42 protein-coding genes and 1 pseudogene (2 of these 43 cut by a window edge) are annotated in these 57,671 nt (G+C 40.3%); 8 read left to right on the top strand and 35 right to left on the bottom strand.

Annotated features, from left to right (window positions below):
* The 7 genes from ACE1EF_RS07100 to ACE1EF_RS07070 form a co-directional block, all read right to left on the bottom strand.
* Positions 1-247 carry the start of an adenylate/guanylate cyclase domain-containing protein gene (locus ACE1EF_RS07100; protein WP_375719938.1) on the bottom strand. Its footprint begins 794 nt before the window's first position, so 247 of the gene's 1,041 nt are visible here — the first part of the coding sequence; its start codon is at positions 245-247; its stop codon lies off the left edge, out of view.
* 1 nt (position 248) lies between these two features.
* Entirely contained in the window at positions 249-623 is a 375-nt protein-coding gene (locus tag ACE1EF_RS07095; protein WP_375719937.1) for a response regulator, read from the bottom strand.
* The gene (locus ACE1EF_RS07090) at positions 620-4,309 is read right to left on the bottom strand and encodes a sensor histidine kinase (protein WP_375719936.1); all 3,690 of its coding nucleotides are present in this window, start codon (positions 4,307-4,309) and stop codon (positions 620-622) included. The genes ACE1EF_RS07095 and ACE1EF_RS07090 overlap by 4 nt, the downstream gene beginning before the upstream one ends.
* A gap of 4 nt (positions 4,310-4,313) precedes the next feature.
* Entirely contained in the window at positions 4,314-5,780 is a 1,467-nt protein-coding gene (locus ACE1EF_RS07085; protein ID WP_375719935.1) for a sensor histidine kinase, read from the bottom strand.
* A gap of 15 nt (positions 5,781-5,795) precedes the next feature.
* The gene (locus ACE1EF_RS07080) at positions 5,796-6,479 is read right to left on the bottom strand and encodes a transmembrane-type terpene cyclase (protein WP_375719934.1); all 684 of its coding nucleotides are present in this window, start codon (positions 6,477-6,479) and stop codon (positions 5,796-5,798) included.
* A gap of 25 nt (positions 6,480-6,504) precedes the next feature.
* On the bottom strand, positions 6,505-8,259 hold the full coding sequence (locus ACE1EF_RS07075; RefSeq protein ID WP_375719933.1) for a hydroxysqualene dehydroxylase: 1,755 nt from the start codon (positions 8,257-8,259) through the stop codon (positions 6,505-6,507).
* Positions 8,260-8,706: 447 nt separating this feature from the next.
* Complete coding sequence (locus tag ACE1EF_RS07070; protein WP_375719932.1) at positions 8,707-10,056, bottom strand: MFS transporter; 1,350 nt, start codon at positions 10,054-10,056, stop codon at positions 8,707-8,709.
* A 243-nt stretch (positions 10,057-10,299) separates the two neighbouring features.
* Between ACE1EF_RS07070 and ACE1EF_RS07065 the strand changes: the two genes are divergently transcribed.
* Together ACE1EF_RS07065 and ACE1EF_RS07060 are read left to right on the top strand one after the other, a co-directional pair.
* On the top strand, positions 10,300-10,776 hold the full coding sequence (locus ACE1EF_RS07065) for a MarR family winged helix-turn-helix transcriptional regulator (protein WP_375719931.1): 477 nt from the start codon (positions 10,300-10,302) through the stop codon (positions 10,774-10,776).
* Positions 10,760-12,118 (top strand): MATE family efflux transporter, encoded by a 1,359-nt coding sequence (locus ACE1EF_RS07060; RefSeq protein WP_375719930.1) that lies wholly within the window; start codon positions 10,760-10,762, stop codon positions 12,116-12,118. The genes ACE1EF_RS07065 and ACE1EF_RS07060 overlap by 17 nt, the downstream gene beginning before the upstream one ends.
* Positions 12,119-12,121: 3 nt before the next feature.
* On the opposite strand, the gene ACE1EF_RS07055 is transcribed toward ACE1EF_RS07060, so the two are convergent.
* The 3 genes from ACE1EF_RS07055 to ACE1EF_RS07045 all read right to left on the bottom strand — a co-directional run bounded on the left by ACE1EF_RS07055 (position 12,122) and on the right by ACE1EF_RS07045 (position 14,769).
* Positions 12,122-12,736: a hypothetical protein gene (locus tag ACE1EF_RS07055; protein WP_375719929.1), complete on the bottom strand. Its 615-nt coding sequence runs from the start codon at positions 12,734-12,736 to the stop codon at positions 12,122-12,124.
* Positions 12,737-12,746: 10 nt separating this feature from the next.
* On the bottom strand, positions 12,747-13,235 hold the full coding sequence (locus ACE1EF_RS07050; RefSeq protein WP_375719928.1) for an RNA polymerase sigma factor: 489 nt from the start codon (positions 13,233-13,235) through the stop codon (positions 12,747-12,749).
* Positions 13,236-13,407: 172 nt separating this feature from the next.
* A complete protein-coding gene (locus ACE1EF_RS07045; protein ID WP_375719927.1) occupies positions 13,408-14,769 on the bottom strand; it encodes an NAD(P)/FAD-dependent oxidoreductase in 1,362 nt (453 codons plus the stop codon).
* A 466-nt stretch (positions 14,770-15,235) separates the two neighbouring features.
* Here ACE1EF_RS07045 and ACE1EF_RS07040 point away from each other — a divergent pair, with 466 nt between their 5' ends.
* From ACE1EF_RS07040 to ACE1EF_RS07030, 3 genes are all read left to right on the top strand, one after another.
* Positions 15,236-15,526 (top strand): encapsulin-associated ferritin-like protein, encoded by a 291-nt coding sequence (locus ACE1EF_RS07040; protein ID WP_375719926.1) that lies wholly within the window; start codon positions 15,236-15,238, stop codon positions 15,524-15,526.
* A gap of 11 nt (positions 15,527-15,537) precedes the next feature.
* Positions 15,538-16,347: a family 1 encapsulin nanocompartment shell protein gene (locus tag ACE1EF_RS07035; protein ID WP_375719925.1), complete on the top strand. Its 810-nt coding sequence runs from the start codon at positions 15,538-15,540 to the stop codon at positions 16,345-16,347.
* 167 nt (positions 16,348-16,514) lie between these two features.
* Entirely contained in the window at positions 16,515-17,111 is a 597-nt protein-coding gene (locus ACE1EF_RS07030; protein ID WP_375719924.1) for a superoxide dismutase family protein, read from the top strand.
* A gap of 40 nt (positions 17,112-17,151) precedes the next feature.
* Here the strand turns inward: ACE1EF_RS07030 and ACE1EF_RS07025 are convergent, their stop codons facing one another.
* The 22 genes and pseudogenes from ACE1EF_RS07025 to ACE1EF_RS06920 form a co-directional block, all read right to left on the bottom strand.
* Positions 17,152-19,005, bottom strand: a complete 1,854-nt coding sequence (locus ACE1EF_RS07025) for an alpha-2-macroglobulin family protein (RefSeq protein WP_375720133.1) — start codon at positions 19,003-19,005, stop codon at positions 17,152-17,154.
* A 150-nt stretch (positions 19,006-19,155) separates the two neighbouring features.
* Positions 19,156-20,061: pseudogene (locus tag ACE1EF_RS07020) on the bottom strand (carboxypeptidase-like regulatory domain-containing protein); the annotation flags it as partial.
* A 3,148-nt stretch (positions 20,062-23,209) separates the two neighbouring features.
* Positions 23,210-23,890 carry a hypothetical protein gene (locus ACE1EF_RS07015; RefSeq protein ID WP_375719923.1) on the bottom strand — a complete coding sequence of 227 codons (681 nt, stop codon included), beginning with the start codon at positions 23,888-23,890 and terminating at the stop codon, positions 23,210-23,212.
* Positions 23,891-23,960: 70 nt separating this feature from the next.
* Positions 23,961-24,545, bottom strand: coding sequence for a hypothetical protein (locus tag ACE1EF_RS07010; protein WP_375719922.1), 585 nt, complete (start codon positions 24,543-24,545; stop codon positions 23,961-23,963).
* A 47-nt stretch (positions 24,546-24,592) separates the two neighbouring features.
* Positions 24,593-25,462, bottom strand: a complete 870-nt coding sequence (locus tag ACE1EF_RS07005; protein ID WP_375719921.1) for a hypothetical protein — start codon at positions 25,460-25,462, stop codon at positions 24,593-24,595.
* Entirely contained in the window at positions 25,459-26,178 is a 720-nt protein-coding gene (locus tag ACE1EF_RS07000; RefSeq protein WP_375719920.1) for a hypothetical protein, read from the bottom strand. Before ACE1EF_RS07000 ends, ACE1EF_RS07005 begins: the two co-directional genes overlap by 4 nt.
* Positions 26,179-26,207: 29 nt before the next feature.
* A complete protein-coding gene (locus ACE1EF_RS06995; RefSeq protein WP_375719919.1) occupies positions 26,208-26,654 on the bottom strand; it encodes a hypothetical protein in 447 nt (148 codons plus the stop codon).
* 165 nt (positions 26,655-26,819) lie between these two features.
* Positions 26,820-28,079: a T9SS type A sorting domain-containing protein gene (locus ACE1EF_RS06990; protein ID WP_375719918.1), complete on the bottom strand. Its 1,260-nt coding sequence runs from the start codon at positions 28,077-28,079 to the stop codon at positions 26,820-26,822.
* A 319-nt stretch (positions 28,080-28,398) separates the two neighbouring features.
* Positions 28,399-32,481 carry a hybrid sensor histidine kinase/response regulator transcription factor gene (locus tag ACE1EF_RS06985; RefSeq protein WP_375719917.1) on the bottom strand — a complete coding sequence of 1,361 codons (4,083 nt, stop codon included), beginning with the start codon at positions 32,479-32,481 and terminating at the stop codon, positions 28,399-28,401.
* A 236-nt stretch (positions 32,482-32,717) separates the two neighbouring features.
* Positions 32,718-34,223: a family 43 glycosylhydrolase gene (locus ACE1EF_RS06980; protein ID WP_375719916.1), complete on the bottom strand. Its 1,506-nt coding sequence runs from the start codon at positions 34,221-34,223 to the stop codon at positions 32,718-32,720.
* Positions 34,223-35,797 carry a GH39 family glycosyl hydrolase gene (locus ACE1EF_RS06975; protein ID WP_375719915.1) on the bottom strand — a complete coding sequence of 525 codons (1,575 nt, stop codon included), beginning with the start codon at positions 35,795-35,797 and terminating at the stop codon, positions 34,223-34,225. Before ACE1EF_RS06975 ends, ACE1EF_RS06980 begins: the two co-directional genes overlap by 1 nt.
* A 23-nt stretch (positions 35,798-35,820) precedes the next feature.
* Positions 35,821-37,998, bottom strand: coding sequence for a beta-glucosidase (locus ACE1EF_RS06970; protein WP_375719914.1), 2,178 nt, complete (start codon positions 37,996-37,998; stop codon positions 35,821-35,823).
* A 161-nt stretch (positions 37,999-38,159) separates the two neighbouring features.
* Positions 38,160-40,997, bottom strand: a complete 2,838-nt coding sequence (locus ACE1EF_RS06965; protein WP_375719913.1) for a glycoside hydrolase family 31 protein — start codon at positions 40,995-40,997, stop codon at positions 38,160-38,162.
* Positions 40,998-41,041: 44 nt separating this feature from the next.
* Complete coding sequence (locus ACE1EF_RS06960) at positions 41,042-42,556, bottom strand: cellulase family glycosylhydrolase (protein ID WP_375719912.1); 1,515 nt, start codon at positions 42,554-42,556, stop codon at positions 41,042-41,044.
* A 97-nt stretch (positions 42,557-42,653) separates the two neighbouring features.
* Positions 42,654-44,543, bottom strand: a complete 1,890-nt coding sequence (locus ACE1EF_RS06955) for a hypothetical protein (RefSeq protein ID WP_375719911.1) — start codon at positions 44,541-44,543, stop codon at positions 42,654-42,656.
* A 19-nt stretch (positions 44,544-44,562) separates the two neighbouring features.
* A complete protein-coding gene (locus ACE1EF_RS06950; RefSeq protein ID WP_375719910.1) occupies positions 44,563-46,179 on the bottom strand; it encodes a RagB/SusD family nutrient uptake outer membrane protein in 1,617 nt (538 codons plus the stop codon).
* A gap of 12 nt (positions 46,180-46,191) precedes the next feature.
* Positions 46,192-49,365, bottom strand: coding sequence for a SusC/RagA family TonB-linked outer membrane protein (locus ACE1EF_RS06945; protein ID WP_375719909.1), 3,174 nt, complete (start codon positions 49,363-49,365; stop codon positions 46,192-46,194).
* A 280-nt stretch (positions 49,366-49,645) separates the two neighbouring features.
* Positions 49,646-50,239 carry a DUF2179 domain-containing protein gene (locus ACE1EF_RS06940; protein ID WP_375719908.1) on the bottom strand — a complete coding sequence of 198 codons (594 nt, stop codon included), beginning with the start codon at positions 50,237-50,239 and terminating at the stop codon, positions 49,646-49,648.
* Positions 50,240-50,285: 46 nt separating this feature from the next.
* Positions 50,286-51,587, bottom strand: coding sequence for a ribosome biogenesis GTPase Der (gene der / locus ACE1EF_RS06935; protein WP_375719907.1), 1,302 nt, complete (start codon positions 51,585-51,587; stop codon positions 50,286-50,288).
* Positions 51,588-51,700: 113 nt separating this feature from the next.
* Entirely contained in the window at positions 51,701-52,345 is a 645-nt protein-coding gene (locus ACE1EF_RS06930) for a hypothetical protein (protein ID WP_375719906.1), read from the bottom strand.
* A 106-nt stretch (positions 52,346-52,451) separates the two neighbouring features.
* On the bottom strand, positions 52,452-53,372 hold the full coding sequence (locus tag ACE1EF_RS06925) for a DMT family transporter (protein ID WP_375719905.1): 921 nt from the start codon (positions 53,370-53,372) through the stop codon (positions 52,452-52,454).
* Positions 53,373-53,457: 85 nt separating this feature from the next.
* Positions 53,458-53,769, bottom strand: a complete 312-nt coding sequence (locus ACE1EF_RS06920; RefSeq protein ID WP_375719904.1) for an isoamylase early set domain-containing protein — start codon at positions 53,767-53,769, stop codon at positions 53,458-53,460.
* Between the two features lie 283 nt (positions 53,770-54,052).
* Here ACE1EF_RS06920 and ACE1EF_RS06915 point away from each other — a divergent pair, with 283 nt between their 5' ends.
* From ACE1EF_RS06915 to ACE1EF_RS06905, 3 genes are all read left to right on the top strand, one after another.
* Positions 54,053-54,724: a zinc metallopeptidase gene (locus tag ACE1EF_RS06915; protein ID WP_375719903.1), complete on the top strand. Its 672-nt coding sequence runs from the start codon at positions 54,053-54,055 to the stop codon at positions 54,722-54,724.
* A gap of 236 nt (positions 54,725-54,960) precedes the next feature.
* Positions 54,961-55,494 carry a hypothetical protein gene (locus ACE1EF_RS06910; RefSeq protein WP_375719902.1) on the top strand — a complete coding sequence of 178 codons (534 nt, stop codon included), beginning with the start codon at positions 54,961-54,963 and terminating at the stop codon, positions 55,492-55,494.
* A 246-nt stretch (positions 55,495-55,740) separates the two neighbouring features.
* The gene (locus ACE1EF_RS06905) at positions 55,741-55,842 is read left to right on the top strand and encodes a carboxypeptidase-like regulatory domain-containing protein (protein ID WP_375719901.1); all 102 of its coding nucleotides are present in this window, start codon (positions 55,741-55,743) and stop codon (positions 55,840-55,842) included.
* Positions 55,843-56,057: 215 nt separating this feature from the next.
* Here the strand turns inward: ACE1EF_RS06905 and ACE1EF_RS06900 are convergent, their stop codons facing one another.
* The 3 genes in view from ACE1EF_RS06900 to ACE1EF_RS06890 are tightly spaced (at most 26 nt apart) and all read right to left on the bottom strand, a layout consistent with a single transcriptional unit that may run on beyond the window.
* Entirely contained in the window at positions 56,058-56,717 is a 660-nt protein-coding gene (locus ACE1EF_RS06900; RefSeq protein ID WP_375719900.1) for a type 1 glutamine amidotransferase, read from the bottom strand.
* A gap of 26 nt (positions 56,718-56,743) precedes the next feature.
* The gene (locus ACE1EF_RS06895; RefSeq protein ID WP_375719899.1) at positions 56,744-57,502 is read right to left on the bottom strand and encodes an MBL fold metallo-hydrolase; all 759 of its coding nucleotides are present in this window, start codon (positions 57,500-57,502) and stop codon (positions 56,744-56,746) included.
* A gap of 6 nt (positions 57,503-57,508) precedes the next feature.
* A protein-coding gene (locus ACE1EF_RS06890) for a C-GCAxxG-C-C family protein (RefSeq protein WP_375719898.1) crosses the window boundary here: on the bottom strand, positions 57,509-57,671 show its final stretch. The gene runs 242 nt beyond the window's last position; the window shows 163 of its 405 coding nt (coding positions 243-405); its start codon lies off the right edge, out of view; its stop codon occupies positions 57,509-57,511.

Raw genomic sequence — 57,671 nt, 5'->3', positions numbered from 1 at the left:
TGACGGACTTTAATACAGAGTGTTGTTCTGCCAGTTTGCTCAACAGGGTTAACCCATCCATCTCAGGCATATTAATGTCGCTCAGCACAATGTCAACATCGGGATTATTTTTCAACTGCTCCAGTGCCTTCACCCCATTTATGGCGAACACGAAATCATATACCTTGTCTCTGATCTGTTTCCTGAATTTCTGCTTGACCAGAATTTCCAAATCAGCTTCGTCGTCTACAACTAAAATCTTTGTCATACTACAATGTTTTAATTTTTTCCTTCAATGAACCAAAATCAACCGGCTTGGTCAGGAAGTCATCTGCACCAAGCTCCATAGCTTTCCTGTAGTTTTCATCATCACCGTACGCCGTAATCATCATGACTGTTGGTGGTGGTTCATGCATTTTTTGCTTAATTTTTGCCAGCAACTCCAGACCGCTCATACCAGGCATATTGATATCCGAAAGAATTAATATGGCTTCGTGCCTGTAATGTTCTATTTGCTGAAGTGCTTCTTCACCCGAATAGGCAAAGACAAATTCAATCTCACCTGATCTGATCTCCTTTCTGAACCTTTGCTGAAACAAGGGTTGAATATCCTTTTCATCGTCTACTACTAATATCTTTCTCATTTTAATACAGGTATTATGATTATAAACTCTGTTCCTTCACCTTCTTTTGAATTTACTTTGATCTCTCCTTTATGCCCTTTTGTTATGATATCATAACTCATGCTTAGCCCAAGACCGGTACCCTGGCCGGCAGGTTTGGTGGTAAAAAAGGGCTGGAAAATTTTTTCAATGACTCTTTCAGGAATACCATTTCCATTATCCTTCACCATGATTTCAGCCCTGTTACCGGTATATTTCGTGCTAACTATGACCATTGGCTTATAAGCTTCCGGACGCATTTTCTTTTTATCGGTAACCGCAAAAAATGCATTGTTAATCAGATTTATCAGGACCCTGCCAATATCCTGCGGAACGATTTTTATTTCAGGCATATCAGGATCAGAATCCAACCTGAAATCAGCATTAAAGGATTTGTCTTTGGCCCGTAATCCATGATAGGAGAGACGGAGGTACTCGTCGGCCAGAGCATTGATGTCTGTGAGTTCTTTCTGTCCGCTGTTACCACGGCTGTGCAGCAGCATATTTTTAACGATGGCATCAGCCCGTTTACCATGTGAAATAATTTTTCCTTCGTTGTCTTCAATGTCTTTAGCCAGTAATTTAACTTCATCAAAATTTTTATTGTCAATCTCTTCCTTCATTTCAGCAATGAGTTCTTTGTTTACCTCTGAAAAATTATTGACAAAGTTCAGGGGATTCTGAATCTCATGTGCGATACCGGCAGTGAGTTCTCCAAGCGAAGCCATTTTTTCAGACTGTACCAGCTGGTCCTGCGTTGCCTTGAGCTCATTATAGGCTTTTTCAATTTCTTTTGCCTGAGCCAGCTCTTTTTCGCGCGACCTTTCTCTTTCTTTCTTAAGTAAGCGGCGTCTCTGAACTCTGTCGATTATGATGATAAGACCAATGAACAAGAGGAGATAAAGACCATATGCCGGCCATGTAAACCACCATGGCGGAAGGATGGTGAATCTGTATACGGCAGGCTCACTCCATACACCATTAAATCCCCGTGTTGCTACTTTAAAGACATAATCGCCGAATCTGAGATTGTAATAATTACGTGAAACAGGCTCATTGGTTGTTCTGGACCAGTCTTTGTCTGCTCCTTCAAGAATATACCGGTAGATTATCTTATCCCTGCCTCTTATCTCCGGATTGGTGAAAGAAAAACTTAATGAATTCTGATTATACGGAAGTTTCAATCCAACCGGAAGATGAAAGTCCGGTGATATGCTATCCCATTTTATGTTATTTTCTGCATAATAACCCGAATCCGAAAACTCGCTGTTTTTTAAATAATAAGCAGTCGAATGGATATTCCATAAAGTATCAATATGACGGAATACTTTATCCTTATTTACAAGGTCATAGAAATCAGGCTTCTGATCCATAATACTGATTCCGGATATATGTACAGAAGGTTTGTTTCTGTCGATGGTGGGTTCCTGGGTTATAACAGTCATTTGCGGAGAAACACCCCACCATATCTGTCCTGATTTTGTGGTTGTGGCAACCATTTGATTGTAGTCGTTGAAAGGGAATCCATCACGTTTACCATAATTGTAGAAATGCCATATTCCGGTGCTGTCAAATGTTTCCGGTGGTCCCACAACGACCATTCCATCCTGTGATCCGATATAAATTTTCCGGTTTGATTCCGCCAGATCATACATGGTTTCAGGATAGAGCCCCTGGTGACCCGTAAAACTTGTAACTGTTTTTTTATCGGTATCGATAAGTTTAAGTCCCAAACCGCCAATCCACAGCTTATCTGAAGCAGTCCTCAACATGGCTGTATTATACTCAAGCATTGCTCCATCATCTTTTTCAAATTTCGCGATGCGGTCTTCAGCCGGATCAATTACATAAATACCGGATATTGTGCCAACCCAGAGCTTCCCGTTTTTGTGTTCCAGAAAGCCCCATACGCGGTCCATAGGTTTATCCTTGTAACGGGTCATTTTTTTAATCGATTTTTTTTGTGGATTGAACACATAGATTCCCAGATTTGACCCTAACCATAATGAACCGTCCTGTTGCTGGAAGACTGCAGAGATGAATAGTGGCATGCTGTACTCTGTCATGCGCTTGTTTTTCTTATCAAATATTGCAAACCCATTGCCTCCAGCTGCCAGTATTCTTCCGTCTTTCAACAGACATAACTGGTATCTCCTGTTGTGTGCCATGCCATTGTTTGTGGTGATCAGTTTAATTGTATTCCTTTCGGGATCATAAATATTTATCCCGTTATAGGTTCCAAGCCACATCAGGCCGTCATTATCCTCCAAGATACCCCAGACATCATTACTGGCAAGTCCGTTGTTCATATTCAGATGTTCCGGCAAGCCACCTTCAGGATCAATAATCAGCATCTTGTTTTGAGGTGTTCCAATCCACAAATTTCCATCCATGTCTGTCAGAGCACTACACGGAATTCTGCTCGTAAACATTAAAACGCCAGTAGGGATCTTTTTTAGTTGTTTTTTTTCAGGATTATGAACATAGACGGTATCATTAGCGATCACCCATATTTTCCCGGTTTGGTCCTCCACAACATCCAGGGCACTGGCATCATAAAAGCCCTGCTGATCGCTCAGGATCCGGATATTCTTTCTGTCTGCCGTTACTGAATAAGCACCTTTGGCAAATGAATTAATCCATATATCGCCTGATTTTGTTTCATAAAAATCAAATACCGGAGCGCTTTCCAATCCGTTTTCATGGTTTAAAATACGATAAGCAGTAAGATTTTTATTGATTATGTAAATCTCTTCACTGGTTCCAATCCAGATATTGTTATTCCGGTCTTTTAAGATCCCGATGTAAAAATTATTTTCTTTACCTGATTCAGGAAACGTAAAGCGTTGAATGGTTTTTTGTTTCATATCAAGTATACCAGCCTGTCCATCAAAAGCTGTAAACCATAGCTTTCCGTTGGATTCAAAATCAAGTCTTGCAAAGGGGACATCCAGTTCAATAAGCTGAACCACGCCTAAAGATGGAATTAGTTTATACATGCTACCGGCTGATGTTATTAACCAGAGATTATTTTCAGGGTCTGCTTTCATGTCAATGATGAAATCAGGATTGCCGTTGGACAGTGTAGGCAGGAAGTGATAGGTTTCAAAAAAATTCCCTTTATAACAGGCCAGTCCTCTTTCAGTGGAAATCCATATGTTGCCGGAACTGTCCATTGCTGTTTCACTGATGTAGTTTCCCGGCAAGCCTTCTTCAAGTCCCATCTGAATTATCCCCGATGTTGAACGGGGATATTGCGTTGGCAGGCTTGATTTAGTAATTACCGGTTTTGGCAGAAGGAAAGTTTTGGTTTTAAACGTATCTTTTTTTATGGTATCCATATTAAACGGATAAAGGGCTAGTTTATCCCATGTGAGAGGTATGGTTTTAAGCGGTTCTTTTTCGTCTTTAAAGGTGTTTACCGTAAATGGTTTTGATGGCAGTTTTTGTAAATCGAAGGGGTAAATTTTTTCCACCGGTGTTGTATCTCTGTCAACATCCTGCCATTCAATAGGTGTTCGTTCCGGGTAGGCAAAAGGGGTGGTAACCGGAGCAGAAAAACCTGAAGCATTTTCAGGAAAGGGAACGGTTTTGTTTTTTAAACAAGCGGTTGGGATCAATATCAACACCAGGCTTCCGATATAAAAATAAGTACTGCTCTTTTTCATTTGTTTAATTTTTTGTGTTATCCAATGGCAGAGAAACAATAAATTCTGTTCCTTCATCCTGTTTACTGTTACATGTAATCGAACCATTGTGTCCTTTTGTTATAATGTCATAGCTCAGGCTCAAGCCTAATCCGGTTCCATGACCGGTAGGCTTTGTCGTAAAAAATGGCTGGAAGATTTTTTCCTTTACGGACTCTGGAATTCCATTCCCATTGTCGGTTACACATATTTCGATTTTGTCTTTATTTTTCTTTGTGCTCACGATTACAGAAGGTTTGTAACTATCGTCCACCTTCGCTGAAGCTACGTCGGACACGGCACTTCTACTTCGCTCAGCACAGGCATAGAAAGCGTTATTTATTATGTTCAGTAAAACTCTTCCAATATCCTGCGGAACAACATTTAGTTCCGGAATTGTACGATCTGCTTCTAATTTATAATCCGCATTAAACGATTTGTCTTTTGCCCTTAAACCGTGATAGGACAAACGCAGGCATTCATCTGCCAGGGCATTCAGGTCAGTCCGTTTTTTCTGTCCTGTGCTGCCACGACTATGCTGCAGCATACTTTTTACAATGCCTTCTGCCCGCTTTCCATGATGCGATATTTTTTCAAGGTTCCCGGTGATATCTTCCAGTATTTCATTTATGGCTTTCTGGTTTCCCTTTTCCATTTCTTGTTTCAGTTCATCAATTAATTCATGGCTTACTTCCGAAAAATTATTGACGAAGTTGAGTGGATTCTGAATCTCATGTGCAATGCCTGCGGTGAGCTCACCCAACGAGGCCATTTTTTCGTTATGAATTAATTGTTTTTGGGTCAGCTGCAGATCATTAAGCGCTTTTTCAACTTTAATTTTTTCATTCGTTAATTCACTGTTTTTAATTTTCAGCATAGATTTAAACCGTTCATTATCTGTTACGAATTTCAGCAGAAGGAAAAAGCTGATGGAGGTGATAATGGCGATATTGAAAAAATAGAATACCATACGAATCTGATTGGGTATTTCTATTCTTTGTAAGGGATAGAAAATATCAACCAGAGTGGAAATAAGAACAACTGCAAGAAAGAAGAAAAAGAATAACCTGGCTGTTTTGGGGGTATGAAACATCAAAGCGCCAAGCGGGCTTAGCATCGCTGCCAGTACTACTACACTGCTTTGGTCAAAACCACCATTTAATATATGGGTCAGGGTTGGAAACAACAGGATGCCGATCAGTTGTGCACTTCTGAAAAAGTTATATTTTTTCGTCACATAATATACAAGCAGATTTACAATGGAAAAGCCAATGTAAAACATAATAGCTGTCATGGCTTTGCTAACGCCCAGAAATACATAAATAAATGAATACACCAGGCCAAAAAAAGAGGTTAATCCGACAAGTAAAATCAATATGCTTCGTCGTTGTATCTCTTCCTCCTCCAGGTGGGAATAGGCGAATATGTTTGCAAGTCTGGTTTTGTAGTTCATAATAACCATTGTTTATCAGATCACTGCTTCGTTTTCGTTTGCTGTATTCAGGTTTACACGTTTCATAATCAGATATATGTATGTTGCATCCAGAACTGTTGTAACGGCACACATGCTTAATAAAAATCCATCGCTGTACCTTAAAAAGCAGAAGGCCGAAATAAGCAGGGTCCCAACCCCTTTAAACCACGCTGCCCAGACGTTAAACGGTTGGGTGCGAGACAGGCGAAGCAGCAATGGAATATACATGGCACTCATCATTACATTAAGTATATAGCCTGAATAAGCTCCATTGTGACTGATAGGGTGATCGTAGTTTTTAATGTAGAAAAACAGGATCAGAAACCAGGATGCAATTCCTGATGCAATGATCAGGACTGCTCTTTTGCGTAAGGCTGGGAGCTCAATTTGTTTGAATCCATACCTGAACAGGTTAAATACAATAAAACAATCCAGAAAGAACCAGATGCGGTAGCCCCAGACATACAACAGGCCCATATTCGTCATGAAAACAAAGCTCCAGAGAAACTCCCATGCAAAATTTGCCGTAACAGCGATCAGAGGAATCTCAATGAATCCACTTTTTTTGATGACTTTCAGTACAACGATATATGTAAAAACCCATAGCAAACATCCCAGTGCGAAAAGGATGTGTTGCAAAACGGTGTAATCTTCAAGATTTATAATCGGCTGTGCCATGATTTCTAATTTTAATTTTCACCAGCTATTTTTTGCTGAACAGATTTTTGAAAAACATAATGATCTTTTCCATGAGCTTTGCCCAGAACGGTAAATGAAACTGGTAGGGCAGTCCCTGGTTATATCTTTTTTGATCCCTGTTCCTGAGGTGAGATAAAATATCCGGTTCATGCAGGTTCCAGACCTTACACAGTTCAGCTGTTGAATCTGTGGCTTCCAAAATGGCATTTACGGCCCGGCGTGCAGCTTCATTGGCTCCTTCCATCGTTGCCAGGTCTGTGAATGTTCGTACATAATCTGATGCCAGGAAGAAGTTCGGAATGCGGGTGTAGGCCTCGGGTCGTAAATCCCACGAATTGATGGTATTCACCAACAATGGTTCTTTGTTGGTGTCATCCTTGTGATGTTCAACTGTGATATCGTGATCAATGTACCAATGCAGAATCTGATCGTCCTTCAGCACCTCTTTCCCATCTACGTTCAGACTTTGCTTCAGTTGAGCCCACACATCTTTCATAATTTCTGTATAGGTACAATCTCTGGCCGGTTTTTTCCCTTTTTTTGTCTTTCCGGTTTTCGGATCTGTGATATCGAACTCTAAAATTCCGTCTGTTTCCCAATCCGAGATGTCAATGGACAAAATCGTTTTCACCTTTCCGTCATACCGGTCTGTCATGTCAAAATCATTCCAGAACTGTAGCTGCGATATGGATGTGATTGCCCATGGCGAATCGGAGTAAATACAGTGACCATGTACAATGTCAATCTCTTCCGATAGATAAAACTGCATCCCGTTCATCCAGGCGACACTCGGTGCCAGCTTCTGAACGCCCTCAAGTGTTGGATCAGCCTTAAGCATCTCAGGCGATAAAAGCCCCGATGCAACTTCAACAGGTGTGGCTAAAATATAGTAGTCGCCCGTCACCAGTTTTTTCTGCGGCACCCCTTTTTTATAGGTTTCCACCCAGGCACCACTGATCTTACCATCTTTCATATCCAGTGCAACAGCTGACCAGTTGAAATTATAGGTCACACCTTTCGATTTAAGGTAATCCAGCCATGGGTTGATCCATACATCGTTCGTTGGACCGTTTAAAACGCGGTCGGTATTTACTCCCGGATTGGACATGTTAAACAAGAGCTGCAGAAAAATATCGCCGCCCGTTTTGGTACTGGCTTTTTTGGCATTGGCAGCAACCAGTGTACGCGTTAAACCCTGAACCAGTAAGGCCTGATAGGTTTTCGAAAACCTGTCGGCTTCCAGAAAATCCCACCATCCCAGTTTTTCGTATTCATTCAGCCTGCGATCGTAACACGAGGTCATAAGCTGCCAGACTTTATGTGCAAAAAACGTTTTCTCTTCCGATGTTAGTCCGGTATTGGCATGCATGCTGTGAATCAGCGCTTTCAGGTCGGATAAAGATCTCGGGAAGTTTACCGTTGCCATTATGGGAGCCTTGCCCGATCTTAACAGGCCAACGCGGGTTACATCAGAAAGATTATCATATACACCGGCACTGTTGTTTTTAAACGGAATCCGTTTCATGGTATCGGTGACGTGCTTATAAAACCCAGGAAAGAACCTGAATCCATGTTCTCCCGGCAGATAAAGCTCAGGATTGGGTTTGTTGGTTCCCGGAACATTTATACTTCTGGCTTTTCCTCCCGGATATATGCGATGTTTTTCATACACTTCAACTTCGAACCCCCTTTCGATCAGTTCGTGTGCGGCGCTCATACCAGCTACACCACCACCTAAAACAATGACTTTTTCGGACATAGAATATGAATTAGTTAACCGTAAATGGAATGGGTTTAAATCATCCTTATGTAAGTATCCAAATCGTATAAAATGCAGCTTTACTAAACTGCAAATTCAGAAGCAGCTGAATTGCAATGCAACCCGGATAAGCTTAACTTTTCCGGTTCCTGATTAATCAGAAAAATAAAGGGATTAATTAATATAAGTGCACTGAACCCAAGGGACATAATCATCAAATAACATTGAATGATACGATGCATTATGCGAATAGAGTGGTCGTATTTGAGCCGGAGAATTTTAATGTATGAGGTAAAACCTGTGATTCAACAATTAGTATGAGAGTACATTGAAACACTTATATCTAATAACACTATGATGCATAGAGTTGTTTAACAAGTATGTAAATATGTAAATTTTAAATAAAAAGTATTAACGTTACCATTATCAGCCTTTATTGTTTCGGATTCAGTTTCCATTATTTATTTCTGCATTTTCAAGCTTCTGAACCTGAAGTTTGTGTTTTTCAAAGTTGATAAATTTCATCATAAAGAGCATAAAAATGATGAAAACAAGGTAAGCCAGGATAACATATTGCCATTCAAACTGATTTCGTAGTTGACCCATCAGCCAGGCGCCGCAGGTAAGGCCAAGATTTGAGACGGCCATATAAAGAGTGAACTGTGTTGCTGATATGCGCTTCCAGCAAAGATGCATGGCAATGGCAAAAACTGTAATGGTCAAAAAGGCATCGAGTGTATAAAAGGCAATAAAAAATCCGGTCACAAAACTTCTTTCTTTCCACCATGAATGTCCAAATGACATAAGTAAGATTATGGCTGTTATACTAAGAATATAAATGACAGACATCCGTATTTTGCCAAAGAAATCAATGAGTGCACCCCCTACAAACATTCCCAGAATGCCTGATATAAGTGTTGCGAAAGCGAAAGTCTGGGAATACATGGTGTCAGTCCAGCCAAGTTCCTGCACGGTAAAAACAGGTAGTATGGCATCAATCAATCCCCTTCCTGTGGAAAAGCAGAATGCAGCCATACCCATGAAAAGGCTCACGGGTAAAAAGAATACCCCGAAGAGGCTTTTAAAAATCTTTTTCCAGCTGTGCAACTGAATATTTAAAGATTCCGGTGCACTTTCACCTTTACTCCATGGTAACAGCTTCTCTCCCGGCCGTTCTTTTAAGCACAATGGAATCAGCATAATTAGAATAACTACAGCAGCAAATAAAACCATCGTACCTGTGTAGCCGAAATGGTTGAAAAGCAGACTGGTTGTAGCAACCGTTGCAGAAGATCCAAGAATTTTGGAACCCCACATTAAGCCATTTGCTCTTGCCTGTTGCTTCGCCGGCAAAATGTCTATTGCCAGTCCGTCCACGGCGATGTCCTGAAAGATGCTGAACAAACTGCTTAAAAAACCCATGATCATTAAAGGATTCAGATTTGTTAATGGATCGCTGACCAAAGACATTCCCAGAAAACTTAGGGCCAATCCAAACTGGCCAAAAAGCAGCCATGGTTTTCTGCGGCCCATTGGTAAAAATGTAAAACGATCCATAAGCGGTGCTGCAATTATTTTAAAACTCCAGGGCAGTCCTATAACGGCTATAAAACTTCCGATTTCGAGCGCACTTTTACCATTCATAGCCAGCCAGGCCGGCAAGGCAAACCAAAGAAGGCCATTAGGAATTCCCTGGGCAAAATATAATGATGCAAATGATAAATACCGGAGAACAGCACTCTCTGATAATGCCGGAATTCGAATACTTTTCTGTTTTGAAACGGGAAATGTCAGCATATGATCAAATTTATTATGGTGATAATAGTAAACCTTGATCAGTTCGGAGAGAATGCAAAATTCCGGAGAGAAAGAGAATAAAATGCAGGTTAACAGATTAGTTATGTAACAATATGTAGACAGTTAAGTTTAAGTATATGCATTTCAATTTACTGCAGGATTTGTTTTCAGCACATAAACAAATGCTGTTGTTTTTATGTTTTTAAATTAGTTTGAATTCAAACTAAAATGTAATTTTGCAGCATGATTGGATCAAAACAAGAGCAGAACAGAAAATCAATAGGTAAAAACATCGGGTTTTTATCCCGATCGGCTCACCGTTACCTGAAGCATCGATTCCGGGATTATTCCATCGGGCATGCCCAGGTGTTAACACTTCATTTTATCAGCAGGAACGACGGGTTAAGCCAATATGAACTTGGACATTATTTTAACCTTGATAAATCATCTGTTACCTCACAACTGAATATCCTGGAAAAAAACGGATACATTATCCGTAAACCGGATGAGAATGATTCACGGGGACGAAATATTTTTATCACAGAAAAAACCAAAGCCTTGCTTCCTGAACTGTATGAGCGGTTTTCGGAATGGAGTAAACTATTACTTGAAGGGTTCACCGAAGAGGAGACAGAGATGGTTTTTACCCTGATTGGGAAGTTGATTCTTAATGCAGAAAAGGCGATGGAGGAGTTAAGCAGAAATGAAGAAACGAAGTAAAAACCTTACTGAAGGTAATATAAAAAAGCAGCTATATACCCTAACCTGGCCCATGCTGTTTGGCATGATGGGCATGGTTATATTTAATCTCGTGGATACCTATTTTGTGGGGAAACTCGGCGTAAAACAATTGGCTGCCATGAGTTTCAGCTTTCCCATTGTGATGTTTATCAACAGTCTGTCGCAGGGAATAGGAATAGGCACAAGTTCTCTGGTATCCAGAAATTTTATCACTGAGAGCCGGGAGAATGTAAAGCTGATGGCAAGCCGTTCCATATTGCTGGGTGTAATTGTAGTCGCAATTTTCGTGACTGTAGGATTGAACACCATGCGGCCTGTTTTCAGATCACTGGGAGCTGGTGAGGATATTCTGGGGTATGTTATAGATTACATGGGAGTGTGGTATTTTGGAGTTCCGTTTGTGGTGATACCGATGATTGGAAACAACATCGTAAGAGCTACAGGTGACACATTTTTACCCGGCATGCTGATGCTCACATCGGCAGTTGCCAATGTTATTCTGGATCCGATTCTGATTTTTGGCTGGGGGCCGGTTCCGGCTTTGGGTATTAAGGGTGCTGCCCTGGCAACGGTAATAGGAAGGAGTATTGGACTGATATTTATTTTATTTGTTCTGATCCGCAGAGAAAAACTCCTGACGCTTAAATTCGGAAAGATCAGAGAAATACTGAAAACCTGGCGAAACGTATTGTACATAGCTGGACCGGCTGCAATCGGCATGCTGATAACCCCTATATCCATTGGCTTCATCACCAAGATTATTGCCGGGTTTGGCAAAGAAGCTGTAGCTGCATTTGGCGTGGCATCACGCGTTGAAATGTTTGCGCTGATGGTCATCGTTTCCCTGGGATCGGTACTGATTATTTTTATCGGACAGAATGTGAGCAAACACAAGTTTGCCCGGATTTTTCAGTCACTCACTTATTCCATGAAATTTTCCATGTCATGGGGAATTCTGGTATTTGTGATTTTCGTCTTTCTGGGTAAATATATTGCAGGTGTTTTCACTAATGACACCCTGGTAATTGAGGTTACGCGCAAATATTTTTATATTGTTGGTGCAAGCTATGGATTTCAGGGATTGCTGATGTTGAGTGCATCCAGTTTTAACGGGATCAACAAACCATATCCATCAGCCATCTTCTCAGTAGTCCGGATGGTTGTGTTGTACGTACCGCTGGCCTGGCTGGGATCGAAAATACTGGGCATAACCGGTGTTTTCTGGGCAGGTTTTCTTGCGAATGTTTTAGTCGGCGTATTATCCTTCCGTTATCTGAAAAATACCGTTCGAAAACTTGAATTATCGGTAGAACAGGTTTAGATTCTATTCTGCTTCATAGCTTCTGATTTCTTTAAGAAGTTCGGCCGCTTTATGAATTTTTTCATCGTATACTTTTCGGTTGATCCAGGCACCCACAAGGTAACCAACTGTAAGAATTATGACGATTTCAATGCCAAACATCACTAAATTCCTGTACAGATCAATTCCTGCCAATTCAATAAATACAACCGGCATTAATGCGATGGTAAAAAAAGGTAAGAGCGCCAGTTCTGTTTTACGGGCTCTGAGAATGAACGAATTTAATATGGTTAATTCTTTTTGAAGCGAAATAATATCAGAGTTGTAAAAGTTGATTCCGGCAAGCATCCGGTATCTTCTTACAGAGAAAAAAAGATACACTGTTGACAAAGTAACAGCAACGAAGCCTGTGATGCTGAATTGGGGCGATTTAAACTGATTTAGAGAAAGAATCGTAATTAAAACGATTGTGCCTATCATGATGACAAGGCTGATTATCTCAGTAATCAGAGGCTTTCTTATATTCTTTCCAGATTTTTCCAGGTTCAGTTGCAAAAACAGCTCACGATTGAACCGAAGCACTTTATCCAGTTTTTTCTCCTGATCGTTCCATTTTAGTTTTAAATCTTCCAGATCCATACTTAGCTGATTAAAGATTTTTTAATTGAGTTTTTAATTTATGCCTGATTCTGTTCAGTTTTGTTCCCACATTGGATTCGGAAATTCCCATAATTTCAGCTATATCATTGTAGGAAAGATCATCCAGATACAGAAGTATAAGTGCCTTGTCAAATTCAGTTAACCTGCTTATAAAAGTGTAAAGCAATTCATACTGATCATCTTTTGGTGTATTATTTTCGGCAACTTCTGATATCACTGTTTTATCAAGATAGATGAGATTTTTATTTATACGGTAGTCGGTTCTGTAAAATGATATGGCGGTATTAAGAGCTACTTTGTAAAACCAGGTTGAAATTTTTACCCGACCGTCAAATTTAGGATATGAATTCCATAACTGTATAAGAATTTCCTGCTCCAGATCCTGTCTTTTGCCGGGATCCGGGCAATATGAGTGACAAATTTTATAGATCAGATTCCTGTTGCTGTCTATCAGGTTAATAAATTCTTCCTTCTTCACGTGTTGTATTTGGCTTTATTTTATTATTCGCGAAATGATGCTTAAAATCACACCCCGATGAAAAAAATGTAAAAGTATGGGCTGGAGAGGAGTTAAAAAATAAAATCCCGTTAAATATCTGAAACAAAAAAAGGGAAGACAGGCTTCCCTTTTTCATCATTATTGTAACATGTTATCTTTCAAGCATTTCCTCTATCATCTCCTTACTTACTGTGTCGTTTTTCTTTGATGAGGGTCGTAGGATCAGACGGATACCTCTGTCGTAGGTGATATAGTTCCATGACCAGTTGGCAAAAACGACAGCCTTACTTCTGAAACCAATAAGAAATAACAGGTGTACAACCATCCATATCATCCAGCCTACCATACCGCTTAGCTTAATGTTTCCCGGTAAATCGGCAACGGCCTTATTCCGTCCTACCGTGGCCAATACGCCTTTATTAAGGTATTTAAAGGTTTTCATTTTCTTTCCCCTGGCTATATTGTTCAGATTTTTTGCCAGTTGAGTTCCCTGCTGAATGGCTGGTTGAGCTAATCCCGGAAGACCTCCGGGGTATTTTTTATGGTGCATAAATGCGATGTCACCGATAGCAAAAATGCAGTCATAAGTCTCTTTTTCTTCAAAGTTCCTGAACACATGATTGGTATCATCAACGTGAATTTTTCCTTTGCTGACACTGTTTTCTCCAAATCCTTTTATCAGGTTTCCGCGAACACCGGCTGCCCAGATAAGGGTTTCAGATTCAATTTCCTGTCCGTTATCAAGATGCACTACTTTGCCATCGTATGATGTTGTTCTGCATTTCAGGATAATCTGTACACCCATTTTTTCAAGATACTTTCGCGCTGTATTGCCCGATTTACCGGACATTGCAGGAATTACACGATCTTCACCTTCAATAAGGAAAATACGCATACTGTTCATGTCCAGCTGGGGATAATCTTTGGGCAGTACATTATTTTTGAGTTCAGCCAAAGCTCCGCATACCTCAACACCGGTTGGTCCGGCACCAACGACCACGAAGGTCATCAAGCGTTCTTTTTCCTTGGCATCTGTAAGAAATTCTGATTTTTCGAACTGTTGAAAGATGTGACTTCGTAAATCAAGTGCATGCGTTACCTGTTTTACAGGGAAGCCATGTTCTGCGATACTTTTGTTCCCGAAATAATTTATTCTGGCGCCTGTAGCCACTACCAGGTAATCATAGTGCAACTGGCCGGCGGAAGTTTGCAAAGTCTTATTTTCAGGATCAATGCGGTTCACTTTCAGCATTCTGAAATATGTATTCTTGTGGTGTTTGGTTACCTTACGCAAGGGCCCTGCAATAGAATCAGGTTCAAGTCCTGCGGTGGCTACCTGGTAAAGCAACGGCTGAAATGTGTGATAGTTATATCGGTCCAGTAAAACAACCTGGTACTTTGTGTTATCAAGATGCTTAACCATACGGATTCCCCCAAAGCCACCACCTATAATAACAACTCTCGGCAGATCTGATTCAGGTATATTTACGGAAAGCAGATGTTGATCTGACATTTTAAAAAATTTAATTGGTTTAAAAATAATCCTTGAGTACTTGTTCAATCTTCAGTGGGGAGGAAGTTGAAACTATGATTAAGAGTTTTTTTGTTTATGTTACAAATACCATACTATGTTTTTCCCTTTTTAGTTCACTCACAAAACAACAGTTATTTGGATAGGTTCATTTTAGAGGCGATAATTAGTGAAATTTTTATTTAATTAAGTTTTAAATCAGCCTCGGAATGCTGGAATAAATACTCAACTGTGGAGTTTTTACACGCTGCAATACTTTAAAATCCACATTATTTATTGATGAAAATCAGTTTACTGACCTATTCCTCCCTGATACACGGCTACAGATCCCTTTTCCGTAATATGGTACAGCACTTGTTGTCTAGTGATAGGAAAAACCAGAGAATGCAATGATACCTACGGCAGGCCCATTGTAAATATTTGAAGATAACTATTAAAACAATTCAATATGCAGAACTATCATGAACCACCCTCCGAATTATCAATACAAACACGTGATTTTACCAGAGCTTTAACGACACTTAAAGAGGAGGTTGAAGCTATCGATTGGTATGAACAACGAGTTGATGCTGCCGAGGATCAGCATTTGAAAAAAATATTGAGACACAACCAGCTTGAGGAAATGGAACATGCCTGTATGACGCTGGAATGGCTTAGAAGAAATATGAAAGGTTGGGATAAGCAGATGAGACAATATTTGTTTACAGAAAAAGATATTGTAAAAATTGAAGATGAGTAAAGGAGGATAAAATGAATATTTTAAAGAAATCGTTAGCCCCAATTACAGACAAAGGTTGGGAAGAAATCACAGATAAAACCAGTCAATACCTGGATTCATACCTCACGGCCCGCAAGTTTATTGATATAGACGGACCGAATGGAATGGAGCAGGGCGGAGTATCAACAGGACACCTGATCACACCGGATAACCAGTCAGATAAAGGAGTGAATTACGGTGTACGAGAAATATTGCCTTTTGTGGAAATCCGAAAGCCGTTTGAACTGGATCTTTGGGAACTTGACAACCTGGAAAGAGGGGCCAGAGATATTAATCTGGAGCCGCTTGAAGAAGCAGTAAAGGAAATTGCACTCTTTGAAGAAAATGCGGTCTATGAGGGTTTTGAACCGGCACAAATTAAAGGACTGCATCAGGTGGCTGAATACAAGCCGGTAACACTTCCTAAAACGACAAATGCCTTTTTAAAGGAAATAGGAAACCAGATTATACGGTTTGAACGAAATGGTGTGTCTGGACCATATACCCTGATAATGGCTGCAAAAGAATGGATTGATCTGGTGCAGATAGCAGAAGGATATCCCATACTGAAACAGTTAAAGGAAATTATTGGAGGTAAAGTCATTATTAATCAGTCCAACAATAATTCATACCTGGTAACAGAAAGGGGTGGTGATTATGAACTTGTTCTGGGACAGGATATTTCGGTGGGGTATGACTCGCATAATACAAAAAGTGTTAAACTTTATCTTACAGCATCATTTACTTTCAGGGTTCTCAGTCCGGAAGCGATTATTGTTCTGTCAGCTGATAAAAAGGCCTAGATTAAAAAATGAGTTTTTCAACAAAACTTTTAATGCCGTAAGTTCTAACATTATTTCTTGTTAATTAAACCAACTTATTACGGGAATACATGTTAAACCAGACATAATTGCAGAACGCTGATTTACGCCGTAAAAACGAATTACAATCGATTTAAAATACAGATATCATGAAACGCAAAAACAATTTAATTACTGGATTAGTATTGGCAACATTCTTTTTTGTTGCACAGAGTTGTAATCTGTTTGCAGGAAAGAATAAATCGGATGAATCTCTTGATAACCTTCAAACAGCGATGGAGATGAAGTCAGAAAATATAACTAAAGCTGTTTGTGTCCTTGCTCCTACCGAGGGGAATGATGTAAAAGGTACGGTTACATTTACAAAAACTGCATCCGGAATTAAGATCGTTGCAGATGTTGAAGGTCTTACTCCGGGTAAGCATGGATTTCACGTTCATGAATATGGAGACATAACAGGTAAAGATGGAAAAACCACAGGTGGTCACTTTAATCCTGACGGGATGAAACATGGTGCACCTGGTGATAAAGAACGACATGTTGGCGATCTGGGTAACCTTGTTGCAGGTCCCGACGGTAAAGCGCATTACGAAAGGGTAGATCATGTGGTCAGTTTTAGTGGTGATCATTCCATTATCGGCCGAGCAATTATCGTTCACGCAGGAGAAGATGATCTGAAATCACAGCCAACCGGTGCTGCCGGAGCACGTGTAGCCGAAGGCGTGATAGGTATAGCAAAAGAGTAAATTAAGATATCATCCGGAAAGTGTTCTCCGGATGATATTTCTATTTTATCGTAACCTTCTTAATTGCTTCATTGGCATTGAAAGTTGGGAAATACATTAGTTCAGCTTTTGCAGGATTAAGGGTGTATTTCCCGTTATATCTTGGAATAAGTTTTACTTCAAAATCATAATCCCCTTTATTCATTCTTTGACAAAATACAGCTACCTCATTTTTATAATATTCTCTGTGGGTTTCTAACCAACTATTTTTATATTTTTCTGCATATGAACATCCTGCCGGAACAGGAATATTAATCATAACATATTCGGCAGATTTCTTTACCTTAACATGAACGTTCAGTACTATTTCTTCGCCTGCTTTTAAGGTATTTGATCCGTTACTGAATGCAGACGTAACGACAAAATCATCTGCTTTATATTTTGGTTCGGGATTCCAGTAACGTTGATATGTAGTGACATAAACCGGAAAATCACCGGTTTTTGAGAATACAAGATTTTGTCCCGGATCAAACTCCATTTCAAACGGGAATTCACTTACCAATTTTTTAATATCACCCTCTATAAACAGTTTTGATTTGTACAATTGGTTATGTCCTCCTTTCAGATCCGGTAATATTGTCGCAATAATGTTAGCTGATTCAAATGTATTTCTCCAATAACACTTTTTGCGCTGCTCGAAAAAGTAATTTCTGATTTTTTGTAGTTCCAAGTTATGCGGAATAGTATCAGCCCGCAGTATTTTATAAGCAAGAATGGTGTTCTGAATGTCGTTATCTACCAGAGAGAGCCTTTTGTTTTCATCCGAAAAGTAAGTGTTCCCAAACAAAGTTGTCTTTTTATACTGGTTCAGGGTGTCAATATTGCAAGACACACCTGTGAGTTGTTTCAGGTAAATCAATTGCAGCAATTGATTAAAGTTTTTTGTTCCTGTGGAATCCAGCTTATGAATGAAATCTACAAAGTCAACTCTTATATTATAGTGCTTCAGAATCATCAGGTATTTAATTCTGGTATTAACATTTTTAGTATTCAGAATATGCCAGATCGCATTTTCGGCGATTTTGTTTTTATCTACAAATGTTTTAAAGCCATAGTCTTCTGCCATAGAAAGTGTTTCCAATACGTAAAGACTTATCCATTCATTTTCTTCAGAGTTCTTCCACCATCCCCAAAGACCATCTTTTATCTGATTCTTTTTTAAGAGCCTGAGCAACTTGTTTATTTCGTGATCCTGTCTAAACTTTTCTCCTTTATAATCAGCAATTTGTTTTTGAGCCAATAAGACTTTCAGTTTGGATGTGATCTGTTCGTTACAGAAATATTTGTAATGCAATACGTGGTCAATCTCATCTTCCAGAACATCAAGCATATCAGCACGGGCATACATTTTTACTTTGCCCATTGCACGATCAGAAGTTATGCTAACGTCAGAATCAGTGTCCAGAACAAAAAACTCACCATTTGTTTCTTCAAGTCCGACAGGAAATACCGGTATTTCCCGCCTTTCACCATCAAAATACCCATCACCCTTTTTCAATGAATACGTTACTGCAAGGGAATCTTTAGGTGCCACAAGCATTAAGGTGTCGAGAATGGAGTTGACACATATTGAGTTATTGCTAAATGAAGAGGAATCATTAACCTTAAATTCAGTTTTAATACTTATTGAATCAGGGGTGTAGTTCAATGATTTACCAATGATAAAGGAAGTATCATTTTGTACGAGAAACCGGGGAACAGCAAGTTTGGCCATTAGTGGTTTATATGATTTAATCAGATCCTGATCCTGACCGGTTTGTTTTTCGTCATTCATGGCAAGGACAAAAGTTTGCCAGCTGGTTATGTCATCAGGAAAGGTAACTTCAAATTCTGCTTTTCCGTTTTCATCGCTAATAAGTTGCGGTTGCCAGTACGCATAATCCGAGAAGTTTGATCTTATGGAACTGGCTTCAGATGCAGCTTCCATAAAAGCTTCATCATAGTCTGCTCCTTTATTTGCAGGGCTGCTGGCTGGGTTAAATTTCCCCGGAACGGTTTGGATAATGACAACGCCATTTGCTCCTCTGGCACCATAAATTGCTGTTTGCGCCGGATCTTTCAGAATATTAATGCTTTGTATAAAGTTTGGATCAAGCTCTGAAATATCACCATTATATACCTTACCGTCAATAATATAAAGTGGTGTTTTATCGAATGTGACTGTTGATTGTCCGCGGACTTTTATATCGATTCCTCCTCCGGGTCGACCTGTAGGAACAATATCCAGTCCAGCCAGGCGCCCTTGAAGGGCACCGGAGATTTCACTTTGTACACTGGGTGTGGAACTTATGAGACTTTCAGTGCTTACAACAGAAGTAGCGGTTGCCAAGCTTAAAGATCTGCTTTGATTCTGTGTACCATATGCAACCACAACAACTTCATCAAGAGCTAAGTTACTTTCTTTAAGTGTGATAAGTTTATAATCATCAAAAAGCAGAGGGACTTCTTTTGGTTCAAAACCAATAAAGGACACAATTAACGCATCGCATTCCGGAGGTATTGTTATGGTAAAATTACCGTCAAAGTCTGTGATTGTTGCGTACTTTGTTCCTTTGGCAATTACATTAACACCAGGTATTGATTCCTTATCTGAATCTGAAATTACCTTGCCTGTAATTGTTAAGCCCGGGCCCTCGTAAGGTTGATACGAGTTAAACTTGTTTCCGATAGATTTGAGCTCTTCCTGCTGTTCTTCTGCTTTAGTTGTATTGGAGAATAATGTTTTTTCAATTAACCGGGAAAAATATTCACTGGAGGAATCTTTGTAAATTTTCTTTGGATATTTAAATGCATAATAGTTTGTACCGTTCTTTTTTATATAAATGTTATCTTCGATATGATATCCAGAACCCGGATAAAAGAAAACCAGTTTATAACTGCCTTCTGAAAGGTTAAAAAACCTTCGGCTCATACCGGGATATACCCTTACAAAATATGGGTCGTTGTACTTCAGGATTAAAATATTCAAAGGCAACCGGTCCATTTTATTCGTCGGATTGTCAATGCCAATTAAAAGTGTTCCATAACCGGAGACTGTAATTCGAGGGTTTGCATATCTTACATGGCTGTATCTTTGTTTGTCAATTTCCGTCTGTCTTATTTCTTTAATGTCATATTCCGTTAAAACAGAGTCTGTTAAACTGAAGTTGTATGGGGACTTATACAAATGAGTTGGGTAATTCTTTTTGTCGAATGTTCTCATTTTCAGAATTTGTGGTGCAAATTCATACTCCATGAAAGGTTCGTGCCTGAATGAAAGGCTGTAGCCATCCAGATCCTGAAACCGTACATCTCCTGCTACCGGTCCTGCTAACAAGCCTTGTCTTCCCCTGTTATACTTTGGTTTCAAATACTGTACTTTCCCATTGCTGTATAAATACGCATATTTTTTACCTGCCGGATACCTGTAAGGGAAGATATATTTGTACAGGTTCTTTTGCTCTACCTTACTGAGTTGTTTTTTTACTTGGGTTATCTTCACTCTTTTACTTATCAGGTTTTCATCGATGCTAAAGATCAGCTTTTTACAAGGTTTTATGTAAACAGAATCAAGGGTTATCAACTTTTCACTTGTTCGTAGCATAATTTTATGAAAACCCGGATTGATCCTGAATGAGTAGGGTTGAGTGAAATCGGACCACCTGAAATATATGGGAATTTTGTCCACATATATTACATGAATTGGTTGGTTAATACCATCTTTAAAAACAAATGGTGCAAACTGGGTGACTATTTTATCCAGCCGGTAGTAATAGGTAAACATATTTTCTCCCGGATATAAGAACTGATAATATGGTATGGAATCTATTCCTGCCAAAAGTTTCCATGTTTCATAATCCAGATGAATGCTTCGGTTATTTGACGTTGTAGCGGGATTAATGAAAAAGGTATTAATGACATTTTTATTTTTTTTGTACTTGCCTAAATATGGTAATGTTGGTGGTGAATATTTAAATTTACCAGTCATGGCATAGGCTGTGAGATCAATACCTTCCACAGGATTTCCATCAATGTCCGTCACGGCAATTTGAATTGTTGTCTTCTGTCCCGGATAGGCTAGTTTCGGCTGGTTGACAGTGATATTTAACTTCTTGTCAAGTAAAGGAATTTTATAATTTTCTTCCTTAATTTTACCGCCCCATAAATAACGTAGCGATACAAAGTAATTTTGCTTGTTTTTTACAGCTTTATTAATGACCAAAGAATCGGAATAGCCAGCATACTTTTCGTTGTTTCGTTTATAAATATTATAAGTGAAAGGAATGTTTCTTGGATTGTCAACAACAATATGTATTGAGTCTCCTGTGCGTTCTGAGAAGCAACGTATCAGGGAAGGTTCTTGCGAGGTAATGAAAGTTCTGAATATACTGTCAGTACTAATTTTATAACCGTAAAAATAAGGTTCAAATTCAACTTTCGCAGGTGTAATACCTTCATAAAGAAATGTTTCATTTCCAAAATTGTCAACTGCTTCAATACAAATACTATCATTGTAATCCTTTCCGTTTTTGCTCATCGAGAACAGAATAGAGTCATTTAAGATCTTCATATTAAAATCTGTTCGGTTGTGCCAGTAGTCTATTTTGAGTTGCTCTGTAGCTAATTCATTATCCGATGTAAATAGTTGGGCCAGTATTGTATAGCTGAAATCTGCTTTAGGAAATTCAAAGCTCGTGATATTAATTTCAGTTTCACCATAAGGCTCCAGGTCCTTTTCAATTTGCATTAAAGTATCCGGAAAATATACATGAGCGCTGTGATATTTTTTTACTGTACTGGGAAGCAGCAGTAGTTTGACTCTAGCGTCCTGCAAATTCAGGTCGTTCTCATCTGTTCCTTTTAAAAGTACTTTCATACTATCGCCCAAAAAATGCTCACTTGTTTCCGTTTCAAGATTTAATGTTATGGACTTTAGTTCATAGTCTTCATATTGAAAGGATTCACCTATTAATGAGTTGTTTTTGTTCTTTTGCAAGTAAACCCAGTAATAACTGTCAAGTTTAAGTTCAAGCGAATCATGGAGATAAAATTCGTAGGCATATCCACCATTATTATATGGTTCAATATCTGTAAGTTTAATGTTTTTTCCACTTTTATTAAGGTAAACACCTAAAGTACCTTTATATGGTTTTTCCTTTCTGTTAAGAAGATATGCTTTAAACTTTACTGTATCACCGGGCATATATTTAGGCTTATTAAATACCATATAGCCACTCGTTTTTGTTTTATTCCCAAAGTAATCGCAATGCCAGTCATCGAAAATACAGGCAATCTTGTGATATGTTTTTTCAAAGAAATGTGTCGTTCTCCAAATGGTCCCATATGTTCTTCTACGGACGATTGATTTGACACCATCAATTGGTAAATGGATAACGAAATTAACAGGTATCCAAACATATTTAAGTGGAGTTCTAAATGCAACATTCCTGTACCCCCGCTTTATGCATGAGTTGTTGTACCGTCGTGACAGGTTGTAATAAACTGTGTTACCTTTCCAGGTAACTTTTAGTAGTCCCTTCTGATTAGATTTTTTATCGATATAACTTTGAGTTTTACGGTTAAATCTAATTTTTTTCAAGCTGACACTTATATCTGCATCTGGAATTATATTACCTTTTAGGTCATAAACCTGAAGGCATAAATCCGTATTGTTGTTTAAAATAAATACATCAAAGTCCTGAATTGTAGTAATAGAGATTCTTTGCTGACTTCCGCTGGAGAATGTTTTCAGATAATGTCCAGGGGCAAGATTTCCTGAATAACTACTGTCTGTTGGAAAAGAATCAATAAGTGTATGAAAATAAGTTGGTTCAACTTTCCAGTTATCCTTTTTGTAAATGGTATGTGCTTCCTTTTCAGTAAGTTTATATATATAAGTATAAGCACTTGTTATTCTGCTTTGAATCAAATCCTGACCAAAAAAGCTAAAGCCGTTTACTAAGAATAATAATACAAACAGGTATTGGAAGACAGATTTTTGGGATAACATCGAAGTAATTTTTTATTGATAACAACAAGGTAGTAAAAAATTACTTCATAATATTCAGAAGCACAAAAATTTACAGCTTATACTTCACATTCCAGATCAGCATAGGGAACCAGTAACTATTCACATCTTTATGTCCCATGCCTGGAATAAAGTTGCTGTAGCCATATAAGTCTTTGTAGTTTCCGGTTGGCAGCGATACCTGGAAGTCAATACTTGAAACTAAGAATTTTAAAAATTTAAATTCATATCCGGCCGAAACACTTAAGCCACTCATCAAAACTCCATGTGAATAAGGAACAGGATACGGGTGGAAATCGAGTTTCGGATCTGTAAATAAGGCTTTTTCATAAACAAAAGAGTTATTCAGAAAAAGTCCTAAATGGACATAGTTAGTTTTTTCGTATGTCTTTCTAAAGTTATAAAAAGCACCGATTTTAAGATAGCCTCCGTTTTGTTTGCTTAAGTCAAATCCTTCATTAACTCCTTTTGTATGAGGAGTAAGGATATATCCAACCACATCATAAGGATTGGTTTTACTGTAATTCAACGTGTAACCAATATCGGCCATACCGGTTATCCATGGTTTATATTCTTTGGAGTAATTACCGTTTATAGTTAATGACGTATATTGTAGCAGGTTCATACCAACATACTGACTACCGGTTTTAGCTGCAATTTTGTTATTGCTGCTTTGAGCTTTAGCGGCCACAATAAAGACCAGCGCAACAAGTATAATCGTAACTTTTTTCATCGAAAAGCATTTAAAATTACTACAAAAATAGTTTTTCATTTGATTAATTTTAGGCAATGATACATATAATTTAAGGTTTATTTTGCCGTGTGATCCATCTTTTGTATCCCACAGTTAGTCTGAAGTTAATGTTACCATACTCAAAAATACCGGTTTCCAATTGGCCAATTCCAGGATAATACTCAGCGCCTATTCCTACAATAATCTGTCTGACATAATTTAAGTAAAAGTCCCGGTTTATTTTAAAGCCTGCAAATGGTGTATGTTTATAATATTCTTTAAAACGATGATTTATAGACCAATCCTGCTCTTTATCTTCTAAAATACCTATGCAGACATCTGCATTGATCGTTTTATAAATATCAAAGTTTATACTTGCTTTATAAATATATCCGAATCTTCTCAACCCCCGGTAAACATCATAATTATTATCAATGAGTTCAAAATCCGAATATCTGTAACTGATTGTCAAAAAAACCCGTTTATAATATACTGATAATTCCGGTAATATATTGAAATCAGAAGTCAGCTGTTTCTGATTTGGTATGAACGAATAATTTGGTCCAACATCAAACCGAATTGCCCAGTTTGTTCGGTTTGGTGCTGGTTCATGGATTTCAGAATTCTGCGAATTCGCAACGGGTGCAAAAAACATCAGAAGAAATATCGGTATAACTCTAAAATAGCTAAACATTACAACTTTTATTCATGAAACCGGATACCAACTGTAAAATCTATCCGGCTGACACTTTCATATTCTCCAGCTTCAAACTGAACTTCGGTAATGGTGTTGCCGTCAGAAATATTTATATTGAATAAGTTACCTGCATAAAACGAAAGCTGAAAACCTAACGCAACATTATTGCTCAGATCAATATCATATCCGATTTCCAGCAGGTAACCAATGGTATGGCCTTTAATACTGTAATTATCAATCATAATATAGTCGTCTAAATAACTTATGTATCCCAATGATAATGTTGAATAGAAGGCGTTATTCTGCAGTCTGTTATAAGTACGGCTGGTAAGCGTTGGCCCCCAGTAATTTATACGAATATTATCGCTCATTTCCCCATAGGTCCTGCTTCCATCCGGTCCTGTGACATAAATATCCGCTGAATTGGAGGTTTTAAACTGACTCAGCCTGAATCCAAAACCCACGGACTCTGATATAAAGTAGGTTATGTCTCCGCCTATGTTTGATCCGGATTTAAGCTTTTTCATATAAGGTAAAAAATCAGTGGGTACATTATCTGCAATCTTCGCAGTCTGATAGCTGTATCCGCCAAAAATCGCAATTCTCAAAGGGTCATAACTCCCTTTATTTGCATAACCTGACTCGCTCGTTTTTTCAACAGGATGAAAATTGTACTTTACATCAGCGACTTCTTTTCTGGCGATCAGAGTCTTTTTATTCTCCCCCTTCATATTGAAGGTAAAGTAGATAAAATCGGGTCTGACTTTGGTAATTTCACAATTCAGTGAATCACCATCTGTTGTAACTATTAAATCCTGAGAAAACAGGCTAAAGCTGCTAACCACAAGAAAAATGTATAAAAGAACGCTTCTCATTTTATACTTGCTTTTATGGAATTGAATTCGGTCCAGCCGGTTTGAATATCAACAAGTTCAAGTTTAGGCCTTCCGACCATAATACCGGATGTTAAACCACATTTTAAAAAATACGTCCGTCCGAATTCAATACTTATCGGGAGTTCGGTTTTTGTCTCTGTTCTGGCTGATAAGATTAGATTGCCTTCTTTTCTCACAATAACAGATTGACAAAAATTATTTGTTACGCTGCATAATAAGCTTTCATCGAGATAAAGATCGTAATCAACAGGAAAAGTTGAACTTCTGTACCTGTAAATATTAATTATCGCATAGTCACAGTTTATTTCGCTTTCCGGACTTATATCAGCTTTGAGCTGTTCAAGGTTATCTGTCCTTAAAATTCTGGCAGTTATTCTATGGCAGGTGGTTCCCATTTCACTGGGAGGAAGGTGTTTATCCAGTTTAAGTATATTGCCTCCTGCTTTTCTGGCTTCAATGATGGCCTCGTTCATAACAGTCTGGTAATCACAATTAGTAGTGAACCCTGAATCTCCGATTTTAACCGTTCCAATCTCAACTGCATCTTCCGGGACTGTATCCTTTAAACCTAATACGACCACGTCCTCATCATATTTTAATGGCGCATATTCTGATGAAATTTTTGTAGATACTGATGGACTGCAGGATACGATAACCAGCAGAAGCAGAAAAACTTCAGGCCTGTCTTTAAGCATTTATCAAGGTTTAGAAGAAGATTAATATTTTAATTGTCAAAAATATAAGTTTTCCACTTCGGGAATGATAAACCGATCAGACCTCCGCCAAGAGCGCCTCCCAAAGTGAACTTCAGGATACGTCTTCCATCTTCAAGACTATGAGGCTCAGATTTTTGATATGTGGATACAGCCCCAATGACAGTCAGTGCAAGTCCTCCCCAAAATGCTCCGGTGGTAAAATAATTACCTTCATGTACCCTGAGGTATTTAATATTTTTAAGTGCAAGGCTCTGATACGCCTGATCCTGCATTGAAAGAAAGTATAAACTATCTGTATTGATTTTAAGGTTCAGTGCGGTTAGACTATTAAAATCTGCAGTTGTAATTTTAGCCTCCCGGTAATAGGTTTTGGGAGGTAAATTTGTTGTTTTAAGTTGAGGAAAAACGGAAGTAACAACCAACGTTAAACAAAACAGTACAAGAATCTTTCTCATTTCGGTATCCGGTTAAAATTAAATCAATATGCCAATCCTGTTGCTATTTACCAGGTGACAATCCCTATTATATTCAGGCTCTTTTTTGCAGATTAAAAGTATATATTACATACTATTATTCCAACGGAAGTGCACAATATTGACAGTCTTCCGGTTTATTTATATTCAATTTATCTTAGTAAACTTACCCCAAAATGTCTTTTCATCTGTAAAAATCCTGTAGAAATAGAGCCCTGAAGGATAATTTTCAATGGATAAACTAAGATTGTATTTGCCCGGGATCTGGTATTCCTGATTCAGCTCTTCAACTACCTTACCTGTTTGATCCATAACAGTTAATCTGATATTTGATCCATTAACGAGGGTATAGGATATATTAATCTTTGAAGTAGCCGGATTGGGATAGCTTTTATTGTTTATCTGACTGCTTAGTCCGGATATGCCCGTTATGGCATTAGGTTGAAGAGCAGGATAGAGGTAAAAGTTTTTCCCGTCATTACAGGCTGCTATGATATAAGCTCCGTTTGAGTAGTTAAGAATTGGTCTGTCATATTTTATGGTTCCGTAGTTAACGTTGTTTTTATAAAGCGTCCCCTGTGCTAGCCAGTTATAATCTTCAATAACCTGGTTGTAAACGCCTTCACAGGCATCGTTATAAAACGAAGTACCTCCTATCCAGAAGCAGTTGACATTTTCAAACCTGTAACTGCCAGGACTCCCGGTTACAGAATTAGAATTGATAATCTGACGGCTTTGGACATAGATGCCGGTATTGCTGTTATGCCCTATGCTTGTATAATATTTTTCGTTGATGGCATAATTCAGTACTGAAGAGGCTACCGAACCGGTAGTTTCATTAACATAATCGCCAAAGGCAAATCCGTTTTCTACCTCCTCGTTGTTATTGCCTGTATTGGTAAGATTAACAGAGTACGATATTTCATCGAATGTTGTACTTCCGGTCATGGTTCGGGTCCAGTAAATTTTACCATCCTGTGGCCCGGTTTCGCTTTGAATCCTCAGGTTCAGGATGTCAGGGATCACCGACACAAAGTCCATGGCATGCGATCGTTTAAAATCATATTCATCTCCATCAACAAAACCGTCAATGGCGTTGAAAATAAAATGTATAACATCCCCGTTAGCAAAGTTCAGTACCATTTTATCATTTGGAGTCTCTGTATAGGACCAGTTATCGTAATTCGCGTTACTTTGAGTCAGTGTGCCGAAGGTTGTTTTATATCCTGTCATTTCGGATGCGTACCAAACGGCATCAACCGAAAGTGATATCAGCTCTTTAGACTGGTTTGTGATATCTTCTGAACCGGAAAAAAGCCGGTTTAAAATTTCGGCATCTGTCTGAGAATAGCAAATTATCGGAGCGAATGATAAAAAAAGAAGCAATGTGAGTAGAGGCGTTTTCATTGAAGCAAGTATTAAGATTTCCGAATGAAAAGGTATAAAATCAATTCCTGAAGTAGAGGAAGCAGAATAAGACTGAACAATTAGTGTTGTGAACGTTATCAAACGTATAAATTTAAGGAAAAATATTGTACGTAGCATTCTCAGAGTCAATGTTTAAAAACCCTTTTAAAGGACTTCGCAATAGTGTACCTTATTTTACGGTAAGGTTTACCGCATCAATTAAATGGAAGATCGGTAAACTAAAATAACAGTTACTGTTCAGAGGTCTGTCCGGACCTCTTTGATCTGTAATTGAGTTAAGGGTTTCTGAATAGAGATGTCAGGTGTGTTTTTTTACATAATCCGTTGGTAGCATCCCATACTCCTCCTTAAAATATTTGCTGAAATACCGGGGACTGTTAAAGCCAACTTCATATGCAATCTCGGCTATGGTCATCTGGCTTTTTTCCAATAATTGTGCACCGCGTTTCAGCCGGATGATCCGGATGAATTCAACAGGAGATTTTCCGGTAATGGTCAGCAGCTTTTTATAAAGATACACCCGGCTCATACCCAGTTCACGGCTAAGGTCTTCAACAGAAAATCGAGATTGCGACAGGTTTTTCTCTACGTAATCTACCGCCTTTTTAATTAGTTTTTCATCCAGAGAGGTAATTTCAATTTCGGACGGGTTAATCGCTATGTTTTTCCTGAAGTGTTGATGCATATTCTGCCGTTTGTCCATCAGGTTGTGAATACGCAGCAGTAACATTTCCAGGTTAAATGGTTTAGTTATGTAGTCATCGGCACCGATTTCCAGCCCTTTAATCTTGTCCTCATCTGCTGTTCTTGCTGTAAGCAGTATGACAGGAATATGTGAGGTGTGGATGTCATTTTTAAGTCGTTTGCACAGGTCCAGTCCATCCAGTTTTGGCATCATAACATCAGATATTATCAAATCGGGAAGGTATTTATTTGCCAGTTTGAGGGCCATATCACCGTCACCAGCTTCCTTAACGGTATAGCGGTCCTGCAGTGTCTCTTTCATAAACCTGCGCAGCTCAGGATTATCCTCTGCCAGAAGTACCACCTGTTTGCCGTTTTGCTTTATGTCTTCGGGCACTTCTGTTGCATCAGTTGAAATCTCTGCTTCGGTATTAGTTTGGATATCAATTGATTCTCCGGTTCCTGCAGGCAGGGTAACAATGAATACCGAGCCTTTGTCTTTTTCACTTTCAACAGTAATGGTTCCGTTATGTAGGCTCACCATTTCGCGAACCAGGTTAAGACCAATTCCACTACCCGAAAGGCCAAGTTCTTTGTGGTTTTGTGACTGGTAAAAGCGTTCAAAGATTTTATCTTTCTCCTCTTCGGGAATGCCAACGCCGTTGTCTTTAACTTTTATAACAACCATTTGCTGTTCATCCGGATTACCGTCTGTTATTTCCACCGATACTTCCACTTTTCCGTTTTCCGGTGTAAACTTTAAAGCATTGGATAACAGATTCATCATGATCTTCTGAACTTTTTCATGATCGAAGTTCTTGTTAAACTGGTTGACCCCGGATTTGAACTTATATGTAATATTCTTCTTGCGAAAACTGTCGGAGAAATTATCGAAGACCTTCCTGATAAATGCAACAATATCACCATAAGAGGGGTTGTAACGCAATCCGTGCAGGTCGAGCTTTCGGAAATCGAGCAGTTGATTAACCAAAGCCAGCAAATGCCTGGCATTGCTGTCAATCAGTTCCAGTAGTTTTTTATCGCTTGTATTTTTTGACAGCCTGATAAGTTTCTCAACGGGTGAAAGGATCAGAGTTAAAGGTGTACGGAACTCATGACTGACATTGGTCAGAAACCGTAGTTTCATCTCATCCATTTCGTGGTGTCTTTTCGCCATCAGTTTGTCGTGCTCAATTTTCAGACGAAGCCGCTCTTTTCTTATCATTGAGTACCTGAAATATACAATCAGCAGTAAAATAATGACGGCATATATAATGTATGCCAGGGGCGAAGCATATACCGGTGGAAGAACAGTAATTGAAAGTGATGTAGCTTCATTGCTCCATTGATTGTCGTTATTTGAAGCCTTAACCCTAAATGTATATTTACCTGCGTTAAGATTCGTATAAGTTACTTTATGAATATTGTCTTCTGCATCAATCCAGTCGCGATCAAAACCTTCCAGCATATACTGGTATCTTACTTTTTCAGGGATGAAAAAATCGAGTGCCGCAAATTCTATGGAGAAAAGATTCATGGCATATTTAAGGGTAATTTTGTCTGTAAAAGTGATCGATTTTGTAAGGATTACACGGTTTTTAATCTCTTCATCAGGCTTAACACTGGAATTGAAGATTTGAAAATCGGTAAAAACAATCTTGGGTTTCAGGTTATTGTACTTTATATTTTGTGACTGAAACAGGTTAAATCCATTAGGACCACCAAAAATAAGTTCGTTGTTTTTTGTTTTAAGCCTGGCATTTGCATTGTACTCCCTTCCCTGTAAACCATCAGCTTCGGTATAATTATAAACTTTAAAATCGTAGCTTTCTCCGGGTTCCGACTGACTAACGACAATCTGACTTAAACCACTTGATTTACTTACCCAGACAGACTGAAATTCGTCTTCCAGAATACAGTTCATGATATCTGTGGGAAGGTTATCATCTTCATCAAAATATTTGATGAAATCGGAGTTAGGATCAGCCACCGTTAATCCTTCACGGGTGGCAATCCATAACAATCCACGGGAATCCTCAAAAACAGCATTGACGTTATTGTTGCTAATTCTGAGGGGTACGTTGGCATTCTTTACAGGGTGATTACGATACCTGCTTTCATCAATGTTGTAAAACGCCACACCAACTGCGGTTCCGATGAACATCGTACCATCGTGCATTTTATAAATATGATTCACAAAATTGGAAGGCAGTGTGACATTGCCTTTGTTTTCAAGCGGCCGTAATTTATGCTCCAATTTATCAAACAATACAATTCCACCTCCCAGTGTTCCAATCCAGATCCGGTTTAGATTGTCTTCTGTTATGGTCCAGATGCTTTCATTCGGGAGTCCGTCTCTTGCTTTATAGCGGGTGAAATTTCTGCCGTCATACACGTTCAGACCGCCTGTATAAGTTCCAATAAAAAGCAAACTGTCACTGTCAAAAAACAAACTTACCACGACGTTATTACTCAAAGAATTTGGATTGGCCGGATCATTCTTAAATAACTTATATGCATTGCTTGTGCGGTTAAACCGGATCAGGCCACTACCATTGGTGCCAATCCATAGATTTCCTGCAGCATCTTCGGCAAAGCAGTTTACATCATTGTATGACAGTCCGTACTGTTCCGGAATAAAGTTGTGATAATGAGGAAATTTGTAGATGCTTTCATGGTAATAGCAAACACCTTTTTTATATGTTCCGACCCAAATAATGTTATTATTATCTATGAAAAGATCGGTGATGGAATTTTGCGACAGGCTTTTATCATCACCGGGCTGATGATAAACCGTTTCAACTTTTTTAGAATATTTGTTGAAAATGTCAATGCCACCATGGTCAGTACCAACCCAGATCAGCCCCTTATCATCCTGTATAACTTTTACGATAAGATTACTCGAGAGGCTCAGAATGTCAGAGTTTATGGTGTAATTATGCCAAATGCCTGATTTGTTCTCACGATGATACAGACCTTCATTATTTCCATAAAGCCACAAATCACGATCAGTGTCAATAAACAATTTAAGATTCAGACTGTCAATACCTGTTTTACCATTCAGGAAAGTATCGCGGTATTTGAGTTTAAAGTTATGAGTGAAACAATCTATGGTACCATTACTGTACACCAGATAATACCTGTTTCCGGTATCTTTAAAGTCCACAATTTGTGATGCCTTCAATGTCTGGTTTCCGAAGGGTGTTACGGGTTCACCTGTACTGTCGTTATACATTTCAATTCCATGAACCTGGTTATGTGTGAACCATATATTTCTATCCTCATCTGAATAAACTTCCTTAAGTGCTTCAATGTTATTTTCATCACCGATCAGTTTTTTGATGTTGGGGATAAATTTCTCCTTTTCAATATCATAAACAACATATTCCCAGCGTGTCTTTATCCAGAGTTTACCGGTACGGTCTTCTTTTATTTTTACAATATAATTATCGATTATGGTCGTTGAATCGTTGAGGTTATGTTTGAAATTGATGAATTTGGATCCATCATAACGACTTAAGCCGGCAGAGGTTCCTATCCATATAAAGCCGTGAGAATCTTTGAAGATGCAGGTAACCTGGTTATTTATAAGGCCGTTGGAATTGTTAAGCCTGAGGAATGAATACCTGGAATTGGCATAAATGTTTTGGATTAATATACCAAACAATACTAGTATGATAGGTTTTAAAATCTTCATTTGGAAGCAAATATCCCTGACATTTTAATATTACTATTCCACTCCGTAAGCAGCTTAAATTACTTCAAAATTAAAAAAATTGCTTTCAGACGCTCTGCCAGTCCTGCTGTTACAAAACATGATAAATTAAAGTTATGGATTTTAAAATTTCCTGCGAAAACTGTTAGCCTTGAATAAAGGATCTAACTGAGTTTTTCAGGGATATCATATTAAGCAAAAGGTTGCCGGGAGGTGTTTTATTCCATTCGTGTATATTTGAAATTTCTGAATCGTACCTTTCCGTTTCCTATGGAACACAATCCGATACGCATGCTCATAAAACCACCAAGAACATTATGGTGAAAAGCTGAAACTTCAAGCGAGTTTTCTGTCTTATTCCATGATTTCCCGTCTGTGCTGTAGTACATATCCACAATATTATCCACATTTTTTATCCTGAGGAAGACGTGTCTGTTCACGACATTTTTTTCTGTTTCAAACTGCCAGCCTCTTATATTGGTGAGAATATTTTTAGAATCAGCCAGAATTCCCGAATAAGCATTTTTGTTATAGAAGACAACCAACCCGGCTATGGCATCATTTTCAATAACAATTTCTACCTCTGCGGTATAAGAGTGGTCTGAAGGCATACAAAGCAGAGGAGAGCACTCCGGAATAGAGTTCCCTTTTCCTTTAATTATTATGCCCTTATCAAAGCTGAACCTGGAAACATCATATTCCCCGAAAAACTTCCAGTGCGGTTTAAGTTTCTTTTCACTGAAATCATCGTTTAAAGTAAATGGTGTTTTTGGTTGATGGATTACATCCTTTTTAACGGGACTTTCCAGGCTGATGTTATCAGGTATTCTGTACCAGCCATCAGGCGTCCATTCTATTGGTAACAGCAATGTTTGACGGCCCATGTTGTAATGCTCATGCTCATAGCCATGAAGAACAATCCACCATTTACCCTCGGCATCTTCAAATACGGTACCATGACCCACCGAACCCCATTTTTCATCGTTGGTTTTGGCTCTTAGCACCGGATTATACGGGGAGTTTTCCCAGGGACCCAGAGGTGATTCTGAGCGCGCCGAAATCACCATGTGTCCGGTTGGAGGACCTGCTGTTCCGCCTTCTGCAACCGTCAGATAATAGTACGCTTCGTGCTTAACCAGTTTGGGTCCTTCCATACAAAAACATTCCACAGACCAATCCCTTGGTATTTCCCAGCCACCATAACTGTGCTTAATATCCCCTGAGATAGACATGCCGTCTTTGCTTAATGGCACATAACTGCCACTGCTGAAATAGAGATAGCGGTTTCCTTCCCTGTCTGTTACATGGCCCGGATCAATCATGCTTACATCCAGTTCTACCGGGTCACTCCACGGACCTGCAATGTTATCGGCAGATACAACATAATTTGTACCACTTGCCGGGAAATAAATGTAATATTTCCCTTCATATTTAACGAGGTCGGGTGCCCAAACGGAACCAACATATTTAAACAGGGCATTGGCCACCGGTGTCCAGTTTATTAAATCGGTGGAATGCCATATTAACAATCCCGGGTAATATTCAAAAGACGAATGGACCATATAGTAGTCTTTTCCGTCGACCAGAATACTCGGATCAGGATAATCACCTGAAAAAACGGGGTTCTGAAACGCATTTTTTGTTAATTCATTCTTTTGATACTGTGCATTTAGAACCGAAGTAAGAGAAATGAACAGGAGATATAAAATTACTTTCTGTTGCATTATAGTTGTATTAGGTTGATCAGATATACATCATTCTCCCGAAGCGGGAATTCATGTTTGAACTTTCCGGTGGCATCAATAGTCGTCAACACACAAAGTTCTGCTTCGCCATTACTTTCCTGTTTGAGAAACTCTACCTGTTTTTTTGTCAGCTGATCCGGTTTATCAAGGTGGCAATACAGGGTATACGGATCGTTATGCATGTAGCCGGTTCGGTACACTTCAAGCCTGTATCGGCCTTCCGGAATGCCTGATAAATCTACGGTCACTGTTCCTTTGTCTTTTGCCGGCAAATCTTTATTGTAATAGTCCTGGTTATTGACAGAATCAGGCAAAGTGTAGGTATAATCCCAGAACAGAACCTGATATGTATTGTCATCATTTTTACATATCCAGGAGGCCTTATCATCATTCTGAAGCTCTGTAATTCCAAGCTTATTCATAAATGCATATGCATGATATGCCGGCTTTTTAATCCCCTGGGTATTCATCAATCCAAAGCCACCATGAAAAGGCGTAAATCGGGGACCGGCCTCTTCAAAAATATCAGTAAAAACCCAGTAAGACATGGATGTTGCCGCATCACCGGATTGCTTTATTCTATCCAGTATATATGCCGCTTCGTGATAGCTGTCATGTAAAGGATCCGCAGGGGTGTAAGATGAACTCCATTCCGTATAGTGCAATTCAAGGTCCGGCATTTTAGATGCTGAGATCTCTTTTCGGGACTGAATAACATCCTGGCTCACGCTCCGGTCATTTTGACTGAGTCTGGTTCCTCTTCCTCCGAATTCATCCAGAAAACCTGCATCCACGCCATATGAATGGGTACTGATAAAATCCAGTGGAACACTGTTTTTGTAACAGTATGCGATCATTTCCGGTTCCCATGCTGCACCAGCAGTTGCAGGGCCACCCACCTTATAATCCTGGTTTACACTTTTAACAGTATTGGCTGCATAGGTATACAGTTTAAAATAGTCTTCCTGTGATCCGGTCCAGAATCCGGGTGTCAGGTTAGGCTCATTCCATACTTCAAAATACCAGGTATTTACTTCATCCGATCCGTAACGTTCGGTCCAGTGCAACACCAGGTTTCGAATCAGATCGCCCCATTTGTTATAGTCTTTCGGAGGTGTGACATTACCTTTCCACCAGAAAATGGTTTCCCTTCCGCTAGCCAGTGCAGAAGGCATAAAGCCCAGTTCAACAAAGGGCTTCATTCCAATGTCAAGAATATAATCATACAGTACATCGATGTACTGAAAATTATATACAGGATTTCCCTGCCTGTCTTCTTTATATACAGCCATGTCGTCTGTTAACAGACCGTGCATTCTGATATATCTGAAATCGCAGTCCTGTTTTACAGTTTTCAGTTGTTGCTGCCAGTCAGCCCTTAAACCTTCGTTTGCTCTGCCGGCACCGATACATTCCTTGAACATTTGATTCATCGGACCCTTCTCATGCTCAACATCAGCTGAAATAGTGCGGTTATTGGTTCCGTTCTGTGCCGTAAGAATTTCAAATGAAGAGATTAGAAGAAGACATGTATAAAGAAAAAATACTTTCATTGGGATTTCAGTTTCACGTTTGGTTAATCGATTTTTATTTTCAGTTTTTGCGCAATATTATCAGATGCATTGCCCACATAAACGATGTAATTACCTTTTTCAAGTGACCAGTCAGCTGCTGATTCGTTGTAGTATGCCAGGTCGTTGACGTTTAATTCCACCAACACCTGTTCCGACTTGCCGGCTTTCACGTATACCTTTTTAAATCCCTTCAGCTCTTTTAAAGCCCGCGTCACTTCAGATCCGGGCTTTCCGATATAAACCTGAATAACTTCAGCGCCATCCCTGGAGCCTGAGTTTTTGACTTCACAGCTTACCCGGATCTTATCATCCGCAGAATACGTTTTTTTGTCCGTTTTAATATTATTCAGATCAAAGCCGGTATAAGACAAGCCGTATCCAAAGGCAAATTGTGGTTTTATCTTTTTTGTATCATGCCAGCGGTAACCTACCAGTATACCTTCTTCATAAACCACATCAACGTTATTGCCGGGATAGGAGAGTTCCCCGAAATGATGGGCCGCATTATCCTCAAGTTTAACGGGGAATGTGAACGGCAGTTTCCCTGACGGATTCACGTCACCACTGATCACTTCTGCAATGGCATTACCGGCTTCACTGCCCAGGTACCAGCTTTGCAGTACAGCTTTTACCTTGTTGAGCCATGGCATGGCAACCGCATTGCCACTGACCAGTACCAAGCCGATATTTGGATTCACTTTTGAAATTTCAGTTATCAATTCTTCCTGTCCGAATGGCAGACCAAAGGTCAAACGGTCGCCACCTTCACAATCCTGGTGATGGTTCTTGTTCAACCCTCCGATGAAAAGCACCATATCGGCAGATGCTGCAGCTTTTACCGCAGCTTTGAACAGAGAATCCGCATCCAGTTTAGAAGGTACTACCCTGCCATAAGCAGATGGACCTGAAGCATAACCCATGGCATGGATGATGGTTGCATTTTTAAAGCGGTTTTTAATGCCCAGAAGAGGAGAAATTTCATATTGCGCTTTCAGTTCGGATGAACCACCACCAATCGTCATGGATTTGGTGGCATTTTCTCCGATTACGGCAATGGTCATGGTTGTTTCAGGATTGAGTGGAAAGAAGTTGTCCTTATTTTTCAGCAAGACTATACCATCAGTCGCAATTTTACGTGCGGCATCCTGGTGCGCTTTGGTATTCTTATTGCCTGCTGGGCGGTTTGCATTCATATTGGTGCGAAGCATCAGACGGAGGATCCGCCTTACTTTATCATCCACAACCGATTCATCGATTTTCCCTTCTTTCAGTAATGCATAAAAAGGAGAGGCCAGGTAATAATGGTCGTAGGCATATTCTTCACTGTCCGTCATTCCGTTGGTCATGGTTCCCATTTCCATATCAAGGCCGTATAATGCGGACTCCATGGTGTTATGGGCACCGCTCCAGTCCGAAACGACAACGCCATCAAATCCCCAGTCTTTCTTCAGTATTTTGTTTAACAGGATTTCATTATGGCAGCAATGTTGTTCATTATATTTGTTGTAAGCGCCCATCAGTGCCCAGGCCTCACCTTTGGTCACAGCGGCCTTAAAAGCGGGCAGATAAATTTCATGCAAGGCACGGTCGCTGACCTTCACATTGATGTGTCCGCGCCACTCTTCCTGATTGTTGAGTGCATAATGTTTCACACAGGCAGCAACACCACTTTTCTGAACGCCCTGAATATAAGGCACTACCATGGTGGAAGCCAGAAACGGATCTTCGCCCATGTATTCAAAATTGCGGCCATTCATTGGTGTACGATAGATATTCACGCCGGGTCCCAGCAGCACATCCTTTTTGCGGTAGCGTGCTTCTTCGCCAACAGCAAATCCGTATTCTCCCGAAAGCTCAGGATTAAAAGTTGCCGCAAGACAGGTTAAAGCAGGGAATGCAGTGATGGAGTCGTTGGTCCATCCTGCATATCCCCAATCGTCCCAGTTGATCTCTGCCCTTACACCATGAGGACCATCCGACATCCAGACTTCAGGAATGCCCAGCCGTTCCACTCCGGGTGTACTGAATTTGGATTGTGCGTGGCACATAGCCACCTTCTCTTTCAGGGTAAGTTTTGACAGGATCGATTCAATCTCTTTATCCATAGCTGTACTACTCTGAGCATGCATTATTCCTGTAAAAAAGAAAGCCGTCAGGATTAAAAACAAGGTTCTGTTCATCGTTATATCGTTTAATTTCATCTACTGTTTTCGCAAATTAGTTCTCTAAAAATTCTGATCAATCATTGTGAGCATTAAGTATAAGTGTTTTCACTTCTATATTTTTTGACTAAAAACCCGGTAATACACCTATTACCGGGTGAGAAAAATCCATTCATCATTTACTTTAATCTTACACTTACAGGTTCACCCGCATAAGTCACTTTTTTAATGTCAGGATTCATTGCATATAACTCAACACTATTCTGTTCTGTAATTATAACCACATTAAATGTTCTTTCTTTCAGCATACCAATGAAGCTGCCCTTACGGGCTCCAATGGTGAGCAGACCTTCATCATCATTCCAAGAAACCGGGATGACCGAATATGCACCATTTTCGTAATTATAGTTGGTTCCTTCATCTTCGTACAAATCAAATGTGGCATTATCTCCGGCATATACATACAGGGTTATGGGATCTGCCGGCTTTTGACCGGTATATTCGATCTCCGGTCCGAACGGAATTATTGAACCGGCTTTGACATAAAGCGGCATCCGTTCATATGGCGCTACTGCCTCTATCTGACGTCCACCCTTTTCAAATTTACCATTATACAGGTTGTACCAGCCTTTTGATTCGGGCAGGTAAACGGTTCTCGATCTTGCCTTGTACTGATAAACCGGAGCTACTAACAGTGAAGGACCAAACATATACTGATCCCCGATATTGTAAACAGCGCTGTCTTCCGCAAAATCCATGGCCAGGCCTCGCATAAGTGTATAATCTTTCAGGTAGGTCCAGCCGGTCATACTGTAAATATAAGGCATCAGCCTGTAACGCATTTTATCGTAGTACAACATCGACTGATAGGCAGGATGGTCTTCCGGAGCCAGGTTGAACATTTCACGATACGGGAACTGCCCGTGAACCCTGAAGAGCGGTACAAAAGCCCCAAACTGGAACCATCGCGTATTCAGTTCTCGCCATTCGTCCATATCTTCACTCCCTTCCCTGGCTCTTTCAAATCGTTTTTGAACCGAAAAACCCCCAATGTCCATCGTCCAGTATGGCAATCCTGCAATGGCAAAATTAATACCGGCAGGTATCTGTGCTTTCATATCTTCCCAGCAGGTTCCGATGTCACCACTCCAGGTTGCAGCACCATAACGCTGAATTCCCGCAAATCCGGAACGGGTGAGAATAAATACCCGTTGATTATTTCCAAGTGATCTCTGACCTTCATAAATACCTTTGGCATTCATCAGTGCATAGGCGTTGAAATATTGGGTTGACGGTCCCAAGGCAGTAGGGTTCATCAGTTTTTTACGGTAAGCAATACTTGCATTGGACTGTATATCAGGTTCTGTGGCATCCAGCCACCAGGCATCAAAGCCTTTGGAATAAAGTTTTGTTTTTATCTGATCCCAGAAAAGTTGTCTTGCATCCGGATTATAGGCGTCATAAAATGAACCGATATAGCCGGGTGGTATCCAGTCGCGAATGCTGTCCTTAACCGCCTGCCTGTACATCCAGCCCTGTTCATCAAAAGCTTTAAAATGGTCAGTGTTGATGTAAAATTTTGGCCAAACCGAGATCATGATGCGGGCATGCATGTCATGAACGGCTTTATTCATGCCTGCTGCATCAGGAAAACGCTTCAGATCAAAATCGTGGCTCCCCCATTGGTCAACAGGCCAGTATGACCAGTCCTGCACAATATTATCTATTGGAATATGCTTTTCTCTAAACGTTTTTAAGGTATTCAGCAGTTCATCCTGTGTTTTGTACCGTTCACGGCTTTGCCAGAATCCCATGGCCCATTTCGGCATAACCTGTGCTTTCCCGGTTATCTTACGGTAACCACTGATAACATCATCGATAGATTCTCCGGTCATGACATAGTAACGGATATTCTTACCCATCTCAGAGTAAAATGAGATGTTGTTTTGTTGTTCCGGATCAACAGGAGAGAGAACTTTAAGTCCGATATAGGATACACCACCATCAGGAATCCATTCCAGTTTAATATGGTGTTTTTCTCCTTTTTTCATGTTCACGTTAAACTTGGCAACAGAAGGATTCCATGAGGTCCTCCATTTGTCAAACTGCAGTTCACCGTCAATCCACAGTCTGGTGTACCCTGCATAGTAACAGAGAAAGCGGTAGATCCCGTTCTCAGTGGCTTCCATGTCACCTTCCCAGGTTATCTCAGCCCTGTTGAATTTAAAATTTTCAGGAAAGTCAGTAATCGTTTCCAGATTTTCATAATCAATGGTTGATTCTGTACGTGTGGTGAAAACATGATCAGTATTCCTGTCATCGATGTATGTGGCAGTAAGTCCTCCCTTTTTGCCTTCTTTGTTGTAAAGTGTTAAGCTGTTGATATTGTCATAGGGTCTAGAATCACCAAACCGGGTTAGTGAATAATTATCCCACAGTATGCCATAGTTTTTGGTAGAAACGATAAACGGAACGGATACCTTGGTGTTATACTGGAACAGTTCTTCGTTTTTCCCTTTGTAATTGATTTCATCTGCCTGATGTTGCCCGAGACCGTATAAGGCCTCATCTTTTGGAGTAATGAATTGTTGTTGAAGGCTAAAAGCATCCACTCCGTCTACCGTTACCGGCTCAAAAAGTCTGCCTCCATTTTCAGGTTCATGAATAACAGGAGAACCATCCGGTTTAAAATAACTGATTTCGCCGGATTGTTTGGATATGCTGACCCTTATTCCTGAAGTGGTAAGTTCGATGACAGAATCATTTTCCATAGTTGAGAAAGCAACGGATTCGATATCAGGTATCTCAATCAGACTTTTTGTCTCGTCAAATGTTTTCGAAGATGATACTTCAACTTTAACAATATTCTCATCAGGAAACGATATCCGTAACGCCTTTGTTCCATTCACCGGTTGCGTCGGATAAACAACTACCCCATCCTTTTTTGAATCCGTTCCGGTGTGTGAACATGCGAATGTGCAGGTGACCAGAAGTAAGATTAAAATAATTTGCTTCATCAATATGAATTATGTCTTTTTTTTGACTTGTTAAATTTCCTCTTTCAGTATGGATATGTTCCATTTTGAGCTCCGGCCATTAAGCCATCATAAGCCGGTTGGTCTCCAACGGTATCCGTATACCTGTTAAATACGCCGGAACTCATGTTAGCCGGGGTTCCGGGATCCCAGTAAAAGGGTACCAATCCGTAGTTTTTAGCCTGTTCAGTAACGTATCTTAAAAAATATACCCGGGATTCGTTATGTTTTTCCTGCCAGACCGTGTTATAGCTAAGGTCGCGCCATATGGCTGCATATTCACCCAGAATAACAGGTATACCGTTATCCACAAACTTTGTTTTCATTTTCCCAAATTGTGATTTTACATAATCTTCTTCACAATCCCAGTCCGGATAACGGCCGGCAGCATCACTGAGATGATACTCTGCTCCCCAGAAATAATACATTTTACCCCAGTTTGCATCCTCTGACATCAGGCAGAACTGATAGGGGGAATAATAATGAACCTCAGCCATCATCCTGCTTGGTGTCGGATCATCCGGAAGGCTCATAAACTGATTTGTTTTATCAATGTCAGTGGAGGGACCGGGAATGATCAGATTCCGGTAGGTATTTCTTCCGCCAGTAGCCCTGACAGCATTTACAAATGTCTGCATATACACCTTAAGTACATTAGCCTGTTCCTGGTTTTCAACATTTGGTTCATTCGCGCCTGAAAACAAAAGGTGCTCGTCATAGTCCCTGAAATATTTAGCGATTTGTTTCCAGATGGAGTCCTGCTTGGCATTTACTTCAACCTGTTTATCCACCGTGCAGTTGTTTTCAAGCCATCCACCGTCCCAGTGGATATTCAGGACAACATACATATCATTGTTCACACAGTAATCAATTACCTCTTTCACCCGGGCGAGCCAGGAATCCTTAATTTTGTATGTGGTTTGATTTTCTAAATACTGATTCCATGCACAAGGTAATCTTACCCCGTTAAACCCTGCATTTTTTACCGACAGAATAAGATCATTGCTGGTTCTGGGATTTCCCCAGGCGGTTTCTCCGCCGATGGCTTCAAGTGTATTTCCCAGGTTCCAGCCCATTCTGATTTTTGATGCGAGTGTTAGTGCATCACTTTCCATTCCGGTATGATCCGGTTCAATCCAGTCGGCAATAAGTACCGGTTCTTCCGGATCTTCTTCCGTTGCAGCTTCCTGAGTAAAAGATACCGTAATATCATCAGCACCATCGGTTGATATGGTTAAACTGCCTGATCGTTCTTCTGTTAGAGTATTCTGCTCAACATAAAGTGTGAGATTTGCATCTCCCTTTACGGTGTGCAGCGATGTATAAAACCAGGAATCTGCATCATAACTTACCGTCCAGGTTGTATTTGAAGAAACCGCTATGGTTTTGGTGCCACCTTCTGCCTTAAACGAAAGGGTTAAAGGATCGGCCGATAACGTGACATCAGGTTCTTCAAAAACCTTCTCCCCGGGCTGTTTTTCGCAACTCCACAAACCCGCCACAACTATCCAGAAGAGTGGAAAAAATAGAATATTTTTCATTTAGAAAAGTATGTAAATGCAGGGTTAATCCCTTGAATGAAACAAAATTAATCAAATGATTTAAACTCCGGGTGTTTTTTCACCCGGAGTTCTATTCTCATTCTGGTTTTATAATGTAGTGGAGTATGGTGGTTTCACCATCCGGTTTATCATTTTCACCCGGTTTGGCATTTTCAAAACCCAGCCACATTCCTTCTGTTGCAATATTTCCAAGGTTGCTTCCTCCATGTCCTACAAAGTGCCATGTAACACCATCGCCTCCTCTGGGCAACCAGCTTGCCGGAGAACCATCGTAATTGATCAGTTGCATACCGAAAACCAATGTGGCTGCTTTGGGATCAATGGTGACCACAGAGGTTGTATCATCAGCTCCTGCCTGCGATTTAGTGCACATTATATTTTCACCGTCCATAAAGAAGGTGAGACTGGCACTTTCGGCTATATTGCGGGTATCTTCGGTCCATATCCATCCGTTACTGGTGAAATCATCACCGAAGGTACTGGCACTTGTCCATCCACCGGTAAAATTCGGAGGACTGGTAACCCAGTCAACGAACCAGTTCACATCGGGAACAAAGGTTTTACCAACCAGCGCACTTTTCCACGGTGCCAGCGGATCAGCTTCGCCGCCGCCCAGCTGAGGCAACAGATGGAAGGTCATATATTCCGGTTTTGCCGGATCACGTGAACCAACCCACATGCCACTTATGGCTCCTGTCGGGTCTTTCTCAATACTTAAAATACGCCACTGGTTTTCAGCGGTGGTCGATAAGTTGACCCAGGAACAGATATTAAATGAAGGTTTTAGTCCGTCAAATGTGTAAACTCCTTTATCATCCAGCGTATATGTCCCTTCTTCAACAGTACCGTCGGGTGCCACAAATACGGCAGTATTGTCATCGGCATTCAATGTCAGGGAGAAGTTGGCATAGGTCTCCGGAATGGTCGCATTAAAACCGGTCCAGTCTGCATACGTATCGGGTGATACCCAACCTGTATTCATCAGCGAACCGTCGAGATTCGCCCAGTTGAAAGGTGTCTCCGGAGATAATACCCATTTGATCTTGCGGCTGACAACGGTGGTCACATCATCCTGCCAACCGTCAGGTAATTCCGGTTCGGGTTCAGCAAATACGTAGTTATCGGCATAATCTTTCGCTACATAATTCCAGATATACCACCATGGGCCTTCATCGTTGGTACGCATCACTGCAATCCGCAATTGATTCTCGTTCAGCGTAAGAACCTTCAGGTCTTTGGTCCAGTTTTCAGCATTGACAATAAAGTTATCCGGTCTTAATATGGTTGCATCGGTAGTAGATAAAGTATGCGCCTTTACATTTAGAAAAAATGTTCCGGTTTCCTGAATACCGCCTTCATTGATTTTGTTGGTGGTCATGATGGCTCCGCCCTGTAAGCTGAAGGTCATGGTGCTTCCCCATCCCATATCCTCATCACTGCTTCCCAATGCGTTTCCGGCAGGCTCCCAGTTAGGAGTATAATCGTCAAATTCAACTGTCGTATTAGGATCAGCATACGACATGGCTCCGGGAGCCAGACCGTATTTACCATTATCTGCTACCCATGTTTTACTGGAGTCAACCCCACCGGTGAGATAAATCCATAACGGGTCATTTACATAGCTTAAATTGCTTGTGTTTAAGGTCAGCTTAAATGTATCAGCCTGAACAAAACCACCGGCGCTTAATACACCGTAGACAAAACTATAATCGCCTGCAAAGGCCAGTTTAACGGTGTCTTTAACTTTAGTGGATCGCCCCATTGGTGTAATCCACAGGGGTGTAACACCGGGAGTCATACTTTCGAGAATTATCATATTGGGATCATCAGCATTCTGGGTAATAGAAAAATCCAGTTGATCTTTGGAAATCGCTTCTCCCAGGCTGTATTCTTCTGGTTGACAGGCGATAAGTCCTAGTCCCAGTACCAAAACTGCTAGTATTATTGGAAATATATTCTTTTTCATATCTGTTATTTTTTTGGAATTACTTCCATCCGTCATTTTGTATTAATACACCACCGGAGCGTGTGATCTGTTGTTGCGGAATCATCAGCAAGCCTTTTTTAGGCGTAACATTGCTTTTAAGGATAACCTTACCGGATTCTACACCTCCGTTTAACACTGTTGTGTTTTCAGCAACCGCGTTGGCGAGTACATCAACGCCCTGTCTCAGAAGATCCCAGTAACGAATCCCTTCAAAAGCAAACTCAAATTTCCGTTCTTCCATTATGTTTGCTTTTGAGACTTCTTTGCTGTCGAGGCCAGCCCTGCTCCTTACTTCATCGAAATAAGTCTGTGCGTTGGCACTGCCAAGCTCTGCAGCCATTAATAACACATCAGCATATCGCATGACAACGTAATCCTGAAACTGGCCAATCATAAAATTATCAGCGCTGTTTGCTTCGGCTACATCACGCAGTACCCATTCATCATTTACTAAAACATATGTTGACAGCGGTGAGTATTTTTTAGATGTATATCCGGTATATTCCCGTTGATCACCATTATCGAATTCAACACCTTCTTCATTAATGGCAATAATGGAAGCCACCTTACGGGCATCTCCATCTTCGAATGCGTTGTAGAATTCGGGTAAAACGGTACATGCGCCCCAGCCTTTTCCGTAGGGCGGTGTAAAATTCTGCACTCTTAAACCGAACATCACCATCCAGTGATTTCCATCCACATTACCATTATAGTCAGATGTAATATTATATTTAATGGCAAATACCGTTTCCTTATTGTCCTTCCCGGCATATGTGGTTACTGTACCCGTCTGATCTTCATTGACTTCCGTTGATGCCGCAGGCCAGAGGTTCTTATATTCTTCTACCAGGCCGTATGCCTCACTACCAATTACATCCTCCAGTCCCTGTAAGGCTTCGGCTTTTGAAACCGTACCTGCCAGATCTGTTTTGTTATAATACCCGGTATAGTACAGGAAAACCCTTGCAAGATAAGCCTTTGCGGCCCATCTGTTTACACGTCCCGGTTCCACGGTTTCACTGCCATATTCTGCAGCAAACAGCAGGTCTTTTGCAATTTGTTTATATGTATCATCAGCCGGGGACTGAGGAATGTTGCCATTCTGTGGTTCAGTCAGCAAAGGAACCTTTTCCCACATGCGAACCATATCAAAGTAAGCATAGGCTCTTAAAAATCTGGCCTGGGCTTCGATGTTATTCATATAGGCAGTGTCACCTTCCCAATTGATCTGATTCATTTTTTGCAGCAGAACATTGCAACGGTAAATAGCCTTGTAGTAAGCTTTCCAGTTTTCATTCAGCATGTCTATATCAGCAGGAGAACGGCTAAGGTCGAATTCATCCAGCAGTTGATACCCATAACTGTCGTTGTTACCTGTTCCGCCAAAACACTGATCGGCCATTACTTCAGAGATAACAGGCAGGGCCTGACCCGAGGAATAGAGAATCTGTATTCCATCGTAGCAGCCGACGACCGCAAGTTCAGCATCCTTTTTGGTTTTATAAAAGTTTTCTGTCGTGATATCAATTATCGGTTCACTATCCAGAAAACTGTCGGAGCAGCTGCTTAATATGAGTGCTCCTAAAGCGATGATATATAATTTTATGTTTTTCATTTTTTCCGGTTTTTAAAATTTCAGATTAACACCCAGTAAAATTGTTCTCGGACGCGGATAATATCCAAGATCAATTCCCGATGAACCGTTTTCCACACCATAACCAACTTCAGGATCCATGCCATCGTATGTTGTAAAGGTGAATGCATTCTGAACGGTAGCGTACAGCCTCAACTGTTTAAATACAGTAGGTTTAATCAGTGTTTTGGTAAAGTCATATCCGAGTGTAATATTACTGATGCGCAGGTAATCGCCATCCTGAACCATTATGTCAGAGAAGTTGATGTAATTCACGTTGGTCTCCGTTACACGGGGAACAGTATTTGATGTTCCTTCACCATGCCATCGTTCTAAAATAGCCGAAGTGTAATTGGAGTAGCCGTTAACCTGATTTCTGTAGGCCTGAACCAGCTGATTGCCGGCAACACCACTTGCAAGGACAGAGAAATCGAGTCCCTTATACGCGCAACCAATGTTAAAGCCATAGATGATATCCGGATTCGGGTCACCAACCATTCCCTTGTCATCGTCGTTGATAACACCGTTATCATCAACATCCACAAATTTCAGATCTCCCGGTTTGGCATTTGGCTGTATCACTTTCCCTTCAGAATTCCGGTAAGATGCAACCTCAGCTTCTGTCTGGAACACTCCGTCCGTCTCAAGTCCCCAAAAATATCCGATTGGATAACCGCTTTCGGCTCTGCGGTAAAACTCACCTGCATTATCAAATAGTTGATTGGTAAGGCCGTGGATTATACCGTCTTCTGTAGGTACATTATTGACAATATTCTTATTTTTTGCAATATTGGCATTGATCCAGTAGTTGAATTTTCCTGCATTATCGTTCCACGACACAGCAACTTCCACACCGGTATTTGTAACATCACCACCATTGAAATAAGGCGGATTGGCACCATCTGTTGCAAATCCTGGTTTCTCAATCAACCAGTCAAGTGTTGTTTTATCGTACCAGTCGAAATTAACACCCAGTTTAGCGTTGATGAAGCGGGCATCAAAACCTATATTTGTTTGCTCTGAAGTTTCCCACCTCACATCAGGGTTCGCAAGTCTGCTCGGATACGCACCAACTGTGTTTCCCGATGCATCGAAGTTCGTGGATTCAAAGTAGTAGTTTGCACTTCCTATGCTTATCGGGGCAACATACTGCCATGCACCGATATTCTGATTACCGACCTGCCCCCAGCTGGCTCTTAGTTTAAAGAAATCAAGCCAGTTATTCAGGTTTTCAGCAAAGGATTCATTACTCAATACCCATCCGGCAGAAACAGACGGGAAATAGCCCCATCGGTTGCCTTCTGCAAATTTGGATGATCCGTCAGCACGGAATGTTGCATTCAGCATATATTTATCAAGATAGTTCCAGCTGAAACGTCCGAAATAAGACAAACGAAGGTCCTCAGCGTTTGGTCCGCCACCATAGGAGAGCAAGGTTAAGTCGGTATTGGTTGTTGCGTTTATGTACGCATGTTCAAAGTCGGATGTATTCAAATCAGCATTGGAAAGATTCATCCATGTGGCACGGTTTTGATAGGACGACATACCGGCCATAACACTCATGTCATGAGATCCGGCGTTAAACTTATAGGTTGCATAGTTGTCCCATGTCAGCGCCAGACCGTTGTTCATACCCTGTCCTGCCTGATCGTGCAGGCGAAAACTGTAAATGGACAACTGGTATACCGGATTAAAAGAGCGGGATTTACCTGCATAGTAATCAACGCCCAGTCTGGTACGGAATGAAAAACCCTTAAACGGTTTAATATCCATGTATACATCTCCAAAAAGTTTTTGATCTCTGTTCAGTTCCTGGTTATTGTACACCATGGCGGCATATGGGTTATTTTCACCTTCAACCCAGGGCTCCCATTCTTCACCATTATACATTACACCGGCTCCGGGGGTGTTATCAAGAAAGTTACCGTTATCATCGTACATGGGTAAGATCGGACTGGTGTTAAATGCTCCGCGGAAGGTGTTATTGTATTGATTACCAACGGATATGCCTTTTTTATCTGTATAGCTGAAGGTCATGTGCTGACCAATGGTAATATAATCGTTCAGTAAGTTATGTTCAGTGTTAATGCGGAAAACATAACGGTTATAATCGGATACCGAAGGACCACCAACCACACCTTCCTGACCTGTGTATGAAAGCGACATGGAGTAGGTTGATGCATCGCTGCCACCATTCAGACCCAATGCATAGTTTTGGGTAACTGCATTTTTATAAAGCATTTCATCAATCCAGTTTGTTCCGCTTCCCATGCCATTTATTTCATCCATGGTAAAATAGGGAAGTTTCCCGTTATTAATGGCTGCCTCATTCATAATTACAGCATATTCCCTTTCATTTAACAGGTCCACCTGACGGGCTACATTCTGCACCCCGTAATAGCTGTCGAAAGTCATACTGGTTTTACCCTTTTTACCTTGTTTTGTTGTGATAAGAATTACGCCGTTTGCAGCCTGTGATCCGTAGATCGCAGCAGATGCCGCATCTTTCAGGATATCCACACTTTCGATATCAGCATTGTTCAGGTACGAAATGTCCCCGGACTGAACACCATCAACAACATACAGCGGGCCGGCATTTCCAATGGTTCCCACACCGCGAATATTTACTTTAAGCCCTTCTCCGGGCTGACCCGAAGTAGACGTAATATTTACGCCGGCAGTCTGACCCTGCATGGCCTGGAGAAACCCTGTTGTGCTGGTCTTTTCAATGGCATCGCCATCAATCTGGACGGTGGCACCGGTAACCAGTTTTTTCTGTTGAACACCATAACCTACCACGACAAGTTCATCAAATTCTGACATGTTTTCCTGTAAAACCACATCAATCTGATCCTGTCCTGAAACAGTTACGTCTTTTGTTTCGAAACCAATAAAGGAAAATGAAAGGACATCACCATTTTTTGCTTTAATGGTATATACACCATCCGCATTGGTTATGGCCCCCATAGTAGTACCTTTAATAATTACATTTACGCCTGGTACAGGCGCTTTGTCGGCAGCAGAAGTCACGGTACCTGATATGGTCCGGATACTCTGGCCAAATGCTGTCAGTCCTGACAACATCAGTAGAAGAATTAAAGCAAACCGGTGATGCCTCCCGGGCATACCATTTGCCATAATACGTTTTTGGGATTTTTGGTTCATCATAGAATTAATTAATTAAGTAATAACTCAGCTTTAATCATCCTCCAAATGTAGATTATAGCGTAGTTTCAAACGTGAATTAATGTTAATGATGAGTGTTGCTTTGTTAACTCAGGTGCTAAAAATGTTGCATAGATATGCGTGTTTTGTTAACTCGAAATGGGCCGTTTCTTTCAGTTTGAGTCAGGTAAGTCTCAATGATACTGCAGATTAGATTAAGTGCCAGAACAAAGGTTAATGAAGTTTAATTTTCGGGTTCACATCCAATATTTCAATGTGCCTCTTACTTGTTTTTCCGGCTTTGGGTTAACCTTTTAAATATCGTGTTATTCGTTTCCAAAGGCATAACGCCTTCATTAACCGTTTTCAGCTCTTCCACAGTGTAGAATGCATTAGGGTTATGTTCATTGATAATACTGGCAACTTTGGGGAGTTGCTTTCTTTTAACAATGGTAAGGATAATGTTTACAGGCCCTTTTCCTCCTTTGGCATCAAGATAAGTGACGCCGAACTTTTCATTACGAAGGTTCTCGATAAGTTTTGTGGTATCTTTTTTGGGTATAATGCGAACAAGAACCGTTCCGAGTGAAAGGCGTTCTTCGAGTCTCATACCGATGTAATTCCCTGTCGCAAATCCTCCGCCATATGCCAGGTAACACCACACATTGTTCAGGTGTTGCATGATTTGTCCCATGGCGAGCAGCCAGATGATCACCTCGAAAAAGCCGAGCAGTGGGCCGATAACCTTAAAACCCTTTGATACGAAGATAATACGAAGTGTTCCAATACTCTGGTCACTGATGCGGGCAAGAAAAATCAGCAGTGGTATAAGGATATACGTATAGAAAAAAGAATCTGTCGGAATGAATTCAGACATGCCTAATAATTTTTGTTCCCAGCGGGTAGTTGTTTGTTTTACAAAGTTACTTTTTGCGCATGAAAACACGAATCGGAACACCCGAAAAATCCCAGTTTTTTCTGATTTGATTTTCAAGGTACCGTCGGTAAGGCTCTTTCACATACTGAGGCAGATTACAGAAAAACGCAAAAGATGGCGTTGTTGAGGGTAACTGCGTCACAAATTTTATTTTTATAAATTTTCCTTTTACGGCCGGTGGATGATAGTTTTCTATGGCTTCCTGCATTACCTCGTTCAGTTTTGAGGTGGGTACTTTGCGGGTTTTATTCTCATACACTTTCATCGACATTTCAAGAACCTTAAGTATGCGCTGCTTGTCAGGCACAGAGGTAAACAGGATGGGGAAATCTGTAAACGGGGCAAAACGTTCTCTTATATCGCGTTCAAATTCTTTGGCCGTATGCGTATCCTTTTCAATAAGGTCCCATTTATTCACACAAACCACAACGCCTTTGCGGTTGCGGTTAATAATATTGTAGATGTTCATGTCCTGTGCTTCAACGCCACGGGTGGCATCAATCATCAGAACGCACACATCAGAATATTCTATGGAGCGGATAGCCCGGAGCACGGAATAGAATTCAAGGTCTTCACTTACCTTGCCTTTTTTTCTAAGGCCTGCTGTATCAATAAGAATAAAATCGTGTCCGAATTTATTAAAACGGGTGTTAATGGAATCACGTGTTGTACCTGCAACATCTGTTACAATGTTGCGTTCTTCTCCGATAAAAGCATTGATAATGGATGATTTACCCACATTGGGTCTGCCAACCACAGCAATCTTAGGCAATTCTTCGTCAGTTTCTGCTGTATCCTCTTCCAGGTTTGCTGCGACATGATCAAGCAGTTCACCTGTACCCGAACCATTCATAGACGATATCATGAAATAGTCACCCAGTCCAAGGTTGTAAAATTCATATGCATCGTTTATCTGCATATTGTTATCAACTTTGTTGACAACAAGAATCACTTTTTTCTCCGTTTTTCTCAGGATCTCTGCAACAGCAGAATCCATATCAGTTATGCCCGTTGTTACATCAACCAGCATAATGATAAGATCGGCTTCAGCTATTGCAATAAGTACCTGTTTACGGATCTGTTCCTCAAACACATCATCAGAATTCACCACATAACCACCGGTGTCAACCACAGAAAACTCCTTTCCGTTCCATAACGATTTTCCGTAATGGCGGTCGCGGGTAACTCCTGCAGTCTCATCAACAATAGCCCTTTTGGACTCTGTCAAGCGGTTAAACAGTGTTGATTTGCCAACATTTGGCCTCCCTACAATAGCAACAATACTCATGTTAAATTTTTTGCAAAAGTAATCAATTCAACAGAATTTAGCCCTTTTAAAAAATAAAAGTCCTTTTTCTGTTAAGCTTCCTTTAAAGAGCAGGTTAACTTTCCGAAATATCATCAATGTAAATACTTCTCCAGCGGGTCATACCCTTTCCATGTTCCCAGAGTTTTTACCGGTGTAAAGTTTGCAAATAACTCCTCCCTGAACCATTTGTGCTGCCGGGTTTTGTGCACCACATTCAAATGGGGATCAGACCGGTAAGCAAACCGTGCCATGTGCGACCGGTCTTCCCACAGACTGAACGTCACCTGCATAAATAACGGGTATTCTCCAATACCTATGGAGAAGATCAATCCCGGACTTTTATTTAGCATATGTCTTACCCTCGGAACATTCATCCAGAAACGGGGAACATGGTTCCATTTTATGGTTGCCCTGGTGATGACCCCTATTAAACCGCCTTTTGTTTCACTGAAATCTGTAAATGGTGTTTTATCCGACCATTCTCCTCTGGCATTAGAAGCATGCATAAACACGGTCCAGTTATATGCAGAATGTGACCTGAACTGCTCAAACAGCGCAGCATGGTTGAAGAAGTTATCCGCGTAGTCTTCATTTTCCCAAACGCATAAAATGGCAAATGTTGTAAGATCGGGAATAATGGATAATCCGCCCTTACTGCCGCTACCCAGCAGTTTGAAAAACTGAAGTCCTTTGATCTGACTGAATCCGGATTTGGACAACTGCATTTGGGGTAGCATCCAAAAAATATTCTTCCCTTTAAATTTTAATATTGTAAGTGTAGTAATTTGCATGGTTCCGCTAAAGGATCATTACAAAAACAACAGAATAGGGGACAAATAGTTTTTACAAAAAGAACAAAGCAACACCGCCAACAGATATCAACGCCCCCAGAATTTCGGCTACATGGACCTTTTCTTTATTAATAAGGATGGCCGGAGGAATAATCAGGACAGGTACAATAGCCATGATGGTAGCTGCAATTCCTGCATTGGTTTTCTGAACTGCAAGTAAAGAAAAACCTACGCCCAGAAACGGACCGGTAAATGAGCCCAGTGCCATCCGTTTTACGGCAGGTAAGTTCATCAGGCCGGCTTTGACATTTTTCCAGCGTCGCATCACGGTGATGACCACAACAAAGCCTGCCATTCCGGCAATGATTCTGATCTGCGTGGCCGCAAAGGCATTGTAATCGCCCATGCCTTTTTTGCTGAGTACAAGGCCGAACGCCTGACCAAGAGCACCTCCGAAAGCAAACAACAGTCCCAGCATGGTTTTTGAGAACTGTTCCTTTTTTAATGCCGCATCTGTTTGTTTCCGGTTTGCCCGTTTACGGACAAGCATGACAATGATAATCCCGGAAATGGTGAGACCCATGGCGAGAAAATCTTTCACCGTTAATACTTCGCCCAGCGTAATCCAGGCGATGACTGCAGTAATCAGTGGCACAAGCGACATGATCAGCATGGATATCCGGGCACCGATCATGATAAAGGCCTGAAATAGAAATAAATCACCCAGGACAAATCCAATGATTCCGGACAATAGAAGCCACAGCCACTGATACGATGTTGCATCTACCGGTAGCAGAAACCCACGACTGATATAACTGAAAATACTCAGGTAAATAAAGCCCATAAAAAGCCTGATCAGGTTCAGAGAGAGTGCTCCGACCCGTTTACCTGCTGCCTCAAATGCCATAGCTGTAACTGTCCAGAATATGGCAGTCAGCACTGAGGCAATTTCACCGAAGTGGGACTGAAACATGGCTGAAAATTTTCGCTAAGATAGAAAATGCTTCACATAATTTATGACAGTGAAACCGACTTATACGAAAATCTTCAGTTGTTGTTTATGCCTTTGTACTGATTAAGCTGTTAGACTCACCAAATGTATTGGCAATAAGTCCATCTGCTTCAGGATCATTAAACCATGAGGCGTTATCGACGAGATAACGGAATTCAATATCCTGATCTACAGGAAGCTCCAATGTAGCTGTATAATCTCCGTTTTTAAGCTGTTTCATCGGTTCAGCACTTGTATCCCAATTATTGAACGATCCCAGGATTTTAACGTCTCCGGCATGTTCTACTTCGGATTTAGATAATCGGAATGCCACTTTGCATACCGGTTTTGATTTTAAAAATGTTTTTTTAAAACTCATGACAAATATCTTTAGAATTAATAGATGAGATTTCTTTTTGAAAACAGAACGGATTCAATTAATTAGGTTGTGGTGCTGCAAAAGTAAAATTTAATACTAAAATGACATAATTTTTATTCAGTATTTTAGTGTTGATCGCATTGCTTCCTGTAAATCCGTCTATGACCGGCGTTGAGTAAAATTATGATAATCATGAAAAAATATTAAATAAGTTATGCCAAAAAGGCAAAGTGCATGAATTGGCACCTGTTTTGAAGAAGCTCTGATATAAAATTTAAACGTTATGATGTCGTATATTTTATTGATCATTATTATTATGATTCCCGGCTTAATCGTTCAGAGTACGCTTAAGCAGAAATTTAAAAAATATTCCAAAGTTGGAATAAACGGGATGACAGGCAGGGATATTGCAGAAAAAATGTTACACGATCATGGTATCTATGATGTCAGGATCACTTCGGTTAACGGACAACTGTCAGATCATTATAATCCAGCCAACAAAACAGTGAATTTAAGTCACGATGTATATTACGGAAGTAGTGTAGCATCTGCTGCGGTTGCTGCCCATGAATGTGGTCACGCGGTTCAGCATGCAAGGTCATATGCATGGCTGAATATGCGTTCAGCTCTTGTTCCCTTTGTCAGCCTGGCTTCAAACTGGGTTCAATGGGTTATTCTGGCAGGTATCATACTGATTAATACCTTCCCGCAGATTTTTATCGTCGGTATTATTCTGTTTGCTCTGACCACATTGTTTTCATTTATCACTCTGCCGGTTGAAATGGATGCCAGTAGGAGGGCAATTGCATGGCTCGGCCAATCGGGAATTACAAGCTCGCAAAATAATGTTATGGCTAAGGATGCTCTGAAATGGGCAGGAAGAACATATGTGGTTGCGGCGTTAGGTTCACTGGTAACTTTGCTTTATTACATTATGATAGCCAGAAGCCGTTAAAAAACGTATACAGCTTATCGAAGCATTCCTTTACAGGAATGCTTTTTTTTGTCCTTATTTTCACATCAGTTTCACTCAGCTTTAATTGGGATGCAATACAGGCGTAACACGCAGACAGTAGTTTTGTGATCAAAAGGTTATGTCTTTCCTCAATATCAACATAATACCTTCCCAAAGTGAGAAGTTACAGTTCTGTAGCTTCTCTTTTTTATGGCACAAACTTAAAACGATATATCATGAGTAAAAAAGATCCTGCATCCGGTAAAAAAAGCCTTCTGCTCTCCAATGGTGGCTATTACAGGAATTATATTTCTGACATTTCAGTTTGCGGTTATGAAAAGATACTGGTCCTGGGTTATGAGGCTGAGAAGCTGGTCAGATATCTGCATAAAAAATGCTTATCAGGTAAGATTACAGTGAGTGGTTTATCAGAGGAAGTTTCAAAAGCCGTAGCTAAAAAATATGTTCTGAAGAACCGCATAGAAGTGACCCGGCAAAGTCTGACTGACATGGTTAAGGATAGCCGGACTTTCGATATTATTATCATGCATCTTTATCACAATGATCCGGATGTGGAACCGGACCTCAGAAATCTTAAGCAAATTCTCGGGCATACGGGAACAATTTTCATGCGAGAGAAAAGCCTGAATTTTGATTCGGAAGATATGGTGAACGCATTAGACAGTACTGCGCTTTCACTTTTAAAACAAAATGAAACGACTACAAATATTTTCGGGAATGTTTATGATCTGAAAATCAGGCATAAATAATCCCGTCTGCACATTGATTTTTTTATTCTGCGTGCTTTGTTAATATCATCGGACAATTGATACAATTCATATTAGTATCTTTTATAAGTTTTAACTCATCTTAGTCCTTCAAAACTTAAGCTTATCATTTTACTGAGCAGATCTGCTTTGGATGGCCTAAAGAGTTTTTGATAATGTGTTTTATGAGAAAAGTTTTTACTTCACTCTTATTTTTTATTTTTTTCAGTCATTGCATTTGGCCGGTACATGGTCAGTGGTGTTGTTGTGGATAAAAATACAAAGCAAATGCTGATTGGTGCCACTGTTGTAATTAAGGGAACAACAACAGGCACGGTTACTAACTCCTAACCCTGCATCAGACGTGTTGCGTTTTGTGAAAAAATAGAGATAAAATAACAGATCAGTGAAGAGGTTGTCGTCATGATAACCTCTTTTTATTTCTTATCATCCTTACGGAGAGGGCGTAAAAAACAATGATCCCATTTCCTTTTCAGGATAAAGTTGGGGGAACAATCAAACAACAGGATTCTGCTGATCCATCTGATTGCAGGCTAAAACAGGGCTTATTTAAGAAATGGGAGGATCAGGGATTTCAGGAGTTCGAATGAACCGGAACCATAAACTGTAAAGCCGTCCATGATCTGTTCTTCTGTCATCATAAAGCGTTCACCGGTCAGTTCGTCCCTGCACTTATCTACAATAGACTTTAGGGCTGTTTCATCCATTTCAAGGTGACACTGAAAAGCGATAACATTTTTGTTGTATGTGAATATCTGATTTTCACATGCTGCCGAAGAAGCAAGCAATTCGGCACCTGCAGGAAGGTCGTAGGTTTCGCCATGCCAGTGAAATACAAAATGCAGGTCATTATTTTTCAAACGTACCGGATACCAGCCAATCTCTTTTTCTTCTGCCAGGAAAACAGGCTCGCCCAATGCACTGGCAATAAGCTGAGCGCCAAGGCAAATGCCAATAACTTTTTTGCCGTTATCTATCAACTGACGGATATAGGCCGTTTCATTTATCAGCCACGGATAATCTTCGGTATCATTTACGCTCATCGAGCCACCCATAACCAGGACTGTATCAAAATCTGCAGATTCCGGTAAACGTTCTTTCCATACATCACAATATGAAACCTGATAATTCAGGGATTTAAAAATCTCGGTAAATCTGCCGGGACCTTCAAATTCAACATGTTGTAAAATAAGTACTTTCTTCATGTGCAAGTCATTTCAACACAAAACAGCTAAAGTGTAAATACTTTAGAAGCTTCTACTCTCGATGTCAGTTGTATATTGTATCTGGCGTTAACCTTTTCAAATGTTTTAACAGCCAACTCCGGTGTATTGTTTTCCTGAGACAGATGAGACAGTAAGACATGATTCAGATTTGATCCGGCATGTTCCTGTAATAGTGTCAATGCCTGAAAGTTACTCAAATGTCCGTTTGATGATGCCACTCTTTGTTTCAGGTAGTAGGGGTATGGTCCGTTCCATAACATCTCTTCATCGTAATTGGTTTCCAGGAACATAGCATCACATTGTTTAAAATGCGAAATCATATTGTCGCAGGGTTCGCCAATATCGGTAAATACACCAACCTGTTTGCCGTTAATCTCAATCCTGAAACTGCAGGGTTCAATGGCATCGTGATTTTTAAGAAATGGATGAACCGTAACGGATCCAATAGATACCGGCTGATCCGGTTCAAAAAAAGCATACTTCCCTGGACGGTTTGGGTTCCAGGAAGACTCATATGTTTTTTTTGTCAGATAAACAGGAATATCAAGAACCTTTGAAAGAACTTTAACACCACGCATATGATCGGCGTGTTCGTGCGAAATAAAAATGGCCCTGACTTTATGTTTATCCAGCCCCATTGCTTCCATTCTCAGCAAAACCTGTTTACGGCTTATCCCCACATCCACCAGTACAGCATCAGTTCCGTTACCCACATAGTAACAGTTCCCGTTGCTTCCGGAAGCAATCGCACAAATTTCAACCATTCCGCATTACCTTTTTAATATATCTTCAACTATTGAAGCAGCTTCGTGCACAAATTTATCACAAAAATGTTTAGTATCACCATTTTGTTTGGGTTCAGTTAAAACTTTGCACTGGGTTGACCCAAACTTTTTCCCGAATATCTGTATCAGCTCTTTCGATTGTTCGTAG

Source organism: Quyinboa sediminis (assembly GCF_042219855.1).
Taxonomy (GTDB): domain Bacteria; phylum Bacteroidota; class Bacteroidia; order Bacteroidales; family UBA5342; genus JBHJHP01.
This window is presented reverse-complemented; position numbering and strand designations above follow the sequence as displayed.

Coding starts and splice junctions, on each gene's coding strand:
- ACE1EF_RS07080 (WP_375719934.1), bottom strand. CDS start 6,479: ATGGCACAGCCGATTATAAATCTTGAAGATTACACCGTTTTGCAACAC.
- ACE1EF_RS06975 (WP_375719915.1), bottom strand. CDS start 35,797: ATGAAAGTATTTTTTCTTTATACATGTCTTCTTCTAATCTCTTCATTT.
- ACE1EF_RS06905 (WP_375719901.1), top strand. CDS start 55,741: ATGGTCAGTGGTGTTGTTGTGGATAAAAATACAAAGCAAATGCTGATT.
- ACE1EF_RS06990 (WP_375719918.1), bottom strand. CDS start 28,079: ATGAAAACGCCTCTACTCACATTGCTTCTTTTTTTATCATTCGCTCCG.
- ACE1EF_RS07040 (WP_375719926.1), top strand. CDS start 15,236: ATGCAGAACTATCATGAACCACCCTCCGAATTATCAATACAAACACGT.
- ACE1EF_RS06910 (WP_375719902.1), top strand. CDS start 54,961: ATGAGTAAAAAAGATCCTGCATCCGGTAAAAAAAGCCTTCTGCTCTCC.
- ACE1EF_RS06900 (WP_375719900.1), bottom strand. CDS start 56,717: ATGAAGAAAGTACTTATTTTACAACATGTTGAATTTGAAGGTCCCGGC.
- ACE1EF_RS07005 (WP_375719921.1), bottom strand. CDS start 25,462: ATGAGAAGCGTTCTTTTATACATTTTTCTTGTGGTTAGCAGCTTTAGC.
- ACE1EF_RS06950 (WP_375719910.1), bottom strand. CDS start 46,179: ATGAAAAACATAAAATTATATATCATCGCTTTAGGAGCACTCATATTA.
- der (WP_375719907.1), bottom strand. CDS start 51,587: ATGAGTATTGTTGCTATTGTAGGGAGGCCAAATGTTGGCAAATCAACA.
- ACE1EF_RS06920 (WP_375719904.1), bottom strand. CDS start 53,769: ATGAGTTTTAAAAAAACATTTTTAAAATCAAAACCGGTATGCAAAGTG.
- ACE1EF_RS07070 (WP_375719932.1), bottom strand. CDS start 10,056: ATGCTGACATTTCCCGTTTCAAAACAGAAAAGTATTCGAATTCCGGCA.
- ACE1EF_RS07090 (WP_375719936.1), bottom strand. CDS start 4,309: ATGAAAAAGAGCAGTACTTATTTTTATATCGGAAGCCTGGTGTTGATA.
- ACE1EF_RS06895 (WP_375719899.1), bottom strand. CDS start 57,502: ATGGTTGAAATTTGTGCGATTGCTTCCGGAAGCAACGGGAACTGTTAC.
- ACE1EF_RS07030 (WP_375719924.1), top strand. CDS start 16,515: ATGAAACGCAAAAACAATTTAATTACTGGATTAGTATTGGCAACATTC.
- ACE1EF_RS06970 (WP_375719914.1), bottom strand. CDS start 37,998: ATGAACAGAACCTTGTTTTTAATCCTGACGGCTTTCTTTTTTACAGGA.
- ACE1EF_RS06940 (WP_375719908.1), bottom strand. CDS start 50,239: ATGTCTGAATTCATTCCGACAGATTCTTTTTTCTATACGTATATCCTT.
- ACE1EF_RS07055 (WP_375719929.1), bottom strand. CDS start 12,736: ATGGATCTGGAAGATTTAAAACTAAAATGGAACGATCAGGAGAAAAAA.
- ACE1EF_RS07095 (WP_375719937.1), bottom strand. CDS start 623: ATGAGAAAGATATTAGTAGTAGACGATGAAAAGGATATTCAACCCTTG.
- ACE1EF_RS06995 (WP_375719919.1), bottom strand. CDS start 26,654: ATGAGAAAGATTCTTGTACTGTTTTGTTTAACGTTGGTTGTTACTTCC.
- ACE1EF_RS06960 (WP_375719912.1), bottom strand. CDS start 42,556: ATGAAAAATATTCTATTTTTTCCACTCTTCTGGATAGTTGTGGCGGGT.
- ACE1EF_RS06925 (WP_375719905.1), bottom strand. CDS start 53,372: ATGTTTCAGTCCCACTTCGGTGAAATTGCCTCAGTGCTGACTGCCATA.
- ACE1EF_RS07015 (WP_375719923.1), bottom strand. CDS start 23,890: ATGAAAAAAGTTACGATTATACTTGTTGCGCTGGTCTTTATTGTGGCC.
- ACE1EF_RS06945 (WP_375719909.1), bottom strand. CDS start 49,365: ATGATGAACCAAAAATCCCAAAAACGTATTATGGCAAATGGTATGCCC.
- ACE1EF_RS07075 (WP_375719933.1), bottom strand. CDS start 8,259: ATGTCCGAAAAAGTCATTGTTTTAGGTGGTGGTGTAGCTGGTATGAGC.
- ACE1EF_RS06985 (WP_375719917.1), bottom strand. CDS start 32,481: ATGAAGATTTTAAAACCTATCATACTAGTATTGTTTGGTATATTAATC.
- ACE1EF_RS07035 (WP_375719925.1), top strand. CDS start 15,538: ATGAATATTTTAAAGAAATCGTTAGCCCCAATTACAGACAAAGGTTGG.
- ACE1EF_RS06965 (WP_375719913.1), bottom strand. CDS start 40,997: ATGAAGCAAATTATTTTAATCTTACTTCTGGTCACCTGCACATTCGCA.
- ACE1EF_RS06980 (WP_375719916.1), bottom strand. CDS start 34,223: ATGCAACAGAAAGTAATTTTATATCTCCTGTTCATTTCTCTTACTTCG.
- ACE1EF_RS06915 (WP_375719903.1), top strand. CDS start 54,053: ATGATGTCGTATATTTTATTGATCATTATTATTATGATTCCCGGCTTA.
- ACE1EF_RS06930 (WP_375719906.1), bottom strand. CDS start 52,345: ATGCTACCCCAAATGCAGTTGTCCAAATCCGGATTCAGTCAGATCAAA.
- ACE1EF_RS06955 (WP_375719911.1), bottom strand. CDS start 44,543: ATGAAAAAGAATATATTTCCAATAATACTAGCAGTTTTGGTACTGGGA.
- ACE1EF_RS07000 (WP_375719920.1), bottom strand. CDS start 26,178: ATGCTTAAAGACAGGCCTGAAGTTTTTCTGCTTCTGCTGGTTATCGTA.
- ACE1EF_RS07060 (WP_375719930.1), top strand. CDS start 10,760: ATGAAGAAACGAAGTAAAAACCTTACTGAAGGTAATATAAAAAAGCAG.
- ACE1EF_RS07045 (WP_375719927.1), bottom strand. CDS start 14,769: ATGTCAGATCAACATCTGCTTTCCGTAAATATACCTGAATCAGATCTG.
- ACE1EF_RS07085 (WP_375719935.1), bottom strand. CDS start 5,780: ATGAACTACAAAACCAGACTTGCAAACATATTCGCCTATTCCCACCTG.
- ACE1EF_RS07010 (WP_375719922.1), bottom strand. CDS start 24,545: ATGTTTTTTGCACCCGTTGCGAATTCGCAGAATTCTGAAATCCATGAA.
- ACE1EF_RS07065 (WP_375719931.1), top strand. CDS start 10,300: ATGATTGGATCAAAACAAGAGCAGAACAGAAAATCAATAGGTAAAAAC.